The organism is Pseudomonas sp. KBN10P06128, from assembly GCF_037574945.1.
Classification (GTDB): domain Bacteria; phylum Pseudomonadota; class Gammaproteobacteria; order Pseudomonadales; family Pseudomonadaceae; genus Pseudomonas; species Pseudomonas aeruginosa.
Genome location: NZ_JBBELR010000001.1, coordinates 3,548,879 through 3,604,465, shown reverse-complemented (window position 1 = coordinate 3,604,465; position 55,587 = coordinate 3,548,879). Strand labels below are relative to the sequence as shown.

Genomic DNA, 55,587 nt, shown 5'->3' with positions numbered 1-55,587 from the left:
GGCTGTTCTCGTCGAACTTGCCGGAGGCCAGCGCCGCCGACATGCTGAACGGCTTGATCACCGAGCCCGGCTCGAAGGTATCGGTGAGGGTGCGGTTGCGCATGAAGGCCGGGGCGAAGCTGGCGCGGTTGTTCGGGTTGTAGGAGGGGAAGTTGGCCATCGCCAGGATCTGCCCGCTCTTCGGGTTCACCAGGACCGCCGAGCCGGAGTGCGCGCCGAACTTGAGCACGGCCTTTTCCAGCGCCTTGTAGGCGATGAACTGTAGTCGCAGGTCGATGCTCAGGGCCACGTCCTGGCTGGCCTTGGGCGTCTTCAGCACCTTGATGCTGTTGACCAGCGAGCCGCGCGGGTTGATCGCCACCTCGCGTACTCCGTCCTTGCCGCTCAGCCAGTCGTTGAAGCCCAGTTCGGTGCCTTCCTGGCCGCGGCCGTCGATGTTGACCAGGCCGATCAACTGCGCGGTCAGCTCGGAACTGGGGTAGAAACGCTTGTATTCCTTGATCTGGTGTACCCCCGTTATGCCCAGGGCCATCACCTCGCTGGCCTCGATCGGCGACAGGCCGCGCTCGAGGTAGAGGAAGCGCTTGTTCGGGTTGGCCTGGAGCTGGGCCAGCAGCGGCGCCGCGGGGCGGTGCAGGGCGCCGGCCAGGCGTGGCACCTCGTCGAGGTGGGCGGCCATTTCCCTGGGGTTGCACCAGATCGACGCGACTTCGGTGGATACCGCCAGCGGCTCGCCGTTGCGGTCGGTGATCATGCCGCGGGTGACCGGGATCGGCAGGTCGCGGATCGAGCGGAGGTCGCCCTGGTCGGCGAGGAATTCGTGGTCGTGGACCTGGAGATAGACCAACCGTCCGGAGACGGCCAGGGAGGCGAGGACGAACAGGGTGACGACAAGGATGAAGCGGTAGTTTCGGCGTTGACTGCTCATGCAAGGGCACACTGGGGAAGAGGGAGAGCGGAAGCCCGTCCGGGGCAGTGCTGAAACATCCTGTTGCAGTTGGCAACTGTACCGTCACCCGCCACCCGCCGGTCAAGCCCTTTGCCGCCGTCTAGAGCACCAGGCGCATCGCGCAGCGGCTGTCGGCGGCGAAGCCGATCTCCTGCTCGTGGCCGAGGATCGCGCGCAGGCGCTCGCCGGCTTCCTGCCAGGTCAGCCGCTGGAAGCCCAGGCGTGCGTAGAACGGCGCGTTCCAGGGCACGTCGCAGAAGGTCGTCAGGGTCAGCGCCCGGCAGTGGCTGGCGTGGGCGTAGGTCACCGCCCGCTCCAGCAGGCGGCGGCCCAGGCCCTGTTGCTGGTGGGCCTGGGCGATGGACAACTCGGCGATGTGCAGCTCGTCGGCGCAGCGTTCGGCGGCGAGGAAACCGACCGGCTGGCCATCGGCGTCTTCCGCCAGCCAGTGGCTGCCGCGCTCGATCAGGCGGCGATGGAAGTCCACCCCGGCGACCCCGGCGTCGGCGATCCAGGCCAGCTCGGGCAGCAGGCGGAAGCTTTCCCCGGCTGAGCGCTCGATGGCCGGGAGCAGCGCGGCGTCCTCGTCGCGGCTGGTTCTGATGCGGTAGTCCATTGGCTTTTCACTCCATGAGCAGGCCGTCGAGCAGCACGTCCAGGGCCTGGCAGGCCCTGGCCAGGCTCTCCGGCGGGTGTTCGGCGTTGGCGATACGCAGGGCGGCGTCCACCAGCGCGCCGTTGAGCAGCCAGGCCAGGGCCTCGGCGTCGGTGCGGCGGACCCGCCCGCTGTCCATCAGTTCGCGCAGTTGCCCGGTCATCGAGCTTAGGCAGCGCAGTTGGCTGGCCTCGCTGCTGGGGCTGCCGAGGATGGCCGGGGCATCGCGCAGGACGATGCGCTGGATTTCCGCTTCCAGGGCCATTTCCAGGTAGGCGCGGTTGTAGGCACGGAAGCCGCTCCAGAGGTCCTCGCCGGCAGCCAGGATGGCGCCGAGGCGAAGATTCATCTCGTCGTCGATCTGCTGCACCACCGCGGCCAGCAGGCCTTTCTTGTCGCCGAAGTGGTGATACAGCGCGCCGCGGGTGAGGCCGGCGCTGGCGGTCAGGTCGTCCATCGAGGCGCCGGCGTAGCCGTTGTCGGCGAACGCTCGGCGCGCGGCGTCGATCAGCTTGGCGCGGGTTTCCTCGATCATCTCGGCGCGAGGCTTGCGGGCCATGCGAGGTCTCCGGGTGGCGAAGGGGCTTCAGGATAATTGACATACGCTGCGTATGTCTCCATGATTTTTGACATACGCAGCGTATGTTAATTTCGTCTTCTCCCGTCGTCGCCGGTTCCGCTGGAGCCGGCCAGCCGAGGCTTTCCATGAGCAACCCCTATCTCGAACTGTTCGCCGCGCCCGGCGCCAAGGGCTTTTCAGCCGCCGGCCTGCTGGCGCGGATGCCCCTGTCGATGACCGGCCTGGGCATCGTCACCATGCTTTCCCAGGTGCATGCCGACTACTGGCTGGCCGGTACCGTGGCGGCCACCTTCGTGTTCTGCAATGCCTTGCTCGCGCCGCAGGTATCGCGCCTGGTGGACCGCTTCGGCCAGGGCCGGGTGCTGCTCCCGGCCGCGTTGGCCAGCGCCCTGGCGATGAGCGCGCTGTTGCTGTGTACGCACTATCGAGCGCCGAATGCCTGGCTCTACCTGTTCGCGTTGCTCGCCGGGGCGATGCCGAGCATGCCGGCCATGGTGCGGGCGCGCTGGACCGAGCTGTACCGGGGCTCGCCGAAGCTGCACACGGCGTTTTCCTTCGAATCGGTGATGGACGAGGTGTGCTACATCATCGGGCCGGTGCTGGCGGTGAGCCTCAGCGTCGGCTGGTTCGCCGAGGCGGGGCCGCTGCTGGCGACGCTGTTCCTGGTCGCCGGGGTGAGCCTGTTCAGTCTGCAACGCGGCACCGAACCGCCGCTGCATGCCCATCCGCGGCACCGCGCCGGCAGCGCGCTGGCCTATCCGGCGGTACGCGTGCTGGCGCTGGTGCTGGCCGCCATCGGGGTGATCTTCGGCGCGGTGGAAGTGGTCAGCGTGGCCTTCGCCGAGGCGCACGGCAACAAGGCTGCGGCAAGCCTGGTGTTGTCGGTCTATGCCGTCGGCTCATGTCTCGCGGGATTGCTGTTCGGGCTGCTGCGCTGGCGCCTGGCGCTTTCCCGGCAACTGCTCTGCATGGTTACGCTGATGGCCCTGAGCCTGATGCCGCTGCTAGGGGTGGAGAGCATCCTTGCGCTTGCCCTGACCGTGCTGGTGGCCGGCTTCAGCGTGGCGCCGACGATGATCCTGGCCATGGGCCTGGTCGAGCGCGCGGTGGACCCGGCACGCCTCACCGAAGGCCTGACCTGGGCCATCACCGGGCTGGGCATCGGCATGGCCCTGGGCTCGGCGCTGGCCGGTTGGGTGGTGGAGGGCTACGGCGCCGCCAGCGGTTTCCTCGTCGCGGTCGGCGCCGGCTGGCTGGCCTGGCTGCTGGCCCTGGCCTGCTTCCGGGTGCTGGCTCAGGACGAGGCCGGAGACTGCGCGGTGTCCGGCTGAGCCGGGAAGGCGTATTCGCGTTCGACCCGGGCGATCCGCGCGCTGAAACCGGCGTACCAGTCGCGCCGGCCGCGCGCCTGGGCGTCGCGGTGCTCCGCGTGGCGGCTCCAGGCACGGATCGCCGCCTCGCTGTCCCAGTAGGAGACGGTGATGCCGAAACCGTCGGCGCCGCGGACCGACTCCACGCCGAGATAGCCCGGCTGGCGGCTGGCCAGTTCCAGCATGCGCTCGGCCGCTTCGGCGTAGCCGTCGTCGACGGCGCTGCGATGGGAGCTGAAGATCACTGCGTAATAAGGTGTCGGGCCGCGCCGGGGGCGGTCGCGGCGCTGCGTCCGGCACGCCTCGACGAATGCCTTCGGCAGTGGCGGCAGGACGCCGGCCAGGGCTGCCCGCTCGGGTTGGAACAGGGTGGCGACGAAGAACGGATGCTGTTCCAGCTCCACCGCGCGGATCGCTCCGTCGGCGCTCCAGGCGCTGGCCCGCAGTGCGCCGCCGGTAAGTTCCGCGGCGAAGCGCGGGGCGATTGCGTAGCGGCAATGGTAGTCCGCCTCGATCCAGTCGGCAGCATACGCCAGGGCCAGGCGCGAGCCGCGCAGCAGGCGGACTTCCTCGCGGGCTTCGAGCAGAGCGCAGGGCAGGGCGGCGATCACCGCCTGGTCGCTGTGCGGATGCTCCTCGCCATGGGTCGCCGCCTGCCAGCCGAGGGCGTTGCGGGCGAACTCGAGGATCGTGTGCTGGAAGCCGGCGCAGGTACCGAGGAACGGCCGGCGCCGGCCCCGGGCATGGGCGATCAGGCGCAGCACCGCGTCGGCGTCGCGATAGGGGCTGCCCGGCACGCACCAGAACCCGTCATAGCGCTCCAGCGCCGGCTCGGCGGGCAGGCGGTCGCTGGCCAGCCAGTCGAATGCGATCTCCAGGCCGAGTGCCTCGCCGGCCAGGCGCAGGGCCAGGGGAATCGCCCGGTGGGCGGTGATGTGCGGGTCGTGGTCGCCGACCAAGGCAATGCGCAGCGGCGCCGCGGGAGGGGTGGACATCCGTTTTCGCTCCAGTTTCGCCACGCCGGTTGGCGGGCCCTGGCGCTCACTCTATAGTTGCGTTTCCGCACTCGATATCGGCGCCAATGCAAAAGATGAATGCACCGCTGCAATATCGCCTGGACCATGCCGATCTTGCCCTGGTCCTCGCCCTGGTTCGCGGCGGTAGCCTGGCGCGGGCCGCAGAGTTGCTCAGGGTCGATGTGTCGACGGTTTTCCGGGCCATCCGCCGGCTGGAGAAGAACCTCGGCAAGGCGTTGTTCGACAAGAGCCGCAGCGGCTACCTGGCGAACCAGACCGCCCGCCGCCTGGCGCAGCAGGCAGAACTGGCGGAACAGGCGCTGGAGGCGGCGCGCATCGGCCTCGAACTGGAGCGCGAGGTGCTCAGCGGTACCGTGCGCCTGACCTGCTCCGACGCCGTCCTGCATGGCCTGCTGCTGCCGGCGCTGGCGCGCTTCATGCCTGGCTATCCGGCCCTGCAACTGGAGCTGGCGACCTCCAACGACTTTGCCAACCTCAGCCGGCGCGACGCCGACATCGCCCTGCGCATGACCCGCACGCCGCCGGAACACCTGGTCGGGCGCAACCTCGGCGAGGTGCGCTACGTGCTCTGCGCCAGCGAACGCTACCTGGAGGGCCGCGACGCGACGGAGCCCGCCATGCTGCACTGGATCGCCCCGGACGATTTCCTTCCCGACCACCCGAGCGTGGTCTGGCGTCGTCGACACTATCCTGGGGTGCTGCCGGCCTACCGCTGCAACGGCGTGCTGGCGGTCGCCGAGATGGCCCGCGCCGGCCTCGGCCTGGCGGCGATCCCTGCCTACCTGCTACGCGACGGCGACGGCCTGCGGGTACTGGACGCCGACCTCGAGGGCTGCGCCAGCGCCCTGTGGCTGCTGACCCGTCCGGACTGCCGGGCGTTGCGCTCGGTGGTCGCGTTGTTCGACGAGCTGGGGCGGCATGTGCGATTGGGAGATGAGTGAAGGGGTGGCCGTGCCTGGTATGGCAACCCTCTCCCGCGAGCGGGAGAGGGGCTGGAATGGCAGGCCTGGCGCTCAGCCGCGATCCGCCGCGGCCGGTCCCGGCGGCGGAATGTCGCCCACCGCCGCCGCGCCGGTGTCCTTGCGCAGGCGCCTGACCTCGTCGACGCTGACGCTTGGCGCCTGGTTGCCCCAGCTGGTGCGGATGAAGTTGACCACGTCGGCGATCTCCTGGTCGTTCATCCGCCAGCCGAACGGCGGCATGGTGAAGCTCGACGGTGCCTGGTGGGTGGCTGGCAGGGTGCCACCCTTGAGCACGATGTGCACCAGGGAGGTCGGGTCGCTGCCGGTCACCACCGGGTTGCCGGCCAGGGCCGGGAAGACCCGCGCATAGCCCTTGCCGTCGGTGCGGTGGCAGGCCCCGCAGTTGTCGACGTAGAGCGCCGCGCCGGTCTTGCTGTCGTCGCCGTGGAACAGTGCCTGGGCCACGCTCTCGTCGTAGACGTGCTGCTGGTCGGCGGGGTCCGCCGGCGGCAGCGACTTGAGGTAGCGGGCGATGGCGGTGAGGTCGGCGTCGGTCATGTACTGCATGCTGTGCACCACCACGTCGGACATGCCGCCGAACACCGCGCTGCGCTCGCTGCGGCCGGTACGCAGGAAGCTGACCAGGTCGGCTTCGCTCCAGCTGCCCAGTCCGGTCCGGTGGTCGCCGCGCAGGCTCTTGGCGATCCAGTTCTCCAGCGGCGCGCTGCCGGACAGGTAGGCCGCGCCATCGCTCGCCGCCAGGGCCTTCTCCTGCATGCCCAGCCCACGCGGGGTATGGCAGGCGCCACAGTGGCCAAGGCCTTCGACCAGGTAGGCGCCGCGCGCCAGCACCGGGTCCTGCCCGGCGGCGGCCTGGAAGTCCTTCACCTCGGGAGCGAAGGTCCAGCGCCAGAATGCCAGCGGCCAGCGCATCGACAGCGGCCAGGGGATGTCGCTGGCCTTGTTGGGCTGCTCCACCGGCTCCACGCCATGCATGAAGTAGGCGTAGAGGGCGCGCATGTCCGCTTCGCTGACTCGCGCGTAGGACGGGTAGGGCATCGCCGGGTAGAGGGTGTCGCCGGACCTGGCCACGCCGTGGCGCACGGCACGGTCGAAGTCCTCGAAGCTGTAGTCGCCGATGCCGGTCTTGCGGTCCGGGGTGATGTTGGTCGAGTACACCGCGCCGATCGGCGTTTCCATCGGCAGGCCCCCGGCGAACGGCTTGCCGTCCCTGGCGGTGTGGCAGGCCACGCAATCGCCGGCGCGGGCCAGGTATTCACCCTGCCTGACCAGGGCCGGGTCCGGCGCTGCGGCGGCCTGGGCGATGCCGCAGGCGAGGGCGGAGAGGGCGAGGAAGGCTGTCGGTTTCATCGTTGCGCTCCTCATGCCTGCACCAGCGGACCGGGGTTCTTCAGGTATTGCTCGCGGATCGCCTTGGCCGACCAGTAGGCCAGCGCCGCCACCAGCCCAGTGGGGTTGTAGCCGGTGCCCTGGGGGAAGGCCGAGGCGCCCATGACGAAGACGTTGTGCACGTCCCAGCTCTGCAGGTAGCGGTTGAGCACACTGGTCTTCGGATCGCTGCCCATGATCGCCCCGCCGAGCAGGTGGGTGGTCTGGTAGACCCGTGTATTGAAGTGGTCGCCGAAGTTCTTGACGCTCACCGAGATGGCCTTCGGGTTCATCGCTTCGGCGATCTTGCGCATGTGCTCGGTGACGTAGCGGCTCATGCGGATCTCGTTGTCCTTCCAGTCGAAGGTCATGCGCAGCAGTGGCTGGCCGTAGGCGTCCTTGTAGGTCGGGTCGAGGTCGAGGTAGTTGTCGCGGTAGGTCATGTTGCTGCCGTGGGCGTCCATCGACACGGTGTGCGTGTAGGCGTCCTTGACCGCCTGTTTCCAGCCGCTGCCCCAGCTCGGCGTGCCGGGCGGCACGGCGAGGCCGCCGATCGGCTTGGAGCCGGCCTGGTTGACCCACATCGGCGAGCCGCCGACGAAGCCCAGCGGTCCGTGGTCGAAGTTGTCGGCGTTGAAGTCGTCCACCGCCACGCCGCCACCGCCGGTGCCGACGAAGGGGTTGGTATGCACGTCCTTGTCGAAGAACGCCTTGATGGTGGCCATGTTCTGGTAGGCGAAGTTCTTCCCCACCACGCCCTCGCCGGTGCGCGGGTCGTAGGGCTTGCCGATGCCGGAGAGCAGCAGCAGGCGCACGTTGTGGAACTGGAAGGCGCTGATGATCACCAGCTTCGCCGGCTGCACGATCTCGCGCCCCTGGGCGTCGACGTAGGTCACGCCGGTGGCCTGCCTGCCGTCGCTGTCGAGGTTGACCTTGAGCACGTTGCAGTTGGCGCGCAGTTCGAACAGCGGGGTCTGGCGCAGCGCCGGCAGGATGTTCAGGTTCGGCGAGGCCTTGGAATACATGTAGCAGGCGTAGCCGCTGCAGAAGCCGCAGAAGTTGCACGGCCCCATCTGCACCCCGTAGGGGTTGGTCCAGGGCCCCGAAGCGTTGGCCGCCGGCAGGTCGTAGGGGTGCAGGCCGAGTTCCTCGGCGGCCTTGCGGAACAGTTGCGCGGAGTACACCTGGCGCAGCGCCGGCAGCGGGAAGTCGTCCGAGCGGTCGGCGGCGAACGGATTGCCCTTGCCGACCACCTGGCCCTTGACCGTATGCGCGGTGCCGGAGGTGCCGAAGACCTTCTCGGCGAAATCGAAGTGCGGCTCCAGCTCTTCGTAGCTGACCCCGTAGTCCTGGATGGTCATGCCTTCGGGGATGAATTTCTTGCCGTAGCGTTCCTCGTAATGGCTGCGCAGGCGCAGTTCCTCGGGCATGATCCGGAAATGCACGCCGGACCAGTGCAGGCCGGCGCCACCGACGCCGTCGCCGGGAAGGAAGGCGGAGAGCTGACGGTAGGGCAGCGCGGTGTCGTTGATCCCGTGGCGGATGCTCACGGTGCTCTTGGAGAGATTCTGGAACAGCTTGCCGCGGGTGTTGTAGGTCAGCTCGTCGAGGGTGTTCGGGTAGGCGCCGTCGGGATAGGTATCGCGGTTCTCGCCGCGCTCCAGCGCCACCACGTTGAGCCCGGCCTCGGTCAGCTCCTTGGCCAGGATCGCTCCGGTCCAGCCGAAGCCGACCACCACCGCGTCCACCGGTTTGAGTGTCGTCGCCATGTTCAACCCCTCTCGCCGGAAATCGCCACCGGCGGGAAGGGATACTTCTCGCCGCGGTCGGCCCAGTCCATGAAGTCGGCGCGGGCGCCGGGGAAACCGACCAGCTTCCAGCCCACCAGGCCGCGATTGCCGCCGTGCTGCGGATCGGAGAAGAAGCCTTCGTGGGTGTTTTGCAGCAACTGGCCGAAGAGCAGCTTGGCCGGCAGGTCCTGCAGGTCGATCTGGCCGGCTTCCAGGCGTTGCAGGATGTCGTCCTGCGCCGACGGCTCCAGCTCGGCGAACGGCTTGCCCTGGTTGGCCTTGCCCCAGCGTTCCAGGGCGGCGATGCCGACCCGGTAGATGTCGCGTGGCACCAGCTTCAACTGATGGCCGAACTCCGGCGCGGCGTCGGTGACGAACGGTCCCTGCATGTACCAGAGTGCGCCGTGCCCGTAGGGGGTTTCCATCTGTCGGTCGATGAACTCCGGCACCCCGGCCTCGATGGCGCCGGGGCCGTTGTCGTCGCTGGGGATCAGTCGCGCCACCGCGGCGTTGACGAAAGCCCATTCGGTGTTGGTGAAGAAGCGAGGCTGGTAGCGTTCGCGGGGTTTGTCCTGCTCGGCGGCGGGCGTCTGCATGGCATGGCCGACGCCATAGCCGGCCAGGGTCACCGCCGGGATCACGGTCAGGGTCTTGCGCAGGAAGTCGCGGCGGCCGTTGACGGCCTTGTCATCGGGCATGGTGGGGTCCTCTCTGGATCATCACGGTTTCGTCTTTCTGATAATGATTAGCAGGCTAATTATAAGTTCATGTGTCACGTTGAAAAAACGTTTCAGCAAGGATTCAGGCAGGCCAATACCGGCAAGTGAAGCAGAACGGCGCGCCGGGCGTCGGCCCGGCGCGGCCTTCAGGCGCCTCGCCGTCGCGCCCAGGCCGAAGGATTGACCAGGTTCAGCGGCCGCTCGCCGGCGAGGGCGGCCAGCAGGTTGTCTACCGCGCAGCGGGCCATGGCTTCGCGGGTTTCCTCGGTGGCCGAGCCGATGTGCGGGGTGGCCACCACGTTCGGCAGGCGCAGCAGCGGCGAGTCGGGAGACAGCGGCTCGCGCTCGAACACGTCGAGGCCGGCGGCGCGGATCCGCCGCTGGGCCAGGGCCTCGATCAGGGCCGCCTCGTCGATCACCCGGCCACGGGAGATGTTGATGAAGATCGCCTGTGGGCGCATCCGGGCGAACTGCGCGGCACCGATCAGGCCTTCGGTGGCGGCGGTCAGCGGCAGGGTCAGGCAGACGAAGTCGGATTCCTCGAGCAGCGCGTCGAGGGAGCGGTAGCTCGCTGCGTAGCGTTCTTCGACGTGGGGCTTCGGGCTATGGCTGTGGTACAGCACGCGCATGCCGAAGCCGTGGTGCCCGCGCCGGGCCAGGGCCTCGCCGATGCGGCCCATGCCGACGATACCGAGGGTCTTGCCATGCACGTCGGTACCGAACTGGGCGGCGCCGACGCTCTTCTTCCATTCCCCGGCGCGCACCCAGCCGGCCAGTTCCACTACCCGCCGGGCTGTCGCCAGGATCAGCGCGAAGCCGGTGTCGGCGGTGGTCTCGGTGAGCACGTCGGGGGTATTGCTGAGGAGGATGCCGCGGCGGTCGAGGTAGTCGATGTCATAGTTGTCGACGCCCACCGAGACGCTGGCGATGGCTTCCAGTCGCTGTGCCAGGTCGAGCAGTCCGGCCTCCAGGCGCAGGCTGGCGCCGAGCAGGCCGTGGGCCTCGGGCAGGGCGTCGCGCAAGCGGGCCAGGCCGTCGCGGCCGGGCTCCTCGACCAGGAGCACCTCGACCCGTTCGCGCAGGCGTTCCATCAGGGGCGCGGAGAGACGTTTGTAGAGAACCACTTTCTTCATCGGATGCTCCGGAGTCGGTCAGGGGTGGGCCGGCGCCGCCCGCCGCGAGGCGTGCGCGCGAGCGGCATCGGGCTCGCGCTTGTCGGCGTGTGGGTTGAGGAACACGGTGAGCAGCACCGACAGCAGCAGCGCTCCGCTCATGAACAGATAGGAAGCCCCGGGCCCGCCGGTGATGCCGTTCAGGTAGCCGACCAGCCAGGAGCCGGAGAACGAGCCCAGCGCGCCCATGCTGTTGATCAGCGCCATGGCGCCGCCGGCGACGTTGGCCGGGAGGACTTCCGGGACGATGGCGAAGAACGGTCCGTAGGGCGCGTACATGCAGGCCCCGGCCAGCACCAGCAGGGCGTAGGACAGCCAGAAGTGCTCGCTGCCGAGGGCATAGGAACCGTAGAAGGCGATGGACGCGATGAGCAGCGGCGGCCAGACGAAACGCTTGCGTTTCTGCAACCGGTCCGAGGCCCAGGACACCCCGAGCATGGCGATCACCGCCGCCAGGTAGGGCAGCGCCGACAGCCAGCCGGCTTCGATGATGTCGATGTTGGTGCCGTGCTTGAGGATCGACGGCAGCCAGAGGACGAAGCCGTAGACGCCGATGCTCCAGCAGAAATACTGCAGCGAGAGGACGATGACCTTTGGCGAACGGAACGCCTCGCGGTAGTTCTTCACCGGCTTGATGCCCTGCTGCTCGGCGGCCAGGGCGTCTTCCAGGGCGCGTTTTTCCGAGCCGCTCAGCCAGGCGGCCTGGCGCGGGCGGTCATCCACCAGGCGCCACCAGATGAAGGCCCAGATCACCGCCGGCAGGCCTTCGATGATGAACATCCAGCGCCAGCTGAAATGCTCCACCAGGTAGCCGGAGACCACCGACATCCAGAGGATGGTCACCGGGTTGCCGAGGATCAGGAAGGTATTCGCCCGCGAGCGCTCGGCGCGGGTGAACCAGTGGCAGAGGTAGACCAGCATCGCCGGCATCACCGCCGCCTCGACCACGCCGAGGAGGAATCGGATGCCGATCAGCAGGTAGACGTTGGCGACCATCCCGGTCAGGGTGGCCAGCCCGCCCCAGAGGATCAGGCTGACGAAGATCAGCTTCTTGACGCTGCGCTTTTCCGCGTAGATCGCCCCCGGCACCTGGAAGAAGAAGTAACCGAGGAAGAACAGCGCGCCCAGCAGCGAGGACAGCCCGGGGGTGATCCGCAGGTCGTCGGCCATCCCGGAGGCGGCGGCGAAGCCGTAGTTGGCGCGGTCCAGGTAGGCCAGGCTGTAGGTGACGAAAACGATCGGCATGATGTACCACCAGCGGCTGCTGGCGAGGCGAGGCATGGTCATGGTCGGGTATCTCCTGAGCTTGTCTTGTTCTTGTCGCAACAGGTGCCGCGTGGGCGGCGGGTTCAGGCGCTCCTGCGGCGCTCGCGGTCGAGCAGTTGGCTGCGTTTCGGCAGCCCCTCCATGTCGCCGCGGACCTGTACCGCGCGGCTGCCGATCCAGTTGCCGCGCGCCACCGCGTCGGGCAGCGGCAGGCCTTCCAGCAGCGCGCTGACCACCCCGACCGCGAAGCCGTCGCCGGCGCCCACGGTGTCCACCACGGTCGCCACCGGTACGCCGGGGACCAGCCCTTCGCCGTGGGCATCGCGATAGTAGGCGCCGCTCGGGCCGAGCTTGATCGCCACCGCGTCGACGCCCATGTCCAGGTAGAACGCGGCGATATCCGCGGGTTCCTGCCAGCCGCTGAGCAGGCGGCCTTCCTCCAGGCCCGGCAGGACCCAGTGGGCATGCGCGGCGAGGGCGTTGATCTCGGCGATCATGCGGCGCTCGCTGGGCCACAGCGAGGGCCGCAGGTTGGGGTCGAAGGACAGGCTGGCGCCCTTGCCGCGCATGCGCCGCATCAGTTCGTGGGACAGTTCGCAGGCACTCGCCGAGAGTGCCGGCGGAATGCCGGTGGCGTGCAGGTGGCGGGCGCCGAGCATTTCTTCGCGGATATGGGCGAGGCCCAGCCGGCTGGCCGCCGAGCCGCGGCGGAAGTACTCGACCCGCGGGTCGGCACCATCGACCTCGCGGGACTTCATCTGGAACCCGGTGGGCGCTTGCGCGTCGACCTCGACGAAGCGGCAGTCGAGACCCTCGCGGGTCAGGCTGTCGAGTACGAAACGGCCGAGCGAGTCGTCGCCGACCCGGCTCAGCCAGGCCACCGCGAAGCCGAGGCGGGCGAGGCCGATGGCGACGTTGCTGTCGGCGCCGGCGATGCGCTTGCCGAACTGCTCGACACGGTCCAGTTCGCCGGGCTGTTCAGCGACGAACATGGCCATGGTCTCGCCGAAGCAGAGGATCTCGAAGTCAGCCATGCTGGCGTTCCTCCTGGAGATGGCCGAGGCGGGCGAGGGCGGCGATGTGCCGGCGGCTGAGACTGAGCAGGTCGTCGCCCTGCAGCGGATATTCGATGGCCCGCGCCACGCCTTCCGGAAAATGCTGCAACAGACGCTGCCAGTACTGCAGGTCGGCGGCCGACGGCGGCACCGCGACCAGCTTGCCGTCGCGGTTGCGGATCACCGCCTTGCAGTGCACGTAGCCGACATAGCGGCCCAGGCGCAGGGCGGCATCGTCCACCGCCTGCTCCTGCCAGCGCCAGTTGCCGATGTCGAAGGTCATCGCCAGGTCCAGTTGCTGGCGCTCGGCGAGGCGGAAGAAGCGTTCCAGCACCTCGATCCGGCCGCCCTGGGGCGTCTGGTCGTTCTCCACCAGCAGTTGCAAGCCGTGGCGCGCCAGGCGCCGGGCGAGGGCGGCGAGGTCGGGCTGTTCCGGCAGATGACCGAGCGAGACCTTGAGCCAGCCGGCCCCGCAGGCTTCGGCGCGGCGGAGGGTCGGCTCCAGCTCGGGGTTCAACTGGCCGTCTTCGCGCCACAGCTCGAGGGGCGAGGAGAACACGCATTCCAGCCCCTGCAACTGGATGGCGGCGGTCAGCGCTTCGGTATCCGGCGGGCCGGCGAAGAGTTCCTCGCGCAGTTCCACGCGCTGCGCGCCGGCCATCCCCAGCAGGGGCAGGAAGCTGGCCTGGCCGCGACTGCGAACGAGGTCCGCGCCGTAGCTGGAAAGACTGATGGAGACAGGGTGAAGGGACATTGGCGATCCTCTGAAACCGGTTTCATTTCAGGCCGTGCGAAAGCCGCCGGCAACGCGCCGGCGGCAGGCCGCTAGCCGCGTGGATGGGTCGAGCCGCGAACGATCAGTTGCGCCGGGAAGGTCACCCGGCGCGCCGGCTCGCGGTCGCCTTCGAGTCGCGCCAGAAGGCGCTCGAAGGCGGTGCGGCCGATTTCGTCGGTGGGTTGGGCGAGGGCGGTGATGCCGCTGCCCACCAGTGGGTACCAGTCGAGTTCGTCCAAGGCCAGCAGGCCGACCTCATCGAACAGCCGGCAGCCGAGGTCGCGCAGTTGGCGGGTGGCGCAGAGGGTGGCGACGCCGTTGCAGGTGAACAGCGCCTTCGGCCCGGGGCCGCTGGCCGAAAGGAAGGCGCGCAGGCCGTCGCGGAAGAAGTCGTCGGTCTGCAGGACCTGGCCCTTGAGCGCCGGTCGCCGGCCGATGGAGGCATTGAAGGCCTGGACCCGCTCGATCCGCGAGCTGGTGCCGTCGAGCGGTTCGGTGACCAGCAGGATGTCGCGGAAGCCGCGTTGTTGAAGGTGGTCGAGGGCCTGTTCGACGGCGTCGGCGTTGTCCAGGCCGACCAGGTCGGTATCCAGCTCGGCCAACTGGCGGTCCACCAGCACCATCGGCAGTTCGCGGTGCAGGGCGCGCAGTTCGCCGGGATGGTGGCCGAGGGTGTTCACGATCAGTCCTTCGACGTTGTAGGACTGCAGGGCGGCCAGGTGATGACGTTCCTGCTCGTCGTCGCGGTCGGTATTGCACACCACCAGGCTGTAGCCGTGTTCGCGGCAGGCGGTTTCCACGCCATGCATGACGGCCACGGAGTAGGGGTTGAGGATGTCCGCCACCAGCATTCCGATCAGCCGTGTGCGCCCGCGCTTGAGGCCTCGGGCCATCTGGTTGGGGCGGTAGTCGAGCTGGTCGATGGCGCGCTCGATGCGCCGGGCGGTGGCATCGGCGAGCAACTGGCGGTCGCCGCCGATATAGCGCGACACGCTGGCCTTGGAGACGCCGGCGGCCTCGGCCACCTGGTTGATGGTGACGCGGCCACGGCTGGGCAGTACTGAACCATTCACGGACCTGGTACCTCTTGGTGCTGTTCTTATTGGTGTGTCCGGCTGGTCTTCGCCAGCGGATGCCAGGATCTGAAACCGGTTTCAGAAAATACCAGAAGGCCGATGCCCGTCAACGGAAAAAAACGCCTACCGAGGGGCGGTCAGGCATGACAGCCAGGAGGCTGTTCATGAAAAACGAATAATCGTTTCGCATGATGGCTTTCGATTATTAATGTCGAATGGAATTAATGTGCCATATCTCCATAAATAAAAAGGAAATTTGTCCAATACTTGAGAAACTACTTTAAGAGTGGTTTGTCGGTAGAAAGCGATCAATCAGGCGGGGCTCGCTGACATGAAAGCACCCGGCCGACCGTCTGAAGCAGTTCTCACTTATCGGAAAACGAAGGTGGCGCGCTGAAACTTATGCGCGCCTGGCGGTCTTTAACGACGACCTGACCGCCCGGTCGCGTCATCACGCTCACCGATCGTTGCGGGTCCTGTCGAATGCCGCCGTTCCGTCGCAGCAGGATTTTTTCGACAAGACCCGTCCGGACCCACTTCCCGGCTAAGGAATGACAGGATGAGCGCCGCCCTGGAGCGATTGAATCATCTGAACCTGAATCACTTGTATGCCTTCGTCGCCGTCGCCGAACACAACAGCTTCACCGCCGCGGCGGAGGCCCTGGGCTTGTCGAAATCGCTACTCAGCGAGCAGTTGCGACGCCTGGAGGCCGACCTCGGGATCCAGTTGCTGACCCGTACCACCCGTCGCATGACCCTTACCGATCGCGGCGAACTGCTGTTCGGCGTGGCCCAGCGCATGCTCGGCGAGCTGGACGGCGCGCTCTCCGATGTGCGCGACTTGCAGGGCGAGCCCAGTGGCCGGTTGCGCATCACCGCGCCGCAGGATTTCGTCAAATGGCACATCAGCAGCGTTTCCGCGGCGTTCATCCGGCAGTTTCCCAAGGTCCAGGTGGAAATGCTGGCCGATGACCAGTTCAGCGATCTGGTCGGCCAGCGCATCGACCTCGCGGTACGTATCGGCTGGCCGCGCGATTCCGGCCTGCATGCCAGCAAACTGTGCGACTTCCAGCAGGTTGCCGTGGCGACGCCGGGATACCTCGCCGGCCTGCCGCCGGTGCTCCAGCCCCACGACCTGGCGCGTTGCGAATGGATCGGCCATACCCGCCTGAGCACGCCCTGGACCTGGACCTTCGAACGCCAGCGCGAGCGCGCCACGGTGCAGACCCGAGGGCGCCTGCTGGCGAACAACACCCTGGCGGTGTACCGCCTGGTGCTCGACGGTGCCGGCGTCAGCGTGCTGCCGAGCTTCCTGGTGGCCCGCGAGATCGCCCGCGGACGGCTGGTCCGACTGCTGCCCGGTTGGCGCCTGCCGCAGGGCGGCATCTATGCCCTGTACCCCTCGGCGCGCTACATGCCGGTGCGGGTCAGGGCGTTCATCGAGTCGCTGCGCGAGCATCTCGGTCGCGAGCCGTTCCGCCTGGCGCAGAGCGAATGAGGCCGGGCATCCGTGCCTGGGCGGGAGGGCGAATAACGCCACCGGCGTTATCCGCCACCGACGTCATGGATAGGCGGCGGATAACCGCGAGCGGTTATTCGCCTTACGGCCCCAGGCTGCCCAGGTAGCCGGCGAGCGCCTGGATGTCGCTATCCTCCAGGCCGCCGGCGACCGCGCGCATGGTCGCGCTGTTGCCGCGCTTGCCGTCGCGGAAGCCGTGCAACTGGGTTGCCAGGTATTCCGCCCATTGCCCGGCAAGGCGCGGCGCCTTCAGCGCCGCCAGGCCCTGGGCGGCGGGCCCGTGGCAGGTGACGCAGGGGGGGACGCCGCGCTGCGCCAGGCCGTTCTCGAAGAGCTGGCGACCGCGTTCGCGTTGCGCCGGGTCGGCCAGGGTCTGCTCGCCGGCACTCATGCGCTGGGCGGCGAACCAGGCGGAGACGTTGACCACGTCCGCCGCGCTCAGCTCCTCGCCGCGACCGTTGGTGGCCGGGTTGCGCCGGCGCTGGGTCTTGAGGTCGTAGATCTGCTTGTACAGGTATTCCCGGTCGAGCCCGGCGAGCTTCGGGTAGCTGCGGTTCGGTCGTGGCCCGCCGTTGCCGTCGTCGTCGTGGCAGCGCGAGCACATCTTCTGTGCCATCGCCTTGCCGCGCGCCAGGTCGGCCGGCGCGTCCGGGCCCGGCACGGCGGCGGCCAGCGGCAGGGAAAGCAGGGCCGAGAGGCAGCCGGCCAGCCAGCGTTTACGCTCAGTCATGCTGCCAGGGCCCCCGTAGCCAGCCGTGGATGTCGTAGTCGGCCATGCAGCGCTGGACCATCGCCTCGCAGTAGGCCAGGTGCCCGCGACGGCTGGCCCAGGCCAGCGAGTCGAGGCGGATCTGCTCGGCATTGCCGGAATAATGGCTCTCATAGACCGCGTGGCGTGCGCCGAACTCGCTGCCGGTGGCGTCCCAGATCAGCTTGAACAGCTTCAGGCGCTGCTCCGGCTCCAGCTCGGCACCGCGGTAGTAGCTGTCCACCAGCCGCCGCGCCTCGCCGTCGCGCAGGTCGGCGGCGCCCGAGACGGTGACCAGCGGGGCGCCGCCGAGGGCGCTTTCCAGCAACTCGCGGACACGCTTCCAGATCTGCGGCACCTGGATGCGCAGGGCATTGGCGTACTCCAGGCGCGGCACCGCCGAACCGGCGGCGTTGCGCTCCGGGTCGCGGGCCATGGCGGTGGTCAGCGCCTGCAGCAGGTGCTGCAGGGCGATCAGCTCGCCGAGGGCCGCCTGTATCCCGCGGAAGCCCTGGGTGCCATTGGCGCGCACGCCGAGGGAAAGCAGGCCGATCATCAGTTCCAGCTTCACCCCGAGGCGGATGCCGGACTGGAAGTTGTACAGGTTGGCGAAGCCCGACTCGGCATAGAAGCCGGTGGCGCGGCGCAGGTCGCGGTAGACCAGGACGTCCTCCCAGGGAATCAGCGCCTTGTCGAACAGCAGCACGCTGTCGTTCTCGTCGAAACGACTGGACAGCGGGTAGTCGAAGGGACTGCTCGCGCGCTCCTCGTAGGATGGCCGGCACATCAGGCGCAGGCCGGGGTTGTCCATGCGGGCGAAGAACACAACGGCGAAGTCCTCGGCCTTGCCGGCCTCCATCTGCGCCGAGGCGACCGGGGCGACGAAGGTGGCGTTGGTGATGGCGCTGCCGGTGGCGAGCATCTTCGCCCCGCTGACGACGATGCCCTGGTCGGTCTCGCGTTCGACATGGACGAACACGTCGCGCATCTCGTGGATCGCCTTGCTGCGGTCCAGCGGCGGATTGATGATCGCGTGGTTGAGGAACAGCCCGCGGTCGGCGAAGGCGCGGTGCCAGGCGCAGGCGTTCTGCCGGTAGTCGCCGTAGAAGCCGGCGCCGGCCTCCAGCCCGGACATGAACGCCGCCTTGTAGTCCGGGGTACGCCCCATGAAGCCGTAGGTCATGCGCGACCAGCAGCCGATCGCCTCGCGCGCGCCGAGCAGGTCCTCGGCGTTCTGCGCGGGGGTGAAGAAGCGGTGGCTGCGGCGGCCTTGGGCATCGACCCGGGTGAGGACGTCGCGCTGCTCGCCGTGGAGGCCGTCGTAGAGCCCGGCGATGCTGCGGCAGGCGTTGCGGAACGCCCTGTGCCGGGTGACGTCGGCGACCCGTTCGCCGTTGAGGTAGACCTGGCGACCGTCGCGCAGGCTGTCGAGATAGTCGGCGCCGGTCATCAGCGCGTTGGGGACGGAATGGCTCATGCTGGTTCCTTGTCGGGACGCCGGCCGTGGCGCGCACGGCCGGCGGGGCGGTCAGTCGCGCTGCAGGTGCGGGTTGCGCAGCGCCGGCTCGGCGTGGATATGCACCCGCCGCAGGTGGCGCGGCGCGCGGTGGACGAAGGCCTCGCGACCGTGCAGCAGGGTCAGGTTGTCGGCGATCACCAGGTCGTCGCTGCGCCAGCGGTGGGCGTAGTGCGCCTGTGGGTGGTACAGGCAGCGGCGCAGGCTGGCGAGCAGTTCGCCGCGCTGTTCCGGGGCGATGCCGTCGTAGTGGAACTCGGAGGGGTTGATGAAGCTGGCGTCGCCCTCGACCGGCGGTTCGCAGAAACGCAGGATAGGGAATTCGCGGCGCGGGTGGCGCTCGACTATCGGCGCCGCCGAGCGGCTGCTGTAGTGCGCCGCGCTGCGCTGGTACCGGCCGCTGGCGCGGCGCCAGAGTTCCAGCTCGCTACTGTCGGCCAGTTGCAGCGCCGCCGGGGTCGAGCTGAAGGTGGTGCGGCCGCCGTCGCTGTCGCCGGGCGCGTCGACACAGTGGAACAGCTGGAATTCCGGCACCGTCTCCAGGTACATGCCGTCCCAGTGCAGCGGCACGTAGTTGTTGGCGAAGATGTGGTCCTCGGCGCCCTCCTGTTCCACCAGCTCGAGCACCGCGCCGAACGGCCACAGCATCACTTCGCCGAAGTCGTGGCAGTAGCGGGTCAGGCTCTCGGCATCGGCGAAGGCGGCGAAGCCGCGCAGGAGCAGCAGGTGGTGGCTGCGCGCCAGGCCCTTGAGCCACTGCGCCGGCAGCTCGCCGACGTGCATGCCGGGGCGGCCGGGCTCCAGCAGCAGGCCGAAGCGCGGCTGGTTGCCCTGTTCGTCGCGCAGCGGCGAGAGACGTACCGGTTGATCGCTGAGATAGGCGTTCATCGTCTGGCTCCTCGGGCTCAGGCCACGGCGGCGCGCCGGGCGGCCCTGGCCGGCAGGCGGTAGTGACTGGGCTGGCCGTTGATCTGCACCAGTTCGCCGCCGAGTTCCAGCACCTCGCTGCGCTTCATCAGCACGAAGCGGTCCTCGGTGTTCACCGCCACGCCGTGCCAGGGCGTCAGCCAGTCGTCGCGGGTCGGCATCATGTGGATGCCGAACTTCAGACTGTCCGCCGGCTGCGGATGGATGGACAGGCGGATCGCGCGGGGGAACTGGTCGGCCAGCAGCGCGCCCCAGGCCCAGCTGCGCTGGATCACCCCGTAGGCGCGCTCCTTGGCGTCGCGTTGCAGGGCGGTCTTCGAGCCCTGGTAGTCGGGGGTCAGGCCGTCCTCGTAGAGGAAGCGGGTGATGGCGCGGTACAGCAGCAGGCCTTCTTCGCTGGCCAGCAGGGTCTCGCGGATGCTTTCCAGCGGCTCGGCGTAGCCGTCGATCAGCAACTGGCGGAGCTGCTCGTGGTTGTCGCGCTGGGCCTCGAAGGCGCGTACGTCCTCCAGGTTGAACACGCCGATATGGGTGGCGCCGATCTCCTCGATCATCAGGCGCAAGGCATCCTGGTAGGCGCTGATGTGCGCATCGCCGATCCTCACCAGGTCGCCGAACACCCGGCCGTCGGAGCAGACGGTGATCTTCGCGCCCGGTGCATAGAACAGCTGGATGCGCTGGCACAGGTGGTTGAGGAACGACAGCGACAGGCGCTCGGCCATGTCCGGACGGCTGTCGAGGACCTTGCCGGGGTTCGGCGACTTGGCCGGAAACGCCGGCAGGACGAATTCGATGGGCTCGCCGGCTTCGATGAAGGCGGCGATGCGCGGCAACTGGACCTGTTCGATGCGGCGGATCTCGTCCGCTTCGCTGGCGCTCTGGCGATGCTCGGGGTAACGGCGGCGATAGAGCAACAGTTCTTTCAATACGCGTGCGGGAAGGGTGTCTTCGGCGATGGCGTACATGCAGGTGTTTCCTCCTTGTGGGCGGATGCCGGCGGGGCCGGCAGCGGAAGGCGACATCCTGTGGACTCGCCGCCGGGGGATAAACCGGGGAAGGCCGGAAACACTGTTCGCTGAAGCTTGACGATGGGCGCCGGGCACGGGCGGGCCGCCGGCGTTGTCGCGTATCGCGGGGAGGGCGGAAGGAAGCGGCCGCCGGCGGGCGGCCGCAGGGCGGTCAGTCGGCGTTCTCGCCGCACAGGTCGAGGGCGAACCAGCGTTGCGCTTCGTCGCGTCCGAGGCCGGCGCCGAGCAGGCCGAAGAGCTTGCCCAGGGCCGCCTCGCGGGTCATTCCGCCAGCCGAGAGCAGGCCGGCGTCGCGCAGGCGGCTGCCGGCGGCGTAGACGCCGAACTCGACCTGGCCGTAGGCGCACTGGCTGACCGCGGCGAGCAGCACGCCGCGGGCGTGGGCTTCGCGCAGGGTCGCCAGCAGCTCCTCGTCGTCGGACGGGCCGGTGCCGCTGCCATAGCATTCCAGCAGCAGCGCTTCCACGCCGCTGTCGAGCAGCCCGCGCAGGTGCGCGGCGCGCAGCCCTGGATAGAGCGGCAGCACGGCGAGGTTCACTTCCCGGCGCGGCTGGCGGTAGCCGAGCGCCGCAGGCACCGGCGCAGGCTCGGCGTGGCGCGGTCGCGGCAGTTCGGCGAAGGCGTCGAACGCGTCGCTGCGCAGCTTGCTGACTCGCGCGCCGTGCAGCAGGGCATCGTTGAAATAGACCTGTACGCCGCGCGCGTGGCCCTCCTGGAGGACGCGCAGGGCGCCGACCAGGTTGTCCCAAGCATCGCTGCCCGGCGCGCCGGCCGGCAGCATGGAGCCGGTCAGCAGCACCGGGATCGGCAGGTCGAGGAGCAGGAAGGACAGCGCCGCGGCGCTGTAGGCCAGGGTGTCGGTGCCGTGCAGGAGCAGCACGCCGTCGTGGCCGGCGTCGAGCGCGGCGACGATGGCGTCGCGCATCGCCAGCCAGTTGCCCTGGGTCATGTTGGCGCTGTCCAGCGGCGGTTGCAGTTCGGCGAAGCGCCAGCGCAGGTCCGGGGCGTCGCCGAGGCTTTGCAGGTGGTCGCGCATGCGCGCTTCGAAGCCGCCGGCCGGGGCCAGGCCCTGCGGGGTCTGCAACATGCCGATGGTGCCGCCGGTGTAGAGCACGAAGAGGTTCTTGACTGGGAGCATCCGTAATCCTTGTGTCGGGCCTTTTCGCGACGGACGTGCGAAGAGGGGACGCCATTGTGGCGCAGGCGCCGCTCCAGGGGGAGGGCGCCTGCGCGAAACTCAGCGAGTGCCGCTCGGCAGCGGCTCGGCGTCCGCCTGCGCCGGGGGCTCGGCGTGCTGGCCGGCGGGCCAGGCTTCGCGGTCCAGGTCGAGGTCGGCGAACTGCGCCGAGTCGAACACCGGCTGCTTGATCCCGGCGCGGCGCTGCACGTCGTAGTCGCGCATCACCCGCAGGCCGACCTTGAACAGCAGAGCCAGGGCCATCAGGTTGACGAAGGCCAGGCAGGTCATGGTGATGTCGGCGAAGGCGAACACGGTGGACAGGTCCTGCACCGAGCCCCAGACCACCAGGGCCAGCACCAGCGCGCGGTAGCCGATCAGCACCAGGCGGTTGCGGCTGAGGAACTGCAGGCTGTTCTCGCCCAGGTAGAAGTTGTAGAGGATGCAGGTGAAGACGAACAGCGACAGGGCCACGCTGACGAACACCCGGCCCCAGTCGCCGACCACCGCGGCCAGGGAGTTCTGGGTGAGGACGATGCCGTCGCCTTCGAAGCCCGGGGTGTAGAAGCCCGAGAGCAGGATCAGCAGGGCGGTGCAGGTGCAGATCACGAAGGTGTCGAGGAACACGCTGAAGGCCTGGACCACGCCCTGCGCCGCCGGATGGCGCACGGCGGCGACCGCGGCGACGTTCGGCGCGCTGCCCAGGCCGGCCTCGTTGGCGAAGACGCCGCGCTTGACGCCCATCACGATGGCGCTGCCGAGTAGGCCGCCGAACGCCGGGTCGAGGCCGAAGGCGCTCTTGACGATGGTTTCCAGCATTGCCGGGACGTGCTCGATCTGGCTGGCGATGACGTACAGGGTGACACCGATGTAGGCCAGGGTCTTGATCGGCACCAGCAGGTCGGAGACCGCGGCGATGCGCTTGATGCCGCCGATGAAGACCACGCCGAGCAGCACCGCCAGGGCGATCCCGGTGTGCTGCGGGGCGAAGCCGAAGGCGTTCTGCAGCGAATGGGTGACGGTGTAGGACTGCAGGCCGTTGAAGGCGAAGCCGTAGGTCACCAGCAGGAGTACCGCGAAGACCACCGCCATCGAGCGCAGCTTCAGGCCGTGCTGGATGTAGTAGGACGGGCCGCCGCGATACAGGCCGTCGCCGTCGCTGCGCTTGTAGACCTGGGCCAGGGTGCATTCGAAGAAGCTGCTGGACATGCCGACCAGCGCGGTGACCCACATCCAGAACACCGCCCCCGGACCGCCGAGGGTCACGGCGATGCCGACCCCGGCGATGTTGCCGGCGCCGACCCGGCCGGCGAGGCTCAGCATCAGGGCCTGGAAGGAACTGAGCTGGCCGGCCTGGCCGCGCAGTGATTCCCTGAACACGCCGAACATGTGGCCGAAGTGGCGGAACTGGACGAAGCGCGAACGGATCGTGAAGTAGGCGCCCAGGCCGACGATCAGGACGATGAGGACTTTTCCGGAAAGGAAATCGTTGAGCATTTCAAGCATGGAGGTCTACCTCGGTTCTTATTCTGGTGTCGGCGTGCGCTGCGGCAGCGCCTTGGTGCGCGGCGCATGGTTGGCCATGACGCACCCGGTTACAATTTCGCGGGTTGCTCCTGCTTGATGCGACCTGATGCTAGAATCGCGTCCATAGCATCACTTTCGGAGCCGCCGATGTCCGAGCACCTGGGCGCCAATCTCAAGCTGCTTTGCAGCCATTACCGCTCGATTTCCGAGGTTTGCCGGCAATTGGCGATCAATCGCGCGCAGTTCAACAAGTACCTCAGCGGCCAGAGCCAGCCGACGCCCTACAACCGCAAGCGGATCGGCGACTTCTTCGGCGTCGAGGACTACGAGCTGGGCTTGCCGCCCGAACAGTTCGCCCGCCTGATCGGCGCCCGTGCCAGCGCCCAGCCGCGCCAGTCCAGCAACGACCCGCTGTTGCGGCTGCTGCAACCGCTGCGCGCCGAGGCCGGCGACCTGGGCCGCTACTGCGGCTACTACTTCGAATATGCCAACTGCATGTCGGTGCCAGGCAGCATCCTGCTCTCCCTGGTGCATCTCTACGAGGAGGACGGCGTGTTCCTCTTCGAGCGCCAGGAACGCCAGGAGCGCACCAGCAGTACCGACGTGCAGGCAGAGGAGTGGGCGCGTTGCCGTTATCTCGGCGCGGCCTTCCAGTTGCAGGACCGGGTGTTCCTGATCGACTACGAGTCGCTGACCCTCAACGAGATGAGCCAGACCATCCTCATTCCCAGTTTCAAGAGCCGTATCACCCGCCTGAACGGCCTGAAGATGGGCGTTTCCAGCGGTGACCGGCGGACCCCGGCATGCAGCCGGGTGGTCTGGGAGTACCTCGGTGCGGAAATCAACCGGATCAACGCCTACCGCCAGGTGCGCCTGTACCGCCCGGACGATCCGCGGATCGACGAGGATATTCGCCAGCGCCTGGCGGCGGGGAGCTTGCGGCATGGGTTGCTGGAGACGGAGTGAGGGGCGGGGGATCGCGCAGGGCGGTGAGACCTGCTGACGACCCGGTTCGCGGCCACGAAAAAAGCCCCCTTGCCCGACGGGCAAGGGGGTAATGTGCGCCGGTGGTTGGCCGGCTACCGAGGTTCGTGGGAGTCAGATGTGCAGGGCGTGTCCCAGCGCGCGCAGGGCGGCTTCCTGGACCGCTTCGCCGAGGGTCGGATGGGCGTGGATGGTGCCGGCGATGTCTTCCAGGCGGGCGCCCATCTCCAGCGACTGGGCGAAGGCCGTGGACAGTTCCGAGACCGCCTTGCCCACCGCCTGCCAGCCGACGACCAGGTGGTTGTCGCGACGCGCCACCACGCGGACGAAGCCTTCGTTGGCCTCCAGGGTCATGGCGCGGCCGTTGGCGGCGAACGGGAAGCTCGCCACCAGGCAGTCCAGGCCGGCATCCTTCGCCTGCTCCGGGGACAACCCGGCGACCACCACTTCCGGATCGGTGAAGCACACCGCGGGGATCGCCACCGGGGCGAACTGGCGACGCTTGCCGGCGATCAGCTCGGCGACCATCTCGCCCTGGGCCATGGCCCGGTGCGCGAGCATCGGCTCGCCGGCGAGATCGCCGATGGCCCAGACATTGCGCATCGAGGTGCGGCACTGGTCGTCGACCTTCACCGCCCGGCCGTTCATGTCCAGGCCCAGGCTTTCCAGGTTCCAGCCTTCGCTGCGCGGCTTGCGGCCGACCGCCACCAGTACCTGGTCGGCGACGATCTCGCGCTCCTCGCCGGCGCCGTCGCGGACCCGCACGCCGTTCTCGCTCGGGCCCAGCAGGCTGTGCCCGAGGTACAGCTCGACGCCCAGCTTGCGCAAGGCCTGGGCCACCGGCTTGGTCAGTTCTTCGTCGTAGCCCGGCAGGATGCGCGGTTGTGCTTCCACCACCCCCACCTCGACGCCGAGCTTGCGGTAGGCGGTGCCCAGCTCCAGGCCGATGTAGCCGCCGCCGACCACCACCAGGCGCTTGGGCAGGCTGCCGGGCGCCAGCGCCTCGGTGGAGGAGATCACCTTGCCGCCCAGCGGCAGGATCGGTAGCTCGACGCTCTGCGAGCCGGCGGCCAGCAGCAGGTGCTCGCACTCGATGCGCTGGCTGCCGCCGCCGGCGAGTTCGACCGCCACGCTTTTGCCGTCGAGGATCCTCGCCCAGCCCTGGACGACATCGACCCCGTGTTTCTTCAGCAGCGCGGCGACGCCGCTGGTGAGGCGGTCGACGATGGCGTCCTTCCATTCCACGGTGCGGGCGATGTCGATGCTCGGCGCCTGTACCTGGATGCCCAGCGCCGACCGGCCGGCATAGTGGCGGGCCTTGAGGTATTCCTCTGCGGCGTGGATCAGCGCCTTCGACGGGATGCAGCCGACGTTCAGGCAGGTGCCGCCGAGGGCGGCGCCCTCCACCAGTACGGTGGGAATGCCCAGTTGCCCGGCACGGATCGCCGCGACGTAGCCGCCGGGACCGCCGCCGACGATCAGCAGGGAAGTCTTCAGGATCTGGCTCATCGCTTACTCCAGGAACAGGGTGGCGGGATGTTCGAGCAGGCCGCGCACGGCCTGGATGAAGGCCGCCGCGTCCATCCCGTCGACCACCCGGTGGTCGAAGGAGGAGGAGAGGTTCATCATCTTGCGCACGACGATGTTGCCGCCGACCACCATCGGTCGCTCGACGATGCGGTTGACGCCGACGATGGCCACCTCCGGATGGTTGATCACCGGTGTGCTGACGATCCCGCCGAGCGCGCCGAGGCTGCTCAGGGTGATGGTCGAGCCGGACAGCTCCTGGCGTTGCGCCTTGCCGCTGCGCGCGGCTTCGGCCAGGCGCGCCACTTCGCTGGCGTTGCCCCAGAGGTCGCGCGATTCGGCGTGGCGCAGCACCGGCACCATCAGGCCGTTGTCGCTCTGGGTGGCGATGCCGACGTGCACCGCGCCGTAGCGGGTGACTACCTCGGCCTCGTCGTCGTAGCGCGCGTTCAATTGCGGGAAGTCGCGCAGCGCCACGACCATGGCGCGGACCAGGAACGGCAGCAGGGTCAGCTTGCCGCGCTGGCCGCCCCATTTCTGGTTGAGATGGGCGCGCAGGGCTTCCAGGTCGGTGACGTCGATTTCCTCGACATAGCTGAAATGCGGGATGCGTCGCTTGGCGTCCTGCATCTTCTGGGCGATCTTGCGACGCAGGCCGATCACCGGCACCGCCTGCTCGTCGTGTCGCTCGGCATACCCTTGCGCGGCGCCGCCGCTGCGCGTGACGCTGCCATCCTGGGTCAGGTAGGCATCGAGGTCCTCGTGGAGGACGCGTCCGGCGGGACCGCTGCCTTGCACGAACTGCAACTCGATGCCCAGGTCGCGGGCGCGCTGGCGCACCGCGGGGGAGGCCAGCGGGCGTTCGCCGGGCTGGCGCCGCTGCCGTGGCGCCTCGCTGTCGCGCAAGGCGCGCGGCGCTTCGGCGGCGGCTTTCGGCGGCGCGACCGGGGTCTCCTTGGGTTTCTCCGGGGCGGCTGCGACGGGCGCGGCCGGCGTCGCCGCGGCCGGACTCTCGGCGAGGTTGCCGGCGCCTTCCACCTCCAGGCGGATCAGTTCGCCGCCCACCGCCATCACCTGGCCCGGCTGGCCGCCGAGGGCGAGGATGCGTCCGGCCACCGGCGAGGGAATCTCCACCGTGGCCTTGTCGGTCATCACCTCGGCGAGAACCTGGTCTTCATTGACCGAATCGCCGACCTGGACATGCCACTCCACCAGTTCGACCTCGGCGATGCCTTCCCCGATGTCCGGCATCTTGATCACATGGGTACCCATTCAGACCTCCATCACACGCTTGAATGCCGCGCCGACGCGCGCGGGGCCGGGGAAATACGCCCACTCCTGGGCATGCGGGTAGGGGGTGTCCCAACCGGTGACGCGCTCGATCGGCGCCTCCAGGTGGTGGAAGCAGTGCTCCTGCACCAGCGACATCAGCTCGGCGCCGAACCCGCAGGTGCGGGTCGCCTCGTGGGCGATGACGCAGCGGCCGGTCTTCTTCACCGAGGCGACGATGGTTTCCAGGTCCAGCGGCCAGAGGCTGCGCAGGTCGATGATCTCGGCGTCCAGGCCGGTCTCGTCGGCCGCGGCCTGGGCCACGTAGACCATGGTGCCGTAGGTCAGCACGGTCAGCGCTGCGCCGGGGCGGACGATCGCCGCCTTGTCCAGCGGCACCTTGTAGTAGCCGTCCGGCACCTGGCTGGCCGGATGCTTGGACCAGGGCGTCACCGGGCGGTCGTGGTGGCCATCGAACGGGCCGTTGTAGAGGCGCTTGGGCTCGAGGAAGATCACCGGGTCGTCGTTCTCGATGCAGGCGATCAGCAGGCCCTTGGCGTCGTAGGGGTTGGACGGCATCACCGTGCGCAGGCCGCAGACCTGGGTGAACATCGCCTCCGGGCTCTGGCTGTGCGTTTGCCCGCCGTAGATGCCGCCGCCACAGGGCATGCGTACGGTCATCGGCACGATGAAGTCGCCGGCCGAGCGATAGCGCAGGCGCGCCGCCTCGGAGATCAACTGGTCGGAGGCCGGGTAGACGTAGTCGGCGAACTGGATCTCCACCACCGGGCGCAGGCCGTAGGCGCCCATGCCGACCGCGGCGCCGATGATGCCGCTCTCGGAGATCGGCGCATCGAACACCCGCGAGGTGCCGTATTTCTTCTGCAGGCCTTCGGTGCAGCGGAACACGCCGCCGAAGTAGCCGACGTCCTGGCCGAATACCACCACGTCGTCGTCGCGCTCGAGCATGATGTCCATCGCCGAGCGCAGCGCCTGGATCATGGTCATGCTGGTGACCGTCTGGGCGTTCTCGTGTTGCGGGTTCATGGCATTCATACCCCGAGCTCCTGGCGTTGCCGGCGCAGGTGCTCCGGCAGTTCTGCATAGACGTCCTCGAACATGCTGGCGGCGCTCGGCACCCGGCCGTCGATCAGGGTGCCGTGGCTCTCCGCCTGTTTCTGCGCGGCCAGCACTTCGGCTTCGAGGGCCTTGTGGGTGGCTTCGTGCTGTTCCTCCGACCAGATGCCGAGTCCGATCATGTGCCGCTTCAGGCGGGCGATCGGGTCGCCCAGCGGGAAGTTGGTCCAGTCGTCGGCGGGGCGGTACTTGGACGGGTCGTCCGAAGTCGAGTGCGGGCCGGCGCGGTAGGTGACCCATTCGATCAGGCTCGGCCCGAGGTTGCGCCGGGCGCGCTCGGCGGCCCACTCGGAGGCGGCGTAGACCGCCAGGAAGTCATTGCCGTCGACCCGCAGCGAGGCGATCCCGCAGCCCACGCCACGGTTGGCGAAGGTGGTGCCTTCGCCGCCGGCGATGGCCTGGAAGGTGGAGATCGCCCACTGGTTGTTGACCACGTTGAGGATTACCGGCGCGCGGTAGACATGGGCGAAGGTGAGGGCGGTGTGGAAGTCCGACTCGGCGGTGGCGCCGTCGCCGATCCAGGCCGAGGCGATGCGCGTGTCGCCCTTGATCGCCGAGGCCATGCCCCAGCCGACCGCCTGGATGAACTGGGTGGCGAGGTTGCCGGAGATGGAGAAGAAACCGGCCTCCTTGCTCGAGTACATGATCGGCAGCTGGCGGCCCTTGAGCGGGTCGGCCTCGTTGGAGAGAAGCTGGCAGATCATGTCCACCAGCGGGTATTCGCGGGTGATCAGGATGCCTTGCTGGCGATAGGTCGGAAAGCACATGTCGCCGTCGCGCAGGGCCAGGGTGTGGGCGGTGGCGATGGCTTCCTCGCCGAGGCATTGCATATAGAAGGAAAGCTTTTTCTGCCGTTGCGCGGTGAGCATGCGCGCGTCGAACAGGCGGGTCTTGAGCATCGCCCGCATGCCGCGCAGCAGTTGTTCGTTGCTGAGCTGCGGGTTCCAGGGACCGACGGCGTGGCCGTCGTCGTCGAGCACGCGTACCAGGCTGTAGGCCAGGTCGCTGGTCGCGGCGGGCTCGACATCCACCGGCGGCTTGCGTGCCTCGCCGGCGGGGGACAGGTGCAGATAGGAAAAGTCGGTCTTGCAGCCAGGACGCCCGGTGGGCTCCGGGACATGCAGACGCAACGGCTCGTAATCACTCATGACAGGCCTCCGGCCCGGTCCGGGCCAAACGGTTGGAGAGATTAGAAACGGGCGAACGGCGCTCGAAGCGGCGGACTGGGCGGATGGCGGGTTCCCGTCCTGTGGGTGGGGGCGGGTTGCAGGCATGCCGGGGTACGGCAGGCGCGGTCGTACTGGGTGACGTCACTCATGGTGAGGCCCTCGGGTTTTGTTTTTGTAATTTCAGTATAGGCTTCGGGTGCTAGTTTTTTGCTCCAAATTGACTAAGGTATTCCGACAGTATTGGGTTGTTTGAACTACAAGAATCGCTGACAAGAGAAACAACGCACCATGGCTGAACTCGACCGCATCGACCTGAAAATCCTCCGCGCCCTGGCCGACGACGGCCGCCTGAGCTGGCGCGATCTCGCCCAGAAGGTCGGCCTGTCGCTGACGCCGACGCTGCGCCGGGTACGCCGCCTGGAAGAGGAACACTACATCCAGGGCTACTTCGCCCGGCTCGACGAGGAGCGCCTGTCCGGGGCGATGAGCGTGTTCGTCTCGGTGTCCCTGGAAAAGCAGACCGGCGACTACCTCGCTCGCTTCGAGGAACGCATCGTCGATGCGCCGCAGGTCATGAGCTGTTTCCAGATGACCGGCGATGCGGACTACATGCTGCGGGTTGTGGTCAAGGATCTCGCCGCCTACCAGGCGTTCCTCACCAATACCCTGACCTGCATTCCCGGCGTGGCTGGCATCAAGTCGGCCTTCGCGCTGAAGTCGGTGATGCTGCGCTCGGCCCCGCCGCTCTAAGCATAGACCCTGTTTATCTGCGTAACGTTACGCTATTCTGATTGCGTAACGTTACGCAGATGGAGGCGTTCATGAAAGCCAGCAAACCCGGCCCCAAGCCGAGCGGCAAGGCCAAGTCGGCCGCCCAGCGGATGCGTGAGTACCGCGCGCGCAAGGCCGAGGAGGCCCTCGGCGCCGAGCATTCCGACAAGGAGCGCGAGCGGCAGATCCGCCGCGAGGCGCGCGCCGAACTCGAACGCATGAAGCTGGAGCAGCAGCGCCGCGAACACACCCTGCGCAAGGAACTGGAAGCCTGCCAGACCGAGATTGGCCGCCTGCTCGGCCTGCTGCGCCGGCACGGCATCGATCCGCACCCGGGCAACTGATCAGCCGGGCGTGTCGAGGAAGGCCAGCAGGGTCGCTTCCTCGGCGCTCAGCCAGCGGCGCTTGCGGGCGCGCCTGAGCTGGCCCAGTTGCCCGGCCTGGTAGGCCTCGATGATCGCCGGGTGGATGTAGCATTGCCGGCAGATCGCCACGCTGTTGCCCAATTCGGCGGCGACCTCCGCCACCACCGCGCCAAGCCCGTCGGCTTCGGCACGCCGCAGGCGCTCCAGCGCCAGCGCGCTGCCGGCCCAGGTACGGTAGTCCTTGGCGCTGAAATCCTCGCCGGTATGCCGGCGCAGGTACTCGTTGATGTCGTGGGAGCCGATGCGGTGCGGCTGGCCGTCCTCGTCCAGGTACTGCAACAGGTCCTGGCCGGGCAATTCCAGGCAGCGCCGCAGCACCCGCGCCAGGCGCGGATGCTCCAGGCTGACGTCGTGCTCGATGCCGCTCTTGCCCTTGAAGCGGAACCGGATGCGACTGCCGTTCACGTCGACGTGCCGGGTACGCAGGGTGGTCAGGCCGTAGGAGCGGTTGTCGCGGGCGTAGCGGTGGTTGCCGACGCGGATCAGGGTGGCGTCGAGCAGCGCAACCGCCAGGGCCACCACCTTGTCGCGACCGAGGCCGGGCAGGCGCAACTGGGCGTCGATGTGCCGGCGCAGCCGCGGCAGCGCCTGGCCGAAGCGCAGCAGGCGCTCGTACTTGTCGGCATCGCGTACCTCGCGCCAGCGCGGGTGGTAGCGGTACTGCTTGCGCCCACGGGCGTCGCGGCCGGTGGCCTGGAGATGGCCGTTGGGGTCGGGACAGATCCAGACCTCGCGATAGGCCGGCGGAATGGCCAGCTTGTCCAGCCGGCGGATTTCCTCGGCGTCGCCGATGCGCTGGCCGTTGGCGTCGAAATAGACGAAGCGCTTGCCCTGCCGGCGTCGACGGATGCCCGGCTGGCGGTCGTCGACGTAGCAGAGGCCGGCGGGCAGGGCGGGGATCTCCGGTGGCGCTGCGCTCATGCTTGGGTTCCGAAGGAAAGCTTGCCTGTTTAGGCCGCTGCGCCCGTTGGAACGTTCAACCGCGCTGCGCTTGCTCCTGCTCGTAGCCGATGGCGCCGGCGATGTGGCGTCCGGCGATGTAGCCGAAGGTCAGCGCCGGTCCCAGGTTGATGCCGCCGGAGGGATAGTGGCCGGCGAACAGACTCGCCATGTCCGCTCCCGCCGCGTACAGGCCGGGGATCGGCTGGCCGCCGCCGTCCAGCACGCGGGCCTGGGCGTCGGTCTTCAGCCCGGCGAAGGTACCGAAGCAGCCGGGCTCGACCTGCACCGCGTAGTACGGTCCGCGTTCGATGGGGGCGACGCAGGGATTCGGCCCCGGATACGCCGGGTCGCCCTGCTTGCGGTTGAATGCCGTGCCGCCGCGGCCGAACTCTGGGTCGCGGCCCTCGCGGGCGTGGCGGTTGTATTCGGCGACGGTGGCGGCCAGGCCGGACGGGTCGATGCCGCAGCTCCTTGCCAACTGATCCAGGCTGGTCCCGCGCTTGAGATAGCCGCTGCGCAGGTGCGCGGCGATCGGCAGCGGCGCCGGACGCACGTAGCCGAGGCCGTAGCGACGCAGGAAGCGCCGGTCGCAGACCAGCCAGGAGCGTGCCGGCTGCCCGGGCGGGGTGGCCTCGAGCAGGGCGGCGACATAGTCGTGGTAACCGTGCGCCTCATTGACGAAGCGCCTGCCGTTGGCCAGCACGCCGATCACCCCGGGCTTGCCGCGCTCGATGATGTGCGGGAAGTGCCCGGTCTCGCCATCGCCGTGGGGAACTCGCGAGACCGGCGCCCAGGCGATCGGCGAGCGCAGGTCGTCGGCCACCCGGCCGCCGGCGCTTTCCCCCAGGCGCAAGCCGTCGCCGTTGCAGCCCGGCGGCGGCAGCGGCAGCAGGGTGTCCAGGGTGGGGGCCAGCGCGGCGCTGCGCTGCGGATCATGGGGAAAGCCGCCGCAGGCCAGGACCACGGCGCCTGCCTCGATGCGCAGGAGCCCCTCGGCGCTCTCGACCAGCGCGCCGACCACCTTGCCGTCGCGCAGTAGCAGTTCGCGGGCCGGCGCCGATTCGATCAGGCGCACGCCCAGGGCTTCGGCGGACTTGGCCAGGCGCGCTACCAGGGCCACGCCATTGACCAGGTGCATGGCGCGACCGTAGCGCAGCAGGTGCCAGAGGTGGCTGGAAAAGCGCCGGGCGACATGCAGGAAGGCTGGCAGCGAGCGGGTCAGGTCGAGGAAGGCGGCGAGGTCGGCGCCGGCCATGATCGGCATGCCCATGAACGAGGTCTCCCGCAGGGTCTTGCGCAGGCGCGGCAGCAGCGGGCCCAGTTGTCGCGCGTCGTAGGGTGCGGCGACCAGCTGGTGGCCGCCCTCGGCGGCGCCCGGCGTGTCGCCATGCATGTCCGGGATGCCGTTGCCGTCGACGAACCGCAGGTGGGTGTGACGCTCGAAGAAGGCCACCATGTGCGGGCAGGCTTCGAGGAAGGCGTCGATCCGCGCGGCGTCGTAACGCTCGCCCAGTTCGTGGCGCAGGTAGGTACGCGGTTGCTCGATGTCCTCCTCGATACCGGCGCGACGCGCCAGCGGGTTGCGCGGCAACCAGGCCCAGCCGCCGGACCAGGCGCTGGCGCCGCCGAACACCGGGTCCTTCTCCACCAGGACTACCCGGCGCCCGTGCCAGGCCGCGGTCACCGCCGCCGCCAGCCCGGCGGCGCCGGAGCCGACGACCAGCACGTCACAGGTTAGCGGGGTGGTCTCGACGGCCGCAGAGGTCATGGCTTCTCCCTTTTTTCAAGATTTCGGAACGATGTTCCATATTCTAGGGAGGCAATGCCCGCCTACCAACCCGCTCAGCGAAAGGAGCGGGCGATCATCGGCCAGGTCGAAGCGAGGTCGGCCGCCCGTTAGGGAAAAGGGAGACGGGAGGGGAAAGGCCCGGCGCAGGCGCACCGGGCCAAGGGCGTCAGCGCGCTTCGCCGCCGCCCTGGACCGCGGCGGCCTTCTTGCGCACCGGGAAGGGGAAGTAGAGGGCGCGCAGCAGCGCGACGCGCTTGATCACTTCGCCGATCAGCAGCGAGACGATCACCGAGATCACCAGGGCGACGCTGGCAGCGGCCGGTTCCGACAGGCCCAGGTGGACCAGCAGGTTGAAGGTCTTGTGCTGGATCTCGCCGTGGAAGATCAGCAGGATCAGGGTCGACTGGCCGATGTAGGTCATCGCCTTGCCCAGCCAGTCGATCTTCATCATCAGCCCGGACAGCGCCCAGCACAGGTAGACGCCGCTCACTGCCTGGACGGTTGCCCAGAACCAGTGGTCGTAGCGGCGCTGCGCCATGTCCACCACCGTCGGGTAGTAGAGGAAGCTGGCGGTGGTCACGGCAAGGGCGATGCACAGGGTCAGCAACGAACTCTGGTGGCGACGCAGGACGTCGCGCAGGACATAGCCGAACATGAAGTGGGCGCTGCTGATCAGGGTGATGTCCAGGCTGAACGGCAGGCCGGGCAGCAGGTACTGTTCGCCGCCGAACTCCACCGGGATCTGCCAGAACGTCTTGAGGAACAGGATGCCCAGGCCCAGTTGCACGGCCAGCAGCACGCAACTGGCGGCGAGGGATAGGCCGAGACGCTGGATGACGCGCAGCATGAACCAGGCGAACAGGGTCGCTACCCAGAAGTGCGGCAGGTACCAGAGCGCCTGCCAGGGCAGGGTGTCGACCGAGGCGTACAGCACTCCGCCGATGTCCGGCAGCAGCGGCTGGCCGCGCAGCAGGTCGCGGAGGATGACGTAGCCGAGCATGGTCACGAAGAACGGCTTGAGCAGGGCGTCGGCCTTGCGCAGGGCCATCTCGCCGAAGGGTTGCTCGGTCCTGAAGAACACCCCGGAAATGAAGAAGAACAGTGGCAGGATGAACGGAGAGAGCAACGGATAGAGCACGGTCGGCGAACTGGCGACGAACCAGCTGTGCCCGAAGACGATGATCAGGATGCCCACGCCGCGGGTCACATCCATCTGAATCCAGCGTTTTTTCACTTTGCAACTCCCGCTTGACGCGCTAACTCACAGTGGTTGTTCGAAGGCCCCCAGGGCCAGGCTCCCTACCCGGAGCCATGGGTCAATCGGTGCGCCAGGGCCGCAGCCAGAGCGCCATGCCGAGCAGCGCCAGGCAGCCGGCGACGGTGCCCAGGCCCAATTGCAGCCAGATACCGTCGATGCGGAACAGCAGGCCGGCGGCGAGCGCCATGGCCAGGGCGTTCAGTAGCCACAGCCGGGCCCAGGGCAGGGCGCCGAGCAGGGCCTGGCGACGCATCAGCAGCAGCGCGGTGCAGAGCACCCCGCCAAGGGCCGCGAGGGGAATCCCCGGCAGTCCGAAAATCAACGGCAGGACCGCCAGCAGCGCGGCGTTCAGCGCGCTGCCGAGCAGCTCGCAGCGCAGCGGCAGGCGAGTATCGCCGGCGGCGTAGGCGTAACGCGCCAGCAAGGCATTCCAGGCGCCGAACACCAGTGGCACGGCGAACCAGGCCAGCAGCGCCGGCAACGGCGAGCCGGCGGTCTGCTGCGGCAGCAACAGGGCCACCAGGCCGGGTGCGGCAGCGACCAGCCCGACCCCGGCCGGCAGGGTCAGCAGGCTGGCGGTCTCCAGGCCGCGGCGAAGCAGGGCCAGACGCTCGCCACCCTGGCGTCGGCTCATCATGCCGAGCAACACCTGGTTGAGGCTCATCAGGGCGATCAGCGGCAGGTTCATCAGCTTGCGCGCCAGGTTGACCCAGGTCACCGCGCCTTCGCCGAGCAGCGAGGCCACCAGCCGCTCGACCAGCGCCAGGCCCTGGCTGGCGGCGTTGCTCAGCAACAGCGGAGCGATGCGCCCGCCAAGCTCGCCCAGTTCGACGCCGGACAGGCGCCAGCGCCAGGGCCGCCAGCCCTCGATCCATAGCGAAGGCAGCAGCACCAGCGGCATCAGCAGGCTGCCGAGCAGGCAGGCCAGGGCCAGTTGTTCGGGCTGGCTGGCCTGGCCATGCAAGGCCAGGTAGAGCACCGGCGGCAGGTTGAACAGCAGCGAGCCGAGCCCAGCCAGGACGAAACGCTCGGCGGCCTGCAGGGGGATGCTGAACAGCGCATGGAGCATCAGCCCCGGCACGCACCAGGCGAGGATCCGCAAGTTGGCCGCGGCCTGGGCGCTGGCCGTCTCGGCCAGGCCCGGGCCGAGCAAGCGCACCAGCCAGGGCGCCGCCGCCAGCAGCAGGAGGCTGAGCGCCACGGCGATACCGAGCAGCGCCGGGAGGATCGCCGCCAGCCAGTCGAGGCGACGTTCGCCCTGGCGTTCGAGGAACAGTGGCAGGGCCGCCGCGCTGAGCACGCCGCCGGCCAGCGACATGCGCAAGGCCTCGGGCAGGAACAGGGCGATGAGGAAGGCGTCGCTGCGCTCGCCGGCGCCCCAGGAGGCCACCAGCAGCCATTCGCGGGCGAAGCCCAGGCACAGGCCGAGCAGGGTGGCAAGGGTCAGCCAGAAGGCGGAGCCGAGCATCTCAGGCCTCGGCCCCGCGCTCGAGCTGTCGCTTGAGCTTGCGATAACCCACCGCCCGCGGTTGCGGCTGGCGTTCCGGGAACAGCCGGCGGGCTTCCAGCAGGTTGATCCCGACCAGCAGCCAGAACAGGCCGATCATCACCACGGCGAAGCTGAAGTAGTGGTCGAACAGGCCGCTGACCAGCGCCGCCAGGATGCCGCCCGTACTGCCCAGCCAGATCGCGTTGTCGCGGGTCAGGCGGATCGGGCCTTTCTCCGGACGGGCTTCGCGCCACCAGCGCCAGGTCACCGCGATGAACAGCAGCATGCCGCCGAGGCCGACCTTGTACATGAAGTTCAGCCACAGGTTGGAGATGCCCAGGAGGTCGGTGCCCGGCACCGGCGGGTCGACCTTGAAGCCGATTCCCAGCGGATAGCGGGCGACGGCCTTGGGGAACATCCGATACTCGTCGAAGCGCACCTCGGTACTGGCGTTCTGCGGCGAGAAGATGGTCGCCAGGCGTTCCTGCAACGGCGGGTAGCTGAGCACCAGGACCACCACCAGGCCGACCCCGAGCAACAGCAGGCGGCCGGTGTAGGGCACCTTGCGCAGGGACATCCAGAACAGCACCACCGCCAGGCTGAGCATCGCCCCGCGGGAACTGGCGAGGAGGATCGCGGCGGCGCCGAGGACCGCCACGGCGAGGCCCAGGCCGCGCCGCCAGCCCTGGTTGGCGACCCCGTAGCAGAACGCCAGGGGCAGCAGCAGGGCCATGATCCCACCGGTGGCGTTGGGGTGCATCCATGGCGAGCCCATTCGCGAGGAAAGCGCCTCCAGGCCGAACTTGAGGGTGTCCAGGTTGGCGTAGTTGAACATCGCCAGGATCGGCGCCATCCCCGACGCCGAGCGGTAGCGGATGAACACCGCGATGGACATCAGCAGCATCGCCAGGGTGCCCAGCAGCAGGGCGATGACCAGTGTCTCGCGGTTCTTGCGCTCCACCAGCAGGCGTCCGGCGAGGAACACGATGGACAGGTTGAGCAACCAGCGCAGCCAGTTCGACAGGCCGCTGGCCTCGGCCTTGATGCTGACCTGGCCGACCACGAACGGCAGCACGGTGAACAGCATCAGCCACAGCAGCATGCGCTCGGTGGAGCGGTAGCGCAGCGCCGGCGCCGGCGGCAGGCGCGAGAGGAAGATGTGCCAGAGCACCGCGCCCCAGGTCAGGGCGAGGATCGCTTCGCTGACCGTCGAACGGATCCCCACGTTGACCGTGGAGTAGGGCATGAAGGTCGCCACCAGGGCGAACAGCAGCAGCCCCCAGAACGGGAAGCGCAGGATGGTGACCGCGGCCGCCAGGCCGACCATGGCGGCGCCGGCCTTGGCCGGGCTGAGCATCAGCAGCGCTCCGCCGAAGGCCAGGCCGAAGACGACAGCGACGAGGTTTCCCAACGACATTCTCAACTCAGTTCCTCGATCAGTGCGGCCAGCCGTTGCCGGTAGGCTTCGCGGTTGAAGCGCGCGGCCCAGGCGATGAGTTCTTCCGCCGAGGCTTCGCGCGGCGCATCGGCCAGGCGCAGCATCAGGCGTTCCAGGGCGGCGCCGTCGCTGGGCGAGAAGCGCGGCGCCGACGGCGGGGTGACTTCGTCCAGCGAGGTGCCGCTGGCCACCGCCACCGGCGTGCCGACGCTCAGCGCCTCGACCACCGGCAGGCCGAAGCCTTCCGCGTAGGACGGTTGCCAGAGCCGCTCGGCCTGGCGGTACAGCGCGTGCAGTTCGGCGTCGTCGAGCCCGCCGAGCGCGTGCAGGCCGGGCAAGCCGCGTTGTTCCTCGGGCAGGTGGTCGAGGCTGCCGACCAGCACCAGCGGCGGCACGCCGGGCGCCTGGGCGCGCGCCCGGGCCCAGGCGCTGACGAACCAGGGCACGTTCTTGCGCAGTTCGCGGGTACCCACCAGCAGCCAGTAGCGTGGCGGCAGGCCGCGTGCCGAGAGGTCGGCGGGTTCGCCGGCGAAGCCGTCGACCTGGTTGGGCAGCACCCGGACTTTCCCGGCGACCCCGGGAAACAGCCGCACAGCCTCGTCGGCGCTGTACTGCGAAGGGGTCCAGACACGGTCGGCGACACGCAGCGCATAGGCGATCGACAGGTAGTCGCTGACCCGATAGACCAGTGCCTTGAGGCGGTTGGCGTGGTAGTTCTTCAGGGTTATCTGGAACAGGTCGTGGATCAGCAGCGCATAGCGCACGCCCGGCGGACGCGGCGGTAGCGGCAGGCCCATGTTGAAGGTGCTGATGTACAGGTCGATGTCCTGCTCGCGCAAGGCGCGTGGGAGGAACCCGGCTTCGAAGCGCAGGCGCTGGTGCGGCTGGTGCATCGCGGTGCGCGGGCAGCCCCATGGCGGGCAGACCGCCCGCTGGCGCAGCGGGTCGTCGAGAGGGGCCACGGTGAAGCGGGTCACCTGCGTGCCGGGCAGGCTTTCCAGGGCCTGCTCCATGGCATAGACCTGGCGGCTGATGCCCGAGTGCGGCGAGCTGCCGACGGTGCGGTAGTCGAGTCCTATGCGCATGCCGGCGCTCCTTCGGCGAGGCCGGCGTAGACCTGTTCCAGTTGGCTGGCGGCGACGCTCCAGTCGTGCGCGCGACGTACGTAGGCGCGGCCGTTCTCGCCCAGCGAGCGGGCCTGCGCGGGGTCCTGCAACAGGCGCACCACGGCGTTGGCGAGCTGCTCGGCGGTTTCGCCGCCCAGGTAGTCCTCGCCGTCCCGCAGTTCCAGGCCGGAAACGCCCTGCGCGGTACTCGCCAGCGGCAGCCCGGCGGCCAGGGCCTCGAGCACCTTCAGCTTCGAACCGCCGCCATGGCGCAGCGCGGCGAGGAACACCGAACTGCTCGATTGCAGTTGCAGCAGGTCGGGAACGAAGCCTTGCCATTCGATGCGCGGATCGCTCCAGCGTTGCGCCCACTCCGCCGGCAGCGCATAGCCGCAGACGCTCATGCGCGCCTCGGGGCAGTGTGCCCAGACCCGCGGCAGGATCTCGTCGAGCATCCATTCCACGGCATCGACGTTCGGTGCGTATTCGTAGTTGCCGAGGAACAGCACGCGCTGCGCTTCGGGCGTCGGCCGGGCGGCGGCGAAGTGCTCGCAGTCGACCCCGTTGACCACCACTGGCACCGGGCGCCCGAGCATCGCGCCGAGCTGCCGCGCATCTTTCTCGGTCACGGCGACGACCGCTGCCGCCTGGCCCATCACCCGGCGTTCCCAGCGGCGGTAACGCCACTGGTCGTAGCGCACGAAGGGCAGCGCCCAGCCCGGCAGGCGGTCGTAGGTGGCGGCACCGAGGGACGACTCGACGTTGTGCTCGGTGAGCACGAACGGCTGGCCGGCGTCGCGCAGCGGTCGCTCGTAGGGCTGGAAGCTATAGCTGTGCTCGACCTGGACCACGTCCCAGGGCTCGCGCAGCAACTCCGTGGCGGTGCGTTGCAGCTCCGCCGACAGGCCGTTGACGCTGGCCAGCAGCGGGTAGGGCGCGAACAGCGCGGCGAGCAGCGTGGAGAGGCTGCGCAGCGGTCGGCGCGGCAGCACGACCAGGCGTTCGAGGAAGGGCTCCAGGGCCTGGCGATCCTCGGCGCTCACCGGCTGCTTGCTGTGCAGCAGCACGGTGATCCGGTGGCCGCGTGCCGCGAGGCTGCGCAGCAGGTGGTACTGGCGGGTCTTGCCGCCGCTGGTGGTGGGCCAGGGCGAGTAGGGCAGGATCCAGAGAATACGCATGGGTGGCTTCACTCCCAGACCAGCATCTGCAGGCTGGACTTCACCGGGACTTCCAGGCCGTCGCTGCCGCTCAAGGGCGTGACCTTGCCGCTGAGCGGATCGTGCAGGGTGGCCTCCTTGAGCTTCGGCAGGCGCACGTTGCCGCCGCGGGCCGACCAGAACAGCCAGACGTTGCGACCGTCCTCGCGGGTCCAGCCGATGCTGAAGGAACCGTCGGGCAGGTCCTCGGTGACCGGCGGGTCGGCCGGGCGCAGCTTCGGCCCGGTGACCTTGAGGAAGCGTTGCAGGGCCAGGTAGACCGGCTTGGGGTTGGCGTCCAGGTCGAGCAGGCCGTAGTCGCGGTCGCGCACGCTGGCGCGCTGGTCGAGATCGCTGAGGGTGAAGAGGAAGATCCGGTCGTAGTCCAGCGCACTCATCAGCGCCAGGCGACGCAGCACGTAGTCGGCCTGGCCTTCGACGCCAATGATGTCCTGCAACTCCTTCGGCCCCTTGTAGGCCGACCAGCCCCACTCGGTGCTCCAGATCGCCGGCACGCCGGCGTTGCGCAGGGCGCGGTTGATCTGGTTGGCGTGGGAGACGAAGTCCAGGTTCCACGGGTAGTTGCCTTCCGGCAACTGGGTATAGGGGTGGTAGGTGGCGATGGTGCCGAGGCTCTCCACGCCCAGGTGGCCGAGGGCATCGAACATGGTGCGGCCGTCGGGCATCTCGCTGAAGAAGGCCATGCCGGCGGAAACCACCGGCTTCTCCGGGTCGACCATGCGCAGGGCGATGGTGCTGGCCTGGAGCAGCTTGGCGTAGCCTTCCGGATCGGCCTTGGGCCGCCAGAAGCCGATCAGGTTGGGCTCGTTCCATACCTGCCAGGCGGCCACGCTCGGGTAGCGCTGCGAGAGCATCGCCATGCGCCGGGCGAAGACTTCCGGGTCGCGCGGCGGATACTGGTCCTGGAAGGGCGAATAGAACGGCGCGGTGGTGATGAAGCGGGCCGATCCGACCAGGTAGAACACCGACTTCAGCTGGCGCGCCTCGAGATCCTTGACCAACTGGTCGAGGGAGGCCAGCTGGTACTGGTCTTCGGCGGTTTCCAGGCGGTCCCAGTGCAGGTCCAGGCGCACCCACTCCAGCCCCAGGTCCTGCAGGCGGTCGATCTGCTTGTTGTAGCGCTCCGGGCTGAACCAGAGGAACTGCGCGTTGACCCCGAGGAAGTCTTTCCAGACCACCGCGCGAGGCGCCTTCAGTACCTGGATCTCGGCGTCCGCGGGACGCCCCCAGAACACCAGCAGCAGTACCACGGCGAGCAGCAGCGCGCTGCCGCCCAGATAGAGTCCCTTACGTGCCATGAACGGTTCCCACCATGTCGTTGAACAGTGCCTGGAAGCGCAGCGCGGTGCGCGGCCAGGTCCGCGCATGGCCGATCGCTCCGGCGCGCTCGGCCCAGGCCTGTGCCAGGCGGGGTTCGCGAGCGAGGTTCAACAACTGTTCGGAGAGGGCTGCCACGTCTCCCTGAGGGTAGATGGCGCCGTTGCCGCTGGCGACTTCCTCGGCGAAGGCGCGAGCGTCCGAGGTGATCGCGCCGCGCCCGCAGGCTGCCGCCCAGGACAGGGCGCCGCTGGTGCCGCGCTGCTGGCCGAGCAGACCGAGTTTCTTCGACTCGCGGTACGGCAGGACCATCACGTGGTGGGCCTGGATGGTACGTGGGATGTCCGCGGCGGCCAGGTTCAGGTTCCAGTCGATGGCATCGGCCAGGCCAAGCTCGGCGATCTGTGCCTTCAACTGGTCGAGGTAGTTGCCGCCGGCGCCGAAGGCCATTTCCGCGGCGGTGCCGCCGGCCAGGGTCAGGCGCACGCGCTGGCGCATCTCCGGCGCGCTGGCGAACAGGTCGGCGAGGGCCTCGAGCAGGTCCTCGATGCCTTTGCCGCGATAGATGAATCCGAAGTACAGCAGGCGCAGGGTGTCCAGCGACGGCAGCGGCACCGTGGCGATCTCCAGGTTGCCGTGGTTGATCACCTCGACCCGCCCGGGCGGCAGGCGCATCCGCCGGGCCAGGCACTCGCCGCCCAGGCCGGTGAGGGTCACCAGGCGCGTCAGGCCCTGGGCCACGGCACGCTCTTCGCGCAGGGTCAGCGGGTCGGCGAGCACCACGGCGGCCTGGGGCAGGGGGGAGGGCAGGCGTTCCAGCAGGTTCAGCGGCCAGGGCAGGCGCTCGCGGCGCCAGACCATGCGCTCCGGATCGTGCACCGTGGCGCTCAGCGGCAGGCGCGGGAAGCGCTTGCGCAGCTCGCGCAGGGCGATGAACTCACCCAGGCGGCCGCCGCCGAGTTCGGCATGGACCAGGTCGAAGGCGTTCCAGTCGACGCTGTCCAGCCGGCTGGCGATATTCGCGCTGTCGGCCGCCACGCCGGCGAGCGGCGTGGCTACTTCGATGCCGAGACCCTGCAGGGCGTTGCGGAAATGACTGGCGTAGTCGGCGATGCCATTCTTTTCCGGCGGCAGGGGCGCGAGGAGGGCGATCCGCATCAGAACGCGCTCCGGTAGCGGGCGATGGTCTGCAGGACCTTGCTCGGCACCTCGAAGCGGCGCCGGTTGATGATGATCCCGTCGACCTTGCCGAACGCCGTGGTGAGGATGGTCAGCGCATGCTCGACCACCGGCACGGTGCTCTTCTGCGCCTCCACCACCAGGGCGATCAGGTCGGCGCGGCGCAGGGCGATGAAGGCCTCGCGACTGTCCAGCAGGGCCGGCGCGTCGAGCAATACCACTTCGCCCGGCTGGGCCGGCTCGCCGCCGACCCGCACGCGCACGCCGTTTTCCTCGAGCAGGCGGCGCAGTTGCTCGATGATGAAGGTCACGCCTTCACCGTGGCGCGCCGAGGTCAGGCCCAGGGTCAGGCCCTTTTCCTCGATGCGCGCGTAGGGCAGCAGCCCGTACAGCCGGTAGATGCTGGCGGTGAAGGCGTTGCTGCTCTCCGCGGTGCTGTTGCTCAGCTCCGGCAGGGTGGTCCACAGCGGCAGGCCGAACTTCTCCTCGACCAGGCCGCCGTCGTGGATGCGCTGGTCGAGCAGGTAGCAGAGATAGACCACCAGCAGGCCGACGGCGAGGCCGAAGGGCACGGCGAGGAACAGCATCAGCAGGGTTTTCGGGAAGATCCGCCCGGGGTTGTAGGTGGCCTCCTCGATCACCGAGATGTTGCTGATCTGGCTCTTGTCCAGTTCACGGTCGATCCGCGATTTCTCCAGGCTGTCGACGTACAGCGCGTAGTTGCGCTCGGTGGCGTTCAGCTCGCGCTGCAGGCGCGCCAGGGTCGGCTCGATGTCCAGCGCTTCGCGCCGTTGCGCCTCGAGTTCGGCGAGCTGCTTTTCCTGCTCCGCGAGCTGGGTGCGCAGGGCCGCGTTGTTGCTGGTCTCGTCCAGCAGGACCCGTTCCAGGTGAGTGGTCAGGGTGTTCGGCGCGCGGTCCTCGGAGCTCTGCACGGTGGCGCCTTCGTCCTGGACTTCCTTCTCCAGGGCACGGATCGAGGCGTCCAGGGCCTTCACCGGCGGGGCGTCGTCGGTGTAGGTGCGCATCATGTCGGCGCGTTCCAGGCGCTTCTGGTTGAGCAGCCGGCGCAGGTCCTGCTGCGCCGGGTTCAGCGCGATCTGCCGCACCGTGACGATCTCCCTAGGCAGCCCCTTGAGTTGCTGGCGGGTGGATTCCAGGGCGCTGTCGGAGGAGGCGATCAGGCGGATCGAGTTGAAACGCTCGCCGCGCAGCACGTTGATCCGCTCGGACAGGTCCTGCAGGCGGTCCTCGATGCTGGATGCGCCGATCTCGTTGAGGTGCTTGAGGATCTGCGCCTTGTAGCTCTTGATCTGCGCCGCGCTGTCGGCAGTCTGCGCCTCGTAGAAGGCGTACAGGCTCTTGCGGCCGAGCGCCTGGGTGCGCTCTTCCATGTAGATCTCGATCCAGGCCTTGACCACTTCCTGGGCGACTTCCGGCTCGCTCCAGGTGAAGCTGATCTCCATCACCGTCGAGCCGGCCGCATGGGTGACCTCGAATTTCTTCTCGAGGTCCTTGGCCAGGCGCTCGACCGCGGTGGTTTCCTCGATCACGCCGAAGGTTTCCAGGGTCACGCGAATCCCGTCGAACACCGCGCCGATGGCCTTCTTCACATAGAACTTGGTGCGCTTCCACAGGCCCTCCGGCGGCGGCCGGTTGGCCAGCACCTCGAGGTAGCGCTCGGCCACCTGACGGACGATCGGCCGGCCGGTGAGCAGGCGTTCTTCGTCGACGATAGGGTCGCGCTGGGTGCTCGGCATCACCAGTGCCTGGCGGTTGCTGATCTCGATCGGCAGGGTCGAGTCACGACCCGGCTTGACCAGCAGGCGTGCGTTGGACTCGTACTTGGCCGGCAGCAGGAAGGCGCCGAGGACGATGATCACCACCGCGCTGAGGGCCGCAAGCTTGAACTCGCGCTGGTAGATGAACAGCAGGCGCAACAGATCACGCAAGGAACGAATTTCTATCATGGCGATGTCGCTCCTCAGCGATCGTTGTTGACGGTGTAGCTGACGCCGACGCCGATGGACTTGGCGAAGGGCAGCAACTGGTTCAGGTAGACGTCGACGCCCTCGATACGGTCGCCGACCATCGACTTGGGCACGAAGACGATGTCGCCACGTTGCATGGCCAGGGGCTTGCGGCCTTCCGGCCCGATCTTCATCAACTGGCTGAAGTCGAGGAAGTAGGCGTGGTAGCGGCCTTCCGAGTCCTCGCGCATGAGCGCCACGCGGCGGGCGTCGCCCACCGGCAGGATGCCGCCGGCGCCGAGGATCGCCTGCTCCATGTTGTTGGCGGCGGGGATCGGCACGGCCGACGGGTTGCGCACCGCGCCGCCGACGAACACCGTGTTGCCCGGCGCCTGGTTGATGTTCACCGTGACCCGTGGCTCGCGGTAGATCGGCGCGAGCTTGGTGGTCAGCTCGTTGGCGATTTCCTGCGGCGTGCGGTGCGCGGCCTGGATGCGACCGATGAACGGATAGTAGATGCTGCCGTCGTTGAGCACGGTGTACAGCGTCAGTTCGTAAATGGTGGCGACGTTGAACGCCGAGAGGGTCGGCATCTCACCGGCATCGCGGACGATCCGCAGGGTGTCCCCGACGCGCACCCGCTCCATCGCCGGCGGTAGCCTGGCGAGTTCTTCCAGGGCACGCTTGCCGCTGTCCACGGTGTCGCTGTCCGGTGCGGGAATCCGTGCGGGGGTGTTGCATGCGGCCAGGGCGAGCATGGCGAGCATGAGGAGGGTGCGTTTCATGAGGGAGCACTTCCTGTAGGTCATGATGTTCACTTCCAGTAGCCTGGAAACATGCTGATGCGGCGCTTGAGGGCGACCGGCAGGTGGCGTTCCAACTGGCCAAGGCGGTAGCCGAGCAGCTTGAACGCGCTACGCAGCGCTATTTCAGGTACGCGATACAGGGCACCGGCGGCACGCAAGGCCTGTATCTCGGCGAGGACATAGCGCTTGCCCTCGCCACCCGCGCCGCCGAAGGCGGCACGTATCCAACGCTCGCGGCCGTAGAACACGCCGATGTCGAAATAGCGGCGGAACTCTTCCAGCAAGCGGTAATCGTGGGAATGGTAGACCTCGGCGCTGGCCGCGTAGCGCACCGCGTAGCCGGCCTGCAGCAGGCGTGCGGCGACGTAGGCGTCCTCGCTGCCGATGACGTCTTCGGGGAAGCCGCCGACGGCCGCCAGGGCGTCGCTGCGGTAGGCGGAGAACGAGTCGGAACTGAAGCAGGTCTTGATCCCCAGTTCCGAGGCGTCGGCCAGGCGCTTGCTGCGGCTTTCCGGCGGGTAGTTGAAGCGCCGCGCCTGGGCGCCGAGCAGGCCGGCGCCGGGGTGCGGCAACTGGCGGCCGTAGGCCACGCCGATGTCGGCCTCGGCATAGAGTTCGTCGAGCAGGTTGGCGAAACTGTCGGGTGAGGCGGGAATGGCGTCCTGGGTCAGGTAGATCAGCGCGTCGGCCTCGACCTGCTGGCTGGCCCAGCGCCGCGTCCCGCCGTGGTTGAAGCTGGCCGGCTCGATGACCTCGACCCGCGCGCCGAAGGCGCGGAAGCGCTCCACCGTGTCGTCGCTGGAGCGGCTGTCCACCACCAGGATGCTGTCCGGCTGCCGCCGTTGCGCGGCCAGGGCCGGCAGCAGCCGGTCCAGGTGCGCGCCGGCGTTGCGCGTGGGAATGACCAGGGCGCAGCGCATCAGGCTTTCTTCTCGTCGCTGGCGGGGGCGCGACCGTAGATGTCGTTGAAGCGGACGATGTCGTCCTCGCCGAGGTACTCGCCGCTCTGCACCTCGATCATCACCAGGTCGATGATCCCCGGGTTGCTCAGGCGGTGGCTATGCCCGGCGGGGATGAAGGTGGATTCGTTGGTGTTGAGGAGAAACTCGCGCTCGCCGTTCTCCACCAGCGCCATGCCGCTGACCACGATCCAGTGCTCGCTGCGATGGTGGTGCATCTGCAACGACAGCGAAGCCTTGGGGCGCACCACGATGCGCTTGATCTTGAAGCGGCGGCCTTCCTCGAGCACGGTGTAGGTGCCCCAGGGCCGGCTGACCGTGCGGTGCAGGCGGAAGGCGTCGTGGCCGCGACGCTTGAGTTCCTGGGCGACGAACTTGACGTCCTGGCTGCGCGCCGCGTCGGCCACCAGCAGGGCGTCGGGGGTGTCGACGATGATCAGGTCGTGCACGCCGACGGCGCCGACCAGGCGCTTCGGCGAATCGATGTAGCAGTTGCTGACGTCGTGCAGCACGCTCTCGCCGCGTACCTGGTTGCCGTTCTCGTCCGCCGCGCTGAGTTCGCGCAGCGCCTGCCAGGAGCCGATGTCGCTCCAGCCGATGGAGCAGGGCACCACGGCGACCTTGTCCGAGCGCTCCATCAGCGCGTAGTCGACGGAGATGTCCGGCGCCTCGGCGAAGGCCCCGGCGGCCAGCTCGCGCTGGCGGCACTGGCCGTTCTCCAGGCTGCTGCCGTCGGCCAGGGCGGCGCGGGCGGCGATCAGCACCTCCGGCGCGTGGCGCTCCAGTTCCTGCAACACGGTGGCGGCCTGGAAGCAGAACATGCCGGCATTCCACAGGTACTTGCCGCTGTCCAGGTAGGACTGAGCGGTGGCCTGGTCGGGTTTCTCGACGAAGCGCGCGACCCGGAAGCCGTTGCCCAGCGGGGCGCCCTGTTCGATATAGCCGAAGCCGGTCTCGGCGCGCTCCGGGGTGATGCCGAAGGTCACCAGGTAGCCCTGCGCCGCGAGTTCGCGAGCCTCGGCCACCGCCGCGGCGAAGGCCTGCTCGTCGCGGATCAGGTGGTCGGCGGGAAGGATCAGCAACTGCGCCTGGTCGCCGAAGTGCTCCTGCACATGCAGCGCGGCGGCGGCGATGGCCGGCGCGGTATTGCGTCCCACCGGCTCCAGCAACAGGTCCTGGGCCAGGCCGCTGCGGTTGACCGCGCGGTAGTCGTCCAGGGTGCGGAACAGCAGGTCGCGGTTGGTCACCGTAAGCAGGCGGGCGACGTCCGGCAGCCCGGCGATACGCAGGAAGGTCTTCTGCAACAGGCTCTGGTCATCGGCCAGGCGCATGAAGGGTTTCGGCATGCTCTCCCGGGAAACCGGCCACAGGCGGGTCCCGGAACCGCCGGAAACGATGCAGGGGATCAGCGGGGCGACGGCGTTCATCAGTAGACTTCCTTGGTCAGGAGTACGGCTGGCACCGTACGGAACAGGATGTAGAGGTCGAACCACACCGACCACTTGGCGATGTATTCGAGGTCGTATTCCACGCGTTTCTTGATCTTGTGCAGGGTGTCGGTCTCACCGCGGTAGCCGTTGATCTGCGCCCAGCCGGTGATGCCGGGCTTGACCCGGTGGCGCGAGCTGTATTCGCTGACCGCTTCCTCGAAGGGAATGCCGGCGGCCTTGGTCGCCGTGGCGTGGGGGCGCGGGCCGACCATCGACATGCTGCCGGCGAGCACGTTGAACAGCTGCGGCAGCTCGTCGATGCTGGTCTTGCGGATGAAGCGACCGACCCGGGTGATGCGGTCGTCGTCGCGGGTGGTCTGGCGTTCGGCGTTGGCGTCGGTCCTTTCCGTGTACATCGAGCGGAACTTGAAGACCCAGATCAGCCGGTTGTTGTAGCCGTAGCGTTTCTGCCGGAACAGCACCGGCCCCTTGGAGTCGAGCCTGATCGCCAGGGCCACCAGGGCCATCAGCGGGGCGAAGAGGACCAGCGCGATGCTCGCCAGGACCAGGTCCTCGCAGCGCTTGATCAGCGGCGACCAGCCGCGCAGCGGCAGCTCGGACGCGTTGAACATGGGGATCCCGGAAACGTCGACGATGCGGTTGTGGGCATGCCGGAAGGCAGCCATGTCCGGCACCAGCAGGACGTTCACCGGCAATTGCCGCAGGCGGTGGACGATGGCCCCGATGCGCCCCTCGGCGAACCAGGGCAGGGCGACCAGCACCTGGTCGACCTGTTCCTGGCGGATCAGTTTCTCCAGGTCCTTGGTGTTGCCCAGCAGCGGCAGCGAGTTGTAGTTCTCCGGGACCCGCTCGGAGCGGTCGTCGATGAAGCCGATGATGCCGGAGCGGATGTCGTGGTTGCGTACCAGGTATTCGGCCAGGTGCATGCCGCTCTCGGTGAAGCCGAGGATCACCGTGCGTTGCAGGTACATGCCGCGTTTCATCCAGGCCCGGTACAGGCGCAGCACCAGCAGGCGCTGCACGCCGAACAGCAGCAGGCTGCCGGTGAACCAGAAGATCACCAGCTTGCTGCTGAGGTAGGGAAACAGGCCCAGGCCCTGGTACATGAACAACAGCAGGCAGAACGCCGAGGCCCAGGCGAAGAACATGATGCGGAAGCGCAGGCGGTTGCTGAAGATATCGTCGGAGTAGACGTCCAGTGCCTGGAACATGATCACCGTGAGCGCGCCGAAGAACAGCAGCAGCCCGAGCATGTTGCTGCGCAGCTCCACGGGAACCAGGCCGGGGTAGTACAGCAGGAACAGCGCCGGGGCGATGGCGGTGAGCGCGTGTACCAGCTTGGTCGCGACCAGGAAGTACTCGATGAATCCAGCCCGTGTCAGCGACAGGCTATCTACCGACTTCGAATGCATGTTGTTTGCTCTGCCGATCACGGGCAGTCCATTGAGTGGATAGGGAAGAGCAAGGCGGTGAAGCGTCAATTTAGTGACTATTTTTCATTTGCCACGCGGTTTAGTCATTTTCCCGTCGAATAGGTTCATTCGTCGATAGTGGCTTTGTGATAGCTATCTTAGCATTCCCAGGGAAATATCCGTAGTCTGGGTAAGTTTTTTTAGTCAATTTATTGACGTATTTCTGGCGCCAAACTTTTATCCAAACAGTAGACGAGGAAATCTGACGCTGCCAATCCGCGAGCGCTCTGGCCTGGGAAGCGAAACGGGGTGAAAGGTGAGGGCAGGCCGCTCGGCCAAGTGGCCAGCCGCCGGTTCGACGACCCGCCTGTTCACTGGCGCTGCGGGCTGCCTGGGCAGGATGCGCCTGCGGTTCCATGACGCAGGATGGCCGTTCGAGCGTGCCGATCCGGCTTGGGGCCGTCTTGGCGGACGCTACCCTCGTCGAAGGCGGAAGAGGTTCGAGCCCGCGGCGTGCGCGGACCGGGCTACCAGAACCAGCCGCCGCGCGACAGTTCCTGCTGGCAACTGCGGTACTGGGCGCCGAACAGCGAGGCGCGGGACTGGACCTTCTGCGAGACGTTCTTCAGCCATGGCTTGGCGTCGTAGCTGCGGTTGCGGTAGCCGCCCCAGCCCTCGTGGTAGTTCAGGTACTGGCCGTAGGCGTCCCACTTGGAGACGCCGTTGACTCGCTGGCTCTTCTGGATGTACCAGCCCATGAAGTCCAGGGCGTCGGCGAAGTCGTCGCGGCTGGCGCCCCAGCCGCCGGCCTCGCGCTTGTAGTCGGCCCAGGTCTCGTCCTTGGCCTGGGCGTAGCCGTAGGCGGAGCTGACCCGGCCCCAGGGGATGAAACCCAGGAAGTAGTAGCGCGGCGGCAGGGCGTCGTGCTTGAAGGACGATTCCTGGTACATCATCGCCATCGGCACCTGGACCGGCGCGCCCCAGCGCTGCTGCATCTTCAGCGCCGCCTCGTGCCATTTCGGTTTTTCGCGGAAGATCTCGCAGAGGTTGTCGGGATTGGCGGGGGGCTTGGTGGCGCAGCCGGCAAGAGCCAGGAGCAGGGCCGGCATCGAGAGCCGCAGCATGAAAAGGGGTCCTTTGGCAGACGTCTGGGTCGCTTAACGCTGGCGCTTTATACCCGCTTTCCGGCACTCCATGCATCCCCAGGCCGATTCCCTGCCTGCGGGGGGCGGTCGGCGCTTCCTCAGGTCGGCCTGGGCGTCTCGGCCTGGCTGGGGGCTCCCTCCAGGCGCGGCTCCCAGTCCTCGACCTGGCCTTTTTCCAGGCGCCGCTCCAGGGTGCGCCGCCAGGATGGCGTCAGCGGCAGCGCCAGGCACTGGCGCAGCAGCTCGGCGTCGGCCCGCCTGTCGAACAGCACCTCGGACAGGCGCAACAAGGACCAGTCCGGATGGCGCCGTTCGACCAGTTGCAGGATATCGCCAGCCGCCACCACGCCTTCCTCCAGCACCCGGTAGTACCAGCCGGTGCGCCCGGACTCCTGCACCCTCAGGGACATCCCGGCGACCTCGAAGCGGTCGTTGAGTTTCCAGCAGGGCATGCGCCCCTGGGACACCTCCAGCAGCGCGGTGCCGGCCCGCACGCGGTCGCCGAGGCAGACGTCGGCTTCGCTCCAGCCGCTGGTGCTGAAGTTCTCGCCGAAGGCGCCCGCCTGCATCAGCAGGGGGTGTTCGCCCAGTTCGGCGATCCAGGCGGCGTAGTGTTCGCGTGGGTAATGGTGGATCGCTTTCTCGACGCCGCCATGGACGCGCAGGTCGCCCTGTTCGTCGCCCTCCAGGCCGACGGGGGTGACCCTGAGCGCACCGTCGCGCGGAGACTTGGCGATGCCGCTACGCGAGCCGGGGCGGGTGAAGGGCCGGGCGCGGCCGGTGAGAAGGGCATCCAGGGGTAGGGCAGGCAGGGGCATGGGAGGGTTCTCTAAGATGCGAGATGGTATCGACTAAATACAATATAGAGTCCGCCAAGCCTTCGCCCGCTGTCAAGCCGCCAGACCCTCCGGATGCGTCGATAGCCTCGGCGGGCCGGGGGCATCCAGGCCCCCTAGTTGAGCTGCCGTGGGGTCCCGACAGGAAACCGCAAAGGCGCCGGACGTCGCGATACGACGTCCGGCATCGGCGGCCCTCAGCGCAGCCCGTAGCCCTTGTCGACGATCAACTCCTGGCCGTAGAGCCCGGCGGATTTCGACGACAGCAGGAACATCACCACGTCGACGATTTCCCCGGGGCTGAGGAAGCTGCCGTCGACCAGGCGCTGGTTGATGCTCCGGGTGACAGACTCCGCCTGGGCATTGCTCAGGCCCAGTGATGCCCATATCGGGGTGGCGGTAGGGCCGGGGGAGACGAGGTTGATCCGCACGCCTTTTTCTGCCCATTCCACCGCCAGCGTCCTGGCCTGGGCGATCAGGGCCGCCTTGGAAGCGATGTAGGCGGCGAGCCCGGGGAAGGTCACTTGGCTGAGGAAGGTACCGATGAAGACTACGCTGGCCGGTTTGCTCGTTTGCCGGCTGAGCACGGAAAAGGTGTTCAGCGCCCCGGCGCCGTTGACCCGCCACTGCTGCTCGAACGCCAGGCTGTCCAGGCCGTCGGCGAGCTGGGCGATGCCGGCGTTGGGTACCAGGTAATCGACGGGGCCGATGGACGCGGCACGCGAAGCAAGGGCGTCCAGGTCCCGTTCGCGGGTGACGTCGCCCGCCAGCCAGTGCAGACGCTTGCCGGAGTGGGCGTGCAGGCTTTCCGGCGGTCGTTCGCGCCTTGCCATCGCCAGGACAGTCGCGCCGTGCCCGAGCAGCGTTTCGGTCAGTTTCAGGCCGATGCCGGAACTCGCGCCGGTGACGACGGCGAACCGGTCGTTGAATTCACTCATGGGAATCCCTCGTGGGGTGATGGAGATACGGGTCTTCGATAGGGATGGATCAACGCGAGAGCGACGGGGCAGGGATGAGGCGGATGCCCTGTACCTGCACCTGGTCGCCGGCGTCGAACCGGGCGTTGGGAGAGCGGAAGCGTTCGGTCGTGCCGTCCTCGTAGCGAACGGTGTAGGCGTTTTCGCTCAGACCGGTTGCCTGCTGGACGGAGGCGCCTCCCAGGGCTCCCAGCGCGGCCCCGGCGATAGCGCCCAGGGGACCGCCGAGGGCCGCGCCGACCATGACGCCAACCACGCCGCCGGCGCCGTAGCCGACCGTTCGGTCCCTATCTGCGGAAATCACTTCGGCGGTGTGGGCGAGGGGAGTCGTGGTTGCCAGGGCCAGTGCGATGAGCGGGAGCATGCGTTTCATGGGAAATCCTGAATGGGAAGGAGTCGCCATTGGCTTTCCATTTCCCATGCCAGGTTTTTTATTGATGTAGATCAATGATTTGAAGGTTTATGAGTCATATTGACACGGTCTTTTTGCGGTCGTAATGACCTGCATGGAGTCGATTTGACTCTGCGCCGATGACAGCTTCGGGCGCTTCGGAACGGCCTCGTCGATGACGCTCAATGATCGGGGCGAGCGGGGTATTCGACCGTTTGAGCAGGCCCGCACGATCGGGCAAGGACTCCCGAGGAATAGGCAATGACGAGGAGGGGAGGATGCCCAATAGTGACCGCGAACGAATGCCGGCGGCTGCGCTGCGGTTGTCGAAATGCCAGACAGGAATAATGACGCTTTGAAACTTCCCTCGATACGGCGAGCCGCCATCGGCGGACATCACGATTCCCCGCAATTGCGCCAGGGGCGTTTCCACAATCTCAGCCCCAGGCCGGCGGACATGCCGGCACCCGGTGCCCGGGTGCTCTGGAACGCGCTTTTCAACAAGCCGAGAAGCACCGTCCCGCGGCAGCCTTTACCCGTGCTCTGCCCGAGCCGTGCCGAACTCGATGCGACCGTCGATGGCAGTCTGTTCCGCCTGGGTCATTCGACCTTGCTGCTGAAACTGGCCGGTAGCTGGTGGCTGACCGACCCGGTATTTTCCGAGCGCGCCTCGCCGTTGCCGTTCGCCGGGCCGAAGCGTTTCCATGCGCCGCCGGTGGCATTGGCGGATCTTCCGCCGATCCGTGGGGTAATTCTTTCCCACGATCACTACGACCACCTGGACCGCGCCGCGATCAAGGCCCTGGTCCCGCTCGTCGAACTGTTCCTGGCGCCGCTCGGCGTAGGCGACCGCCTGCTGGCCTGGGGCGTACCGCCAGGCAAGGTGCGCCAACTGGACTGGTGGCAAGATATCGAGGCTGGCGGTTTGCGCCTGACCGCCACGCCGGCACAGCACTTCTCAGGCCGTGGGCTACATGATGGGAACCGTACGCTGTGGTGTTCCTGGGTGATCGAAAGCGCCGAACTGAAGCTGTTCTTCAGCGGAGACAGCGGTTACTTCGATGGTTTCGCCGAGATCGGCCGACGCTACGGACCGTTCGATCTGACCATGCTGGAAACCGGCGCCTACAACGAACATTGGCCCTACGTGCACATGCACCCGCAGCAGACCCTCCAGGCTCACCGGGATCTTGGCGGGCGCTGGCTGCTGCCGATCCACAACGGCACCTTCGACCTGGCCATGCATGCCTGGTACGAGCCGTTCGAACGGATACTCGAACTGGCCACCGAACACGGCGTACGGGTTTCCACGCCGATGATGGGCGAACGGATCGATCTGCAAGCACCGCATGCCGGCCGACGCTGGTGGCGCGAAGTGGTCGACAGCGAAACGCAGGTGCAGGGTTACGGCTGTTGCAGAAGCTAGGTCGGCGAGCGATTGCACGAGGGCTCCAGACGGAAGCCGCCATGGAGTCGCTTCGAAATGCGTGATGCTGCCCTAGGTCCTGTGAACCTGTAGATTCGTAAAGAATGCAAGTTCGGAAGCTGTTGCGCGCGCTAGCCTCCAGAGATAAGCGTTGTCGCGCCATTTTTTTGAGAAATCAACGTTGCCAATGGCGCCGGGCAGACTTTGTTGCGTGACTCGTATTTCGGCGACGCAACAAAAATATCTATCGCTCGCGAGTCACCTGCGCTCCAGCGCAGGCGACTATTGCCAAATCGATGTCGACGATATACGAGTTTGAGCCGTCGCATGTGCCAAGGCGTTTAAGATTCCTCTTGCTTTAAGGCTGCCAGGCGGCGCAGTGGTCGTCGTTCTAGCTCAAAGGTATCTAGATATCTTAACGACGATGACCAATCCGGGCCTAACAGGTCACGCATTGCCCCGACTTCCGTGTGCCGCCACAAAGGGTGAATTACAACGGCGCGCCACAGTTCAGCCCCGTCCTTCTGCTCGCTGAGACAGGGCAGGCCCGAATGTCGCAGATATTCATAGCGAACTGTGCCTTTGCGCATTGCTTCGACGTTTTCCGCAAGCTGGCAGGCCCGCTCCTTCCAGCCTTGAATCTCAGGATACCTTTCATCGCCAGGGATGAGACCGCAGGCGTAATTCGGAGTTACCAGTGCGCGCAAATAGGCCATACCCAAGCGCCAGTCGAGCAAGCCGTGATATCTCCGGTTCCCGTATCGCTGGATGCATCGGTAGCAGGATGTCTGGCATTGAGCTGTGTGCACTCCATCGGCGCCGGTCCCAAGGAAGTCCTGAAGAGGCCATACATTGGTGTTCGTGAGAGTCTCACGCAGCAAGTCTACGATAAGAGGTGTGCGCGAATCGGCACCCGGTTCCCCCAGCCGACGGCAAAGGCCAGACCCATTAATTAGGGCATCAGCTATTTGTAACATCGGACTTCCTGAGCGGAGTCTAGGCTCGAGAGCCTCGAATTCATCTGGAGAAACGTCTAAGGCCAGTGCAGCTTTGTTAACCAAAATTTGAGTGGCGCTGATGGCTGCAGCTCGGGTAGGTAAATGCATGAATTCACCTTTGCGGGCCACCATATTTAGAGTTAGACGCTCGTCAAAGCTTGTTAGCTCGAGATGAATAGAGTCCGTTTCCTTTTTCGAGATCAAGCCGAAACATTGCTCCCCCTGAGATGCGCCCCAGCGTTGTGTATTATTTGAACGACGCCAGCCTGACTCGATTGCTTGAATGCCATCAATTGGTGGTCGTTGAGGTGAGAAAGGCACTGGCACCCTCTGGTCCAGAACAAGATCAACAGTAAACTGGCGTCCATCACTCTTTCCATCGGTCGGCCCATCGTTAAGCTGAAGGATGGTTACGCCTGCGCCGCTTCGAACTTTTAGGGCTCCGCAGTCCAAGTCTTCGCCTTCGCGCAACACGGTCGCAACGGTACGCAAAGACATGCGTTCAAACTCATCGAGCTCGTCTTTGGGCACAAAATCAGTACGGAAAGCAGCGGGTGTCACGTAGAGCAGGAAGCATTCCTTCGGGATTAGTGCTCGGCAGTCACTGCATTTCAAAGCCTCGCCAGGTACTTCAATGCTTTGACAAGCCGAACCACATGTAGGGCAAATGGCTACGTAGGTTTTTGATTCACACCAATCGGTGACCGAACGTATCCCTTCGATAGCTCGCCCCTGTATTTGTGGGTCAGTCAGATTTCCCGTAAATCCGACAACTCTATGTTTCTTCTTATCTTTAACAAGAACCGCCCCAGGCGCGTACTCAAACACAGCCAAATCAAGATCGCGATCCATTGTTGACCATTCGTACTCTGCGCCCCCGCCATGGCTGTTGCTTTCGCGAAGACCTACGTAAAGATTACGAACGCGGGTAGGCATACCGTACATTGGCAGCAAACCTCGCTCAG

The 55,587-nt window shown here is 67.6% G+C and carries 49 protein-coding genes (2 of these 49 only partly in view); 7 read left to right on the top strand and 42 right to left on the bottom strand.

From position 1 onward, the window contains the following. The 3 genes from VQ065_RS17055 to VQ065_RS17045 all read right to left on the bottom strand — a co-directional run. Positions 1-928, bottom strand: partial view of a peptidoglycan D,D-transpeptidase FtsI family protein gene (locus VQ065_RS17055; RefSeq protein ID WP_003089297.1) — the 5' portion only. Its footprint begins 770 nt before the window's first position; only the first 928 of its 1,698 coding nucleotides appear in the window; it begins with the start codon at positions 926-928; the stop codon falls past the left edge of the window. A 121-nt stretch (positions 929-1,049) separates the two neighbouring features. Further along, a complete protein-coding gene (locus tag VQ065_RS17050; RefSeq protein WP_003089295.1) occupies positions 1,050-1,565 on the bottom strand; it encodes a GNAT family N-acetyltransferase in 516 nt (171 codons plus the stop codon). A gap of 7 nt (positions 1,566-1,572) precedes the next feature. Beyond that, positions 1,573-2,163: a TetR/AcrR family transcriptional regulator gene (locus VQ065_RS17045; protein ID WP_003089292.1), complete on the bottom strand. Its 591-nt coding sequence runs from the start codon at positions 2,161-2,163 to the stop codon at positions 1,573-1,575. A 146-nt stretch (positions 2,164-2,309) separates the two neighbouring features. Here VQ065_RS17045 and VQ065_RS17040 point away from each other — a divergent pair, with 146 nt between their 5' ends. Continuing rightward, on the top strand, positions 2,310-3,515 hold the full coding sequence (locus VQ065_RS17040) for an MFS transporter (protein ID WP_003089288.1): 1,206 nt from the start codon (positions 2,310-2,312) through the stop codon (positions 3,513-3,515). Here VQ065_RS17040 and VQ065_RS17035 read toward each other — a convergent pair. Beyond that, the gene (locus VQ065_RS17035) at positions 3,479-4,549 is read right to left on the bottom strand and encodes a CTP synthase C-terminal region-related (seleno)protein (protein ID WP_003089287.1); all 1,071 of its coding nucleotides are present in this window, start codon (positions 4,547-4,549) and stop codon (positions 3,479-3,481) included. The genes VQ065_RS17040 and VQ065_RS17035 overlap by 37 nt on opposite strands. A gap of 86 nt (positions 4,550-4,635) precedes the next feature. On the opposite strand from VQ065_RS17035, the gene VQ065_RS17030 reads away from it, so the two are divergent. Next, on the top strand, positions 4,636-5,532 hold the full coding sequence (locus VQ065_RS17030; protein WP_003089284.1) for a LysR family transcriptional regulator: 897 nt from the start codon (positions 4,636-4,638) through the stop codon (positions 5,530-5,532). A gap of 72 nt (positions 5,533-5,604) precedes the next feature. Here the strand turns inward: VQ065_RS17030 and VQ065_RS17025 are convergent, their stop codons facing one another. The 8 genes from VQ065_RS17025 to ptxS form a co-directional block, all read right to left on the bottom strand. Continuing rightward, entirely contained in the window at positions 5,605-6,924 is a 1,320-nt protein-coding gene (locus VQ065_RS17025) for a cytochrome c (RefSeq protein WP_003089282.1), read from the bottom strand. A gap of 11 nt (positions 6,925-6,935) precedes the next feature. Then, positions 6,936-8,711 carry a GMC family oxidoreductase gene (locus VQ065_RS17020; protein WP_003110747.1) on the bottom strand — a complete coding sequence of 592 codons (1,776 nt, stop codon included), beginning with the start codon at positions 8,709-8,711 and terminating at the stop codon, positions 6,936-6,938. A 2-nt stretch (positions 8,712-8,713) separates the two neighbouring features. Beyond that, positions 8,714-9,430, bottom strand: coding sequence for a gluconate 2-dehydrogenase subunit 3 family protein (locus VQ065_RS17015; RefSeq protein WP_003089278.1), 717 nt, complete (start codon positions 9,428-9,430; stop codon positions 8,714-8,716). Positions 9,431-9,597: 167 nt separating this feature from the next. Then, a complete protein-coding gene (locus tag VQ065_RS17010; protein ID WP_003089276.1) occupies positions 9,598-10,584 on the bottom strand; it encodes a 2-hydroxyacid dehydrogenase in 987 nt (328 codons plus the stop codon). Positions 10,585-10,602: 18 nt separating this feature from the next. Continuing rightward, positions 10,603-11,910 (bottom strand): MFS transporter, encoded by a 1,308-nt coding sequence (locus VQ065_RS17005; RefSeq protein ID WP_003089275.1) that lies wholly within the window; start codon positions 11,908-11,910, stop codon positions 10,603-10,605. 62 nt (positions 11,911-11,972) lie between these two features. Further along, a complete protein-coding gene (locus VQ065_RS17000) occupies positions 11,973-12,923 on the bottom strand; it encodes a sugar kinase (protein WP_003089272.1) in 951 nt (316 codons plus the stop codon). After that, positions 12,916-13,698, bottom strand: a complete 783-nt coding sequence (locus VQ065_RS16995) for a TIM barrel protein (RefSeq protein WP_003089270.1) — start codon at positions 13,696-13,698, stop codon at positions 12,916-12,918. Before VQ065_RS16995 ends, VQ065_RS17000 begins: the two co-directional genes overlap by 8 nt. Before the next feature lie 71 nt (positions 13,699-13,769). Further along, positions 13,770-14,792: a transcriptional regulator PtxS gene (gene ptxS / locus VQ065_RS16990; protein ID WP_003089268.1), complete on the bottom strand. Its 1,023-nt coding sequence runs from the start codon at positions 14,790-14,792 to the stop codon at positions 13,770-13,772. 562 nt (positions 14,793-15,354) lie between these two features. On the opposite strand from ptxS, the gene ptxR reads away from it, so the two are divergent. Further along, positions 15,355-16,293, top strand: coding sequence for an HTH-type transcriptional regulator PtxR (gene ptxR, locus VQ065_RS16985; RefSeq protein ID WP_003089264.1), 939 nt, complete (start codon positions 15,355-15,357; stop codon positions 16,291-16,293). Positions 16,294-16,396: 103 nt separating this feature from the next. Here the strand turns inward: ptxR and pvcD are convergent, their stop codons facing one another. The 6 genes from pvcD to VQ065_RS16955 form a co-directional block, all read right to left on the bottom strand. Then, positions 16,397-17,044: a paerucumarin biosynthesis heme-binding protein PvcD gene (pvcD, locus tag VQ065_RS16980; RefSeq protein ID WP_003089261.1), complete on the bottom strand. Its 648-nt coding sequence runs from the start codon at positions 17,042-17,044 to the stop codon at positions 16,397-16,399. Then, a complete protein-coding gene (gene pvcC, locus VQ065_RS16975; RefSeq protein ID WP_003089259.1) occupies positions 17,037-18,539 on the bottom strand; it encodes a paerucumarin biosynthesis protein PvcC in 1,503 nt (500 codons plus the stop codon). Before pvcC ends, pvcD begins: the two co-directional genes overlap by 8 nt. A gap of 51 nt (positions 18,540-18,590) precedes the next feature. Next, positions 18,591-19,466 carry a paerucumarin biosynthesis oxygenase PvcB gene (gene pvcB / locus VQ065_RS16970; RefSeq protein ID WP_003089257.1) on the bottom strand — a complete coding sequence of 292 codons (876 nt, stop codon included), beginning with the start codon at positions 19,464-19,466 and terminating at the stop codon, positions 18,591-18,593. Positions 19,467-19,483: 17 nt separating this feature from the next. After that, on the bottom strand, positions 19,484-20,470 hold the full coding sequence (gene pvcA, locus VQ065_RS16965) for a paerucumarin biosynthesis protein PvcA (protein ID WP_003089256.1): 987 nt from the start codon (positions 20,468-20,470) through the stop codon (positions 19,484-19,486). Positions 20,471-20,684: 214 nt separating this feature from the next. After that, the gene (locus VQ065_RS16960) at positions 20,685-21,671 is read right to left on the bottom strand and encodes an asparaginase (protein ID WP_003131823.1); all 987 of its coding nucleotides are present in this window, start codon (positions 21,669-21,671) and stop codon (positions 20,685-20,687) included. 99 nt (positions 21,672-21,770) lie between these two features. Next, positions 21,771-23,216 (bottom strand): alanine/glycine:cation symporter family protein, encoded by a 1,446-nt coding sequence (locus tag VQ065_RS16955; RefSeq protein WP_003089254.1) that lies wholly within the window; start codon positions 23,214-23,216, stop codon positions 21,771-21,773. Positions 23,217-23,384: 168 nt separating this feature from the next. Between VQ065_RS16955 and VQ065_RS16950 the strand changes: the two genes are divergently transcribed. Then, positions 23,385-24,203, top strand: coding sequence for a transcriptional regulator (locus VQ065_RS16950; protein WP_003089253.1), 819 nt, complete (start codon positions 23,385-23,387; stop codon positions 24,201-24,203). A gap of 132 nt (positions 24,204-24,335) precedes the next feature. Here VQ065_RS16950 and lpdA read toward each other — a convergent pair whose 3' ends face one another. From lpdA to VQ065_RS16930, 4 genes are read right to left on the bottom strand one after another with little or no spacing between them, the layout of a single operon-like run. Then, on the bottom strand, positions 24,336-25,730 hold the full coding sequence (lpdA, locus tag VQ065_RS16945) for a dihydrolipoyl dehydrogenase (RefSeq protein WP_003089252.1): 1,395 nt from the start codon (positions 25,728-25,730) through the stop codon (positions 24,336-24,338). Positions 25,731-25,733: 3 nt separating this feature from the next. After that, positions 25,734-27,020: a dihydrolipoamide acetyltransferase family protein gene (locus VQ065_RS16940; RefSeq protein WP_014603816.1), complete on the bottom strand. Its 1,287-nt coding sequence runs from the start codon at positions 27,018-27,020 to the stop codon at positions 25,734-25,736. Next, positions 27,021-28,073, bottom strand: coding sequence for an alpha-ketoacid dehydrogenase subunit beta (locus VQ065_RS16935; RefSeq protein ID WP_003089248.1), 1,053 nt, complete (start codon positions 28,071-28,073; stop codon positions 27,021-27,023). After that, complete coding sequence (locus VQ065_RS16930) at positions 28,070-29,302, bottom strand: 3-methyl-2-oxobutanoate dehydrogenase (2-methylpropanoyl-transferring) subunit alpha (protein ID WP_003089247.1); 1,233 nt, start codon at positions 29,300-29,302, stop codon at positions 28,070-28,072. Before VQ065_RS16930 ends, VQ065_RS16935 begins: the two co-directional genes overlap by 4 nt. A gap of 309 nt (positions 29,303-29,611) precedes the next feature. On the opposite strand from VQ065_RS16930, the gene VQ065_RS16925 reads away from it, so the two are divergent. Next, a complete protein-coding gene (locus VQ065_RS16925) occupies positions 29,612-30,073 on the top strand; it encodes an Lrp/AsnC family transcriptional regulator (RefSeq protein WP_003089245.1) in 462 nt (153 codons plus the stop codon). A gap of 71 nt (positions 30,074-30,144) precedes the next feature. After that, positions 30,145-30,438 carry a hypothetical protein gene (locus VQ065_RS16920; protein ID WP_003089244.1) on the top strand — a complete coding sequence of 98 codons (294 nt, stop codon included), beginning with the start codon at positions 30,145-30,147 and terminating at the stop codon, positions 30,436-30,438. Here the strand turns inward: VQ065_RS16920 and VQ065_RS16915 are convergent, their stop codons facing one another. The 19 genes from VQ065_RS16915 to VQ065_RS16825 all read right to left on the bottom strand — a co-directional run bounded on the left by VQ065_RS16915 (position 30,439) and on the right by VQ065_RS16825 (position 52,595). After that, the gene (locus VQ065_RS16915; RefSeq protein ID WP_003089242.1) at positions 30,439-31,440 is read right to left on the bottom strand and encodes a DNA topoisomerase IB; all 1,002 of its coding nucleotides are present in this window, start codon (positions 31,438-31,440) and stop codon (positions 30,439-30,441) included. It lies immediately after the preceding gene. A 55-nt stretch (positions 31,441-31,495) separates the two neighbouring features. Further along, positions 31,496-33,229, bottom strand: a complete 1,734-nt coding sequence (locus tag VQ065_RS16910; protein WP_014603815.1) for an FAD-dependent oxidoreductase — start codon at positions 33,227-33,229, stop codon at positions 31,496-31,498. A 187-nt stretch (positions 33,230-33,416) separates the two neighbouring features. Continuing rightward, positions 33,417-34,484, bottom strand: a complete 1,068-nt coding sequence (locus tag VQ065_RS16905; protein WP_003089238.1) for an acyltransferase family protein — start codon at positions 34,482-34,484, stop codon at positions 33,417-33,419. Positions 34,485-34,566: 82 nt separating this feature from the next. Continuing rightward, positions 34,567-35,976 (bottom strand): lipid II flippase MurJ, encoded by a 1,410-nt coding sequence (locus VQ065_RS16900; RefSeq protein WP_003089236.1) that lies wholly within the window; start codon positions 35,974-35,976, stop codon positions 34,567-34,569. A gap of 1 nt (position 35,977) precedes the next feature. Then, positions 35,978-37,414 carry a biofilm formation protein PslJ gene (locus tag VQ065_RS16895; protein WP_003089234.1) on the bottom strand — a complete coding sequence of 479 codons (1,437 nt, stop codon included), beginning with the start codon at positions 37,412-37,414 and terminating at the stop codon, positions 35,978-35,980. 2 nt (positions 37,415-37,416) lie between these two features. Beyond that, positions 37,417-38,520, bottom strand: a complete 1,104-nt coding sequence (locus tag VQ065_RS16890) for a glycosyltransferase family 4 protein (protein WP_003089232.1) — start codon at positions 38,518-38,520, stop codon at positions 37,417-37,419. Continuing rightward, positions 38,511-39,719 (bottom strand): glycosyltransferase family 4 protein, encoded by a 1,209-nt coding sequence (locus VQ065_RS16885; RefSeq protein WP_003089231.1) that lies wholly within the window; start codon positions 39,717-39,719, stop codon positions 38,511-38,513. The genes VQ065_RS16890 and VQ065_RS16885 overlap by 10 nt, the downstream gene beginning before the upstream one ends. Before the next feature lie 8 nt (positions 39,720-39,727). Then, positions 39,728-41,056: a cellulase family glycosylhydrolase gene (locus tag VQ065_RS16880; RefSeq protein WP_003089230.1), complete on the bottom strand. Its 1,329-nt coding sequence runs from the start codon at positions 41,054-41,056 to the stop codon at positions 39,728-39,730. Further along, complete coding sequence (locus VQ065_RS16875) at positions 41,046-42,233, bottom strand: glycosyltransferase family 4 protein (protein WP_003089229.1); 1,188 nt, start codon at positions 42,231-42,233, stop codon at positions 41,046-41,048. Before VQ065_RS16875 ends, VQ065_RS16880 begins: the two co-directional genes overlap by 11 nt. Next, positions 42,233-44,221 carry a GumC family protein gene (locus VQ065_RS16870; RefSeq protein WP_003089228.1) on the bottom strand — a complete coding sequence of 663 codons (1,989 nt, stop codon included), beginning with the start codon at positions 44,219-44,221 and terminating at the stop codon, positions 42,233-42,235. The genes VQ065_RS16875 and VQ065_RS16870 overlap by 1 nt, the downstream gene beginning before the upstream one ends. Before the next feature lie 14 nt (positions 44,222-44,235). Continuing rightward, complete coding sequence (locus tag VQ065_RS16865) at positions 44,236-45,006, bottom strand: polysaccharide biosynthesis/export family protein (RefSeq protein WP_003089227.1); 771 nt, start codon at positions 45,004-45,006, stop codon at positions 44,236-44,238. 29 nt (positions 45,007-45,035) lie between these two features. After that, the gene (locus VQ065_RS16860; protein ID WP_003089226.1) at positions 45,036-45,947 is read right to left on the bottom strand and encodes a glycosyltransferase family 2 protein; all 912 of its coding nucleotides are present in this window, start codon (positions 45,945-45,947) and stop codon (positions 45,036-45,038) included. Then, positions 45,947-47,413 (bottom strand): mannose-1-phosphate guanylyltransferase/mannose-6-phosphate isomerase, encoded by a 1,467-nt coding sequence (locus VQ065_RS16855; protein WP_003089225.1) that lies wholly within the window; start codon positions 47,411-47,413, stop codon positions 45,947-45,949. Before VQ065_RS16855 ends, VQ065_RS16860 begins: the two co-directional genes overlap by 1 nt. Further along, a complete protein-coding gene (locus VQ065_RS16850; RefSeq protein WP_003111160.1) occupies positions 47,413-48,849 on the bottom strand; it encodes an undecaprenyl-phosphate glucose phosphotransferase in 1,437 nt (478 codons plus the stop codon). Before VQ065_RS16850 ends, VQ065_RS16855 begins: the two co-directional genes overlap by 1 nt. Positions 48,850-49,376: 527 nt before the next feature. Next, positions 49,377-49,973 (bottom strand): transglycosylase SLT domain-containing protein, encoded by a 597-nt coding sequence (locus VQ065_RS16845; protein ID WP_003089218.1) that lies wholly within the window; start codon positions 49,971-49,973, stop codon positions 49,377-49,379. Positions 49,974-50,092: 119 nt separating this feature from the next. Beyond that, on the bottom strand, positions 50,093-50,812 hold the full coding sequence (locus VQ065_RS16840) for an MOSC domain-containing protein (RefSeq protein WP_003089216.1): 720 nt from the start codon (positions 50,810-50,812) through the stop codon (positions 50,093-50,095). 215 nt (positions 50,813-51,027) lie between these two features. Continuing rightward, positions 51,028-51,768 carry an SDR family NAD(P)-dependent oxidoreductase gene (locus tag VQ065_RS16835; RefSeq protein WP_003089213.1) on the bottom strand — a complete coding sequence of 247 codons (741 nt, stop codon included), beginning with the start codon at positions 51,766-51,768 and terminating at the stop codon, positions 51,028-51,030. Positions 51,769-51,817: 49 nt separating this feature from the next. Beyond that, complete coding sequence (locus VQ065_RS16830) at positions 51,818-52,180, bottom strand: hypothetical protein (protein WP_003089210.1); 363 nt, start codon at positions 52,178-52,180, stop codon at positions 51,818-51,820. A gap of 94 nt (positions 52,181-52,274) precedes the next feature. After that, complete coding sequence (locus VQ065_RS16825) at positions 52,275-52,595, bottom strand: hypothetical protein (RefSeq protein ID WP_159060630.1); 321 nt, start codon at positions 52,593-52,595, stop codon at positions 52,275-52,277. On the opposite strand from VQ065_RS16825, the gene VQ065_RS16820 reads away from it, so the two are divergent. Further along, complete coding sequence (locus VQ065_RS16820; RefSeq protein WP_023657411.1) at positions 52,530-53,624, top strand: MBL fold metallo-hydrolase; 1,095 nt, start codon at positions 52,530-52,532, stop codon at positions 53,622-53,624. The genes VQ065_RS16825 and VQ065_RS16820 overlap by 66 nt on opposite strands. A gap of 341 nt (positions 53,625-53,965) precedes the next feature. Here the strand turns inward: VQ065_RS16820 and VQ065_RS16815 are convergent, their stop codons facing one another. Next, positions 53,966-55,587 carry the final stretch of a DEAD/DEAH box helicase gene (locus VQ065_RS16815; RefSeq protein ID WP_003089206.1) on the bottom strand. The gene runs 4,219 nt beyond the window's last position, so only the last 1,622 of its 5,841 coding nucleotides appear in the window; its start codon lies off the right edge, out of view — the gene reads right to left on this strand; the stop codon is at positions 53,966-53,968.

What these genes read in the sequence shown, in the direction of transcription:
- VQ065_RS17050 (WP_003089295.1), bottom strand. Translation starts at nt 1,565, where the DNA reads ATGGACTACCGCATCAGAACCAGCCGCGACGAGGACGCCGCGCTGCTC.
- VQ065_RS17045 (WP_003089292.1), bottom strand. Translation starts at nt 2,163, where the DNA reads ATGGCCCGCAAGCCTCGCGCCGAGATGATCGAGGAAACCCGCGCCAAG.
- VQ065_RS17040 (WP_003089288.1), top strand. Translation starts at nt 2,310, where the DNA reads ATGAGCAACCCCTATCTCGAACTGTTCGCCGCGCCCGGCGCCAAGGGC.
- VQ065_RS17035 (WP_003089287.1), bottom strand. Translation starts at nt 4,549, where the DNA reads ATGTCCACCCCTCCCGCGGCGCCGCTGCGCATTGCCTTGGTCGGCGAC.
- VQ065_RS17030 (WP_003089284.1), top strand. Translation starts at nt 4,636, where the DNA reads ATGCAAAAGATGAATGCACCGCTGCAATATCGCCTGGACCATGCCGAT.
- VQ065_RS17025 (WP_003089282.1), bottom strand. Translation starts at nt 6,924, where the DNA reads ATGAAACCGACAGCCTTCCTCGCCCTCTCCGCCCTCGCCTGCGGCATC.
- VQ065_RS17020 (WP_003110747.1), bottom strand. Translation starts at nt 8,711, where the DNA reads ATGGCGACGACACTCAAACCGGTGGACGCGGTGGTGGTCGGCTTCGGC.
- VQ065_RS17015 (WP_003089278.1), bottom strand. Translation starts at nt 9,430, where the DNA reads ATGCCCGATGACAAGGCCGTCAACGGCCGCCGCGACTTCCTGCGCAAG.
- VQ065_RS17010 (WP_003089276.1), bottom strand. Translation starts at nt 10,584, where the DNA reads ATGAAGAAAGTGGTTCTCTACAAACGTCTCTCCGCGCCCCTGATGGAA.
- VQ065_RS17005 (WP_003089275.1), bottom strand. Translation starts at nt 11,910, where the DNA reads ATGACCATGCCTCGCCTCGCCAGCAGCCGCTGGTGGTACATCATGCCG.
- VQ065_RS17000 (WP_003089272.1), bottom strand. Translation starts at nt 12,923, where the DNA reads ATGGCTGACTTCGAGATCCTCTGCTTCGGCGAGACCATGGCCATGTTC.
- VQ065_RS16995 (WP_003089270.1), bottom strand. Translation starts at nt 13,698, where the DNA reads ATGTCCCTTCACCCTGTCTCCATCAGTCTTTCCAGCTACGGCGCGGAC.
- ptxR (WP_003089264.1), top strand. Translation starts at nt 15,355, where the DNA reads ATGAGCGCCGCCCTGGAGCGATTGAATCATCTGAACCTGAATCACTTG.
- pvcD (WP_003089261.1), bottom strand. Translation starts at nt 17,044, where the DNA reads ATGACTGAGCGTAAACGCTGGCTGGCCGGCTGCCTCTCGGCCCTGCTT.
- pvcC (WP_003089259.1), bottom strand. Translation starts at nt 18,539, where the DNA reads ATGAGCCATTCCGTCCCCAACGCGCTGATGACCGGCGCCGACTATCTC.
- pvcB (WP_003089257.1), bottom strand. Translation starts at nt 19,466, where the DNA reads ATGAACGCCTATCTCAGCGATCAACCGGTACGTCTCTCGCCGCTGCGC.
- pvcA (WP_003089256.1), bottom strand. Translation starts at nt 20,470, where the DNA reads ATGTACGCCATCGCCGAAGACACCCTTCCCGCACGCGTATTGAAAGAA.
- VQ065_RS16960 (WP_003131823.1), bottom strand. Translation starts at nt 21,671, where the DNA reads ATGCTCCCAGTCAAGAACCTCTTCGTGCTCTACACCGGCGGCACCATC.
- VQ065_RS16955 (WP_003089254.1), bottom strand. Translation starts at nt 23,216, where the DNA reads ATGCTTGAAATGCTCAACGATTTCCTTTCCGGAAAAGTCCTCATCGTC.
- VQ065_RS16950 (WP_003089253.1), top strand. Translation starts at nt 23,385, where the DNA reads ATGTCCGAGCACCTGGGCGCCAATCTCAAGCTGCTTTGCAGCCATTAC.
- lpdA (WP_003089252.1), bottom strand. Translation starts at nt 25,730, where the DNA reads ATGAGCCAGATCCTGAAGACTTCCCTGCTGATCGTCGGCGGCGGTCCC.
- VQ065_RS16940 (WP_014603816.1), bottom strand. Translation starts at nt 27,020, where the DNA reads ATGGGTACCCATGTGATCAAGATGCCGGACATCGGGGAAGGCATCGCC.
- VQ065_RS16935 (WP_003089248.1), bottom strand. Translation starts at nt 28,073, where the DNA reads ATGAATGCCATGAACCCGCAACACGAGAACGCCCAGACGGTCACCAGC.
- VQ065_RS16930 (WP_003089247.1), bottom strand. Translation starts at nt 29,302, where the DNA reads ATGAGTGATTACGAGCCGTTGCGTCTGCATGTCCCGGAGCCCACCGGG.
- VQ065_RS16925 (WP_003089245.1), top strand. Translation starts at nt 29,612, where the DNA reads ATGGCTGAACTCGACCGCATCGACCTGAAAATCCTCCGCGCCCTGGCC.
- VQ065_RS16920 (WP_003089244.1), top strand. Translation starts at nt 30,145, where the DNA reads ATGAAAGCCAGCAAACCCGGCCCCAAGCCGAGCGGCAAGGCCAAGTCG.
- VQ065_RS16915 (WP_003089242.1), bottom strand. Translation starts at nt 31,440, where the DNA reads ATGAGCGCAGCGCCACCGGAGATCCCCGCCCTGCCCGCCGGCCTCTGC.
- VQ065_RS16910 (WP_014603815.1), bottom strand. Translation starts at nt 33,229, where the DNA reads ATGACCTCTGCGGCCGTCGAGACCACCCCGCTAACCTGTGACGTGCTG.
- VQ065_RS16900 (WP_003089236.1), bottom strand. Translation starts at nt 35,976, where the DNA reads ATGCTCGGCTCCGCCTTCTGGCTGACCCTTGCCACCCTGCTCGGCCTG.
- VQ065_RS16895 (WP_003089234.1), bottom strand. Translation starts at nt 37,414, where the DNA reads ATGTCGTTGGGAAACCTCGTCGCTGTCGTCTTCGGCCTGGCCTTCGGC.
- VQ065_RS16890 (WP_003089232.1), bottom strand. Translation starts at nt 38,520, where the DNA reads ATGCGCATAGGACTCGACTACCGCACCGTCGGCAGCTCGCCGCACTCG.
- VQ065_RS16885 (WP_003089231.1), bottom strand. Translation starts at nt 39,719, where the DNA reads ATGCGTATTCTCTGGATCCTGCCCTACTCGCCCTGGCCCACCACCAGC.
- VQ065_RS16880 (WP_003089230.1), bottom strand. Translation starts at nt 41,056, where the DNA reads ATGGCACGTAAGGGACTCTATCTGGGCGGCAGCGCGCTGCTGCTCGCC.
- VQ065_RS16875 (WP_003089229.1), bottom strand. Translation starts at nt 42,233, where the DNA reads ATGCGGATCGCCCTCCTCGCGCCCCTGCCGCCGGAAAAGAATGGCATC.
- VQ065_RS16870 (WP_003089228.1), bottom strand. Translation starts at nt 44,221, where the DNA reads ATGATAGAAATTCGTTCCTTGCGTGATCTGTTGCGCCTGCTGTTCATC.
- VQ065_RS16865 (WP_003089227.1), bottom strand. Translation starts at nt 45,006, where the DNA reads ATGAAACGCACCCTCCTCATGCTCGCCATGCTCGCCCTGGCCGCATGC.
- VQ065_RS16860 (WP_003089226.1), bottom strand. Translation starts at nt 45,947, where the DNA reads ATGCGCTGCGCCCTGGTCATTCCCACGCGCAACGCCGGCGCGCACCTG.
- VQ065_RS16855 (WP_003089225.1), bottom strand. Translation starts at nt 47,413, where the DNA reads ATGAACGCCGTCGCCCCGCTGATCCCCTGCATCGTTTCCGGCGGTTCC.
- VQ065_RS16850 (WP_003111160.1), bottom strand. Translation starts at nt 48,849, where the DNA reads ATGCATTCGAAGTCGGTAGATAGCCTGTCGCTGACACGGGCTGGATTC.
- VQ065_RS16845 (WP_003089218.1), bottom strand. Translation starts at nt 49,973, where the DNA reads ATGCTGCGGCTCTCGATGCCGGCCCTGCTCCTGGCTCTTGCCGGCTGC.
- VQ065_RS16840 (WP_003089216.1), bottom strand. Translation starts at nt 50,812, where the DNA reads ATGCCCCTGCCTGCCCTACCCCTGGATGCCCTTCTCACCGGCCGCGCC.
- VQ065_RS16835 (WP_003089213.1), bottom strand. Translation starts at nt 51,768, where the DNA reads ATGAGTGAATTCAACGACCGGTTCGCCGTCGTCACCGGCGCGAGTTCC.
- VQ065_RS16830 (WP_003089210.1), bottom strand. Translation starts at nt 52,180, where the DNA reads ATGAAACGCATGCTCCCGCTCATCGCACTGGCCCTGGCAACCACGACT.
- VQ065_RS16820 (WP_023657411.1), top strand. Translation starts at nt 52,530, where the DNA reads ATGCCAGACAGGAATAATGACGCTTTGAAACTTCCCTCGATACGGCGA.
- VQ065_RS16825 (WP_159060630.1), bottom strand. Translation starts at nt 52,595, where the DNA reads ATGTCCGCCGATGGCGGCTCGCCGTATCGAGGGAAGTTTCAAAGCGTC.